This window comes from Bacillus cereus group sp. BfR-BA-01524 (assembly GCF_022662595.1).
GTDB lineage: Bacteria > Bacillota > Bacilli > Bacillales > Bacillaceae_G > Bacillus_A > Bacillus_A thuringiensis_S.
Window position 1 is genome coordinate 1 of the sequence record NZ_JAKUDW010000041.1, and the last position, 47,360, is coordinate 47,360.

Below are 47,360 nucleotides of genomic sequence, written 5' to 3' on the forward strand. Positions count from 1 at the left end.
TATTAGGCACGCCGCCAGCGTTCATCCTGAGCCAGGATCAAACTCTCCAATAAAGTTAGTTTGTCTAGCATCTAAAAATAAAAATTGACGTTTCACGTTGTTTGTTTCGTTTAGTTTTCAAAGTTCAATATCGCGTTTCAGCGACTTTTATAATATATCATAGTATATTATTTTCGTCAACAAGTTTTTCAAGATAATTTGTATCTCTCATTTGCTGACTCTGCCTATTATATAGACTTCCCTATCACTATGCAAGTATTATTATAAAAAAATAAGAGGGGGGGAAAATCCACCCTCTTATTCTTCAGAAGAAACCTCTTCATTAGATTCTTCTTCTTCATCTTTCTGTGCTTTTGCTACTGTCGCTACCTCTTGCTCATCCTCTAAACGAATTAGACGAACACCTTGTGTATTACGTCCCATTTGAGAGATTTGATCAACTGGCATACGAATAATAACGCCTGCTGCTGTAATTAGCATGATGTCTTCTTCACCTGTTACAGACTTAACCGCTACTAACTTACCGTTTTTATCTGTAATGTTACAAGTCTTAAGACCTTTACCACCACGACTTTGTAGTCGATACTCTTCAACTGGAGTACGCTTACCATACCCGTTTTTCGTTACAATTAAGACATTCGTATCTTCTTCAACAATTTCCATACCTACTACTTGGTCCTCTTCGCCTAGTGTAATAGCTTTTACACCAGCTGCATTACGGCCCATAGAACGTACATCTTGTTCATTGAAGCGAATTAACATACCGTTGCTTGTCCCTACGATAATATCTTTATTGCCAGATGTTAAACGTACAGAAATCACTTCATCTTCTTCACGAAGAGAAATTGCAATTAAACCGTTCGTACGTATATTTGCAAATGATGAAAGTGGCGTTCTCTTAGAAATACCTTGTTTCGTTGTAAAGAATAAGAACTGGTCGTCACCAAATTCACGAATTGGAATAATGGCATTGATCCACTCACCCTTATCTACCCCTAATAGGTTAATAATTGGTAGCCCTTTTGCAGTACGACTATACTCTGGGATTTCGTATCCTTTCGTACGGTATACTTTACCCTTGTTTGTAAAGAATAAAATATGATCATGAGTAGACGTTGTTAATAAATGTTCAACAAAGTCATCGTCATTCGTACCCATTCCTTGTACACCACGTCCCCCACGGTTCTGTGTTTTGTACGTAGAAGCTGGTAACCTCTTAATATAACCGTTATGAGTTAACGTAATCGCAATATTTTGCTCAGGAATTAAATCTTCATCTTCAATAAATTCCATACCGCCGATTGTAATCTCTGTTCGTCTCTTATCATTGAAACGCTCTTTTACTTCTGTTAATTCTTCACGAATAATCTCAAGAACTTTCTCTTCATCTGCTAAAATTGCTTTTAATTCAGCAATTAACTTCATTAAGTCTTGATATTCTTGCTCGATTTTTTCACGTTCTAATCCAGTTAAGCGTTGCAGACGCATATCTAAAATCGCTTGCGCTTGTTTCTCACTTAAACCGAAACGTTCCATTAAACCTTGTTTTGCAATATCAGCCGTTTTTGAACTACGAATTAAAGTAATAACTTCATCAAGATGATCTAAAGCAATTCGTAATCCTTCTAAAATATGAGCACGTGCCTCTGCTTTTTCTAATTCATAAGCAGTACGCCTACGAATTACTACCTTCTGATGCTCCAAATAATGATATAAGTTTTGTTTTAAATTTAGTACTTGAGGCTCTCCATTTACAAGAGACAACATATTAATACCGAAACTTGTTTGAAGTGCTGTATGTTTATATAGATTGTTTAATAGTACGTTTGCATTGGCATCACGACGTACTTCCATGACAATACGCATACCATTTCGGTCTGATTCATCACGTAAATCTGTAATGCCTTCAATTTTCTTATCGCGAACTAATTCTGCGATTTTTTCAATTAATCGTGCCTTATTAACTTGATAAGGCAGTTCCGTTACGATAATAGATTGTTTACCATTTGATTTCTCTTCAATTTCAACTTTGGCACGAAGCATAATAGAACCTCGTCCTGTTTCATAAGCTCTACGGATGCCACTTCGCCCTAAGATTAAACCTGATGTCGGGAAGTCTGGCCCAGGAATATATTCCATTAATTCCGCGATAGTGATATCCGGGTTATGGCTTAATGCCAACACACCATCAATTACTTCGCCAAGTTGATGCGGCGGAATGTTCGTTGCCATACCAACTGCAATACCTGTCGTACCGTTTACTAATAAATTAGGGAAACGCGCTGGTAATACAATCGGCTCTCTTTCCGAACCATCGTAGTTATCTTGATAATCAATTGTATTTTTTGAAATATCACGTATTAATTCCATAGAAATCTTAGACATTCTTGCCTCTGTATAACGCATTGCCGCTGCTGAATCTCCATCTACAGAACCGAAGTTACCATGCCCATCTACAAGCATATAACGTTGACTGAAATCTTGCGCCATACGTACCATTGTTTCATAAACGGCTGAATCACCATGAGGGTGATACTTACCAATTACTTCACCGACAATACGTGCTGATTTCTTATACGCTTTATCAGCTGTAATTCCTAAATCATTCATCGCATATAAAACCCTACGATGCACAGGTTTTAATCCATCACGAACATCTGGTAATGCACGAGATACGATAACACTCATTGCGTAATCTAAAAATGAGGTACGCATTTCATGACTAATATTAATTTCTCGAATTCGTGCTTGTTGTTGATTGTCTGACATCAACGAGCACCTCCTCTTACGTTTCCGTTACACATACATTGATTTATATGTAGAAGACAGGAATACTTAGGTTCCTGTCATTACTCATTTAAATATCAAGGTTTTTCACGTATTTTGCATTCTCTTGGATAAAGTTACGACGTGGTTCCACTTTATCACCCATTAAAATTTCAAATGTTTCGTCTGCTTCTATTGCATCTTGAAGAGAAACTTGAAGTAACGAACGTACTTCTGGATCCATTGTCGTTTCCCATAGCTGAGTTGGATTCATCTCTCCAAGACCTTTATAACGTTGAATTCCTGGTTTCGGCTGGGCTGGTAGCTCAGCTAATATTTTTTCAAGTTCCTTATCATTATAAGCATATTGAATTTTTTTACCTTGTTGTACTTTAAACAAAGGTGGCTGTGCGATATATATATATCCACACTCAATTATTTGACGCATATAACGATAGAAGAACGTTAATAATAGGGTACGAATATGCGCACCATCAACATCAGCATCGGTCATAATAATAACTTTATGATAGCGTGCTTTTTCAATATCGAAGTCTCCACCAATATTTGTACCGATCGCCGTAATAATTGTACGAACTTCATCATTTGATAAAATCTTATCTAAGCGTGCCTTTTCAACATTAATAATTTTACCTTTCAGCGGTAAAATCGCTTGAAAATGACGATCGCGTCCTTGTTTTGCAGATCCACCCGCAGAGTCACCCTCTACGATATAAATTTCACTAATTGCTGGATCTTTAGAAGAACAATCTGCCAATTTCCCTGGTAAACTTGAAACTTCTAAAGCACTCTTTCGGCGAGTTAGTTCACGAGCCTTTTTAGCCGCTACACGCGCACGTGCTGCCATCGTTCCTTTATCTACAACCTTACGTGCAACATTGGGATTTTCCAGTAAGAATTTTTCAAAAGCCTCAGAGAATACCGACTCAGTAATCGTTCTCGCTTCACTATTTCCAAGTTTCGTCTTCGTTTGCCCTTCGAATTGTGGATTTGGATGTTTAATTGACACGATTGCTGTTAAACCTTCACGAACATCTTCACCAGTCAAATTACTATCCGCATCTTTTAAAATGTTATTTTTACGACCATAATCGTTAATCACACGTGTTAAGGCAGTTTTAAATCCTACCTCATGTGTACCACCTTCATACGTATGAATATTATTTGTAAATGAGTAAATATGATTTGTATATCCTTCGTTATATTGAAGTGCAACTTCAACTTGAATACCATCTTTTGAACCTTCTACATATACAGGCTCTTCATGAATTGGTTGTTTTGAACGATTTAAATGTTCAACATATGATTTAATTCCACCTTCATAGTGGAACTCTTTCTTTTGCTTATGTTCACGTTTATCTTCAATTGTTAATTTAATATTACGATTTAAAAACGCCAACTCACGCATACGAGTCGCTAGCGTATCGAATTCATATTCTGTCGTCTCTTTAAAAATTTCTGGATCCGGTTTAAAGCGAGTTATTGTTCCAGTCTTATCTGTATCACCAATGACTTTTAAATCTGCAACCGGAATACCTCTTTCGTATTTTTGGTAATGGATTTTGCCATCACGATGTACAAATACTTCTAATTCTGTTGATAAGGCATTTACAACAGATGCACCAACACCATGCAAACCACCAGAAACTTTATAACCGCCACCGCCAAATTTACCACCAGCGTGGAGGACAGTCATAATAACCTCTACTGCAGGACGTCCCATTTTTTCTTGTATACCAACTGGAATACCACGTCCATTATCCGTTACAAGAATACTATTATCTTCTTCGATACTAACGTTAATTTCATCGCAATATCCTGCTAATGCTTCATCGATACTATTATCGACAATCTCCCATACAAGGTGGTGAAGTCCCTTTCCACTCGTAGATCCAATATACATACCCGGACGTTTCCGAACTGCCTCTAGTCCTTCAAGTACCTGTATCTGACTCTCATCATATGCATTTTCTTGCATTTGTTTTTGTTCCATTGACACAAAGATCACCTACTTTTCCATTTAAACAGGGGTTTATGCCCTATCTATTTCACAATCTACCGTGCCGTTCGTTACATGAATTGTTTTCGCATCTTTTAATGTTTCGTGTTCAATTCCGTCGACACTCGTCGTTGTAACAAATGTTTGCACCTTTCCTTGAATTGTATTTAACAGATGTGATTGACGATAATCGTCTAATTCTGATAAAACATCATCCAGCAAAAGGATTGGATATTCTTTAACCTCTGAATAAATTAATTCAATTTCAGCTAATTTTAGGGATAGTGCGGTCGTTCGTTGTTGTCCTTGCGAACCAAAGACTTGAACATTTTTACTATTAACGAAGAATTGTAAATCATCACGATGAGGACCAATTAAAGTCGTACCACGGAAAATCTCACGTTGTTTCACAGATTGAAAACTTTCATAGTATACTTCTTTTATTTTCGACAAATCCATTGATTCTGATACATCTACACTTGGTTTATAGACAATTTCTAACTCTTCTAATCCACGGCTTATACCGCGATGAATTGGAGCTGCCCATTCCTGTAGCAAATGCAAAAATTCAAAACGTTTTTGTAGTATTTTTGCACCATGCTCAATTAGTTGAAGTGTAAATACATCCAACATCGTTTCCTCATTCTTACTATTCCCTTGCATCTTTTTCAACAAGTGATTTCGTTGCGTGAGCACCTTTTGATATTGACTTAATTCATACAAATACACAGGAGCTATTTGTCCTAATTCCATATCTAAAAAGCGTCTTCTTACTTGAGGGCTTCCTTTTACAAGATTTAAATCTTCTGGGGCAAACATGACAACGTTCATCACGCCAATGTACTGGCTTAACTTTTGTTGTTCAAGTTGATTTAATTTTGCCTTTTTACCTTTTTTAGAAATATTTAATTCCAAAGACAAAGAACTGTTTCTTTTTTGTAATTTCCCTTTAATTTGACCAAAATCTTCATCCCAACGGATAAGGTCGCGATCATTAGAGGTTCTATGAGATTTCGCCATCGCTAAAACATAAATAGCTTCCATCAAGTTTGTTTTCCCTTGTGCATTTTCGCCGATAATTACATTTACCTTATCTTCAAAGGAAAGCTCTAATTTTTCATAATTGCGATAGTTTTTTAATTGTATTTCTGAAATAAACAAAGGGCTCCCCCTTTATGCCTGAACTTGGAAAGTTCCGCTTCCTGGAATTTCAATAACATCATTCGCATATAGTTTGCGACCTCTTCTATTTTCAAGTTCGTTGTTCACGTACACTTCATATTCTTGTAAAAACCATTTTACAGCGCCACCTGTATCAATTACATCAGCTAACTTTAAAAATTGTCCTAGTGTAATATACTCTGTTGAAATTTTAATATGTTTCATAAAATCGCTCACTTTCTGAAAGTGTTCATTCTTTCATTGTACTAAATAAACTAACATTAGGAAAGTAATACCCAAAAATCAAATAAGGGCCACTAGCATCTTTAAACTAGCAACCCTTATTCCTTACCTAGTAAGTACGAACCGGTAAAATTAATTGAATAATTGAATCATCATTTACTGTACGAATTAAGAACGGTCTCATCGCCCCAGTAAAACTAACTTTAATCTCTGTACTATCCAAAGCTTTCAATGCATCCATCATATATTTTGCACTAAAAGATATTTTTAACTCTTCTCCATCTACTTTTTCACATTGTACTTCTTCGACAACTTTTCCGATTTCTGGTGAATTCGAAGAAATCTCTAGCATTTCTTGCTCTAAAGTTGATAATTTGACAACGTTATTGCGGCCATCTCTCGCTAATAGTGAAGCACGATCAATTGCTTGTAGGAATTCTTTTGTATTCACAAAAATATCCGTTTTACTCTCTGCTGGAATTAAACGTGTCGTATCTGGATAATTTCCTTCTAACAATCTTGAGAAGAATAATAAATGCTTTGTACGGAATAATACTTGATACTCCGTAATAACAATATCCACCATTTCTTCAGACTCATCTAGAATCTTACTTAATTCATTTAAGCTCTTACCTGGGATAACAACATTAGCTTGAAATTCATCTGCAATATTATGTCCTTCGATTTTTGCTTTTCGAAGTGCCAGTCTATGACTATCTGTTGCAATACAAGTTAACTCGCTGTTATATACCTTCCAGTTTACACCTGTCAAGATTGGTCTTGTTTCAGAAGTAGAAACTGCAAATACAGTTTGTCTGATCATATGCTTAAGTAAATCTGTTGGTATCTTAAATACATGATGTTCTTCAATCTGTGGTAATAACGGATATTCTGCAGAATCTAAACCATTTAAGTTAAACTCTGATTTTCCAGATTTTATTTTTGTCATAAAATGATTTTCCACAGAAATTTCGACAGTATCTCTAGGTAGTTTTTTTACAATCTCACTAAAATATTTTGCTTGTAAAACAATGCTTCCTGATTGAGCTATTTCTACAATTTCTTTTCCATCTTCTTCGACTGGAATAAACGATTCAATAGAAATATCAGCATCGCTTCCTGTTAATGTAACCCCTTCTTCAGTAGCTACAACTTTAATTCCTGTAAGGATGGGGATTGTTGTACGAGAAGAAACGGCCTTCATTACATCTTGTACACCTCTTACAAGATAGTCTTTTTGTATTGTAAAACGCATAAAGAAAAACCTCCGGTAAGTATAAGATTTTATTTAATTAATAAAGATAAAAAATAGTAGTAATAGTAATAGGGCTTGTGGATATGTGGATAACCCCTTTGAAGGATGTAAAAACAGTCTATCTACATGTGGATAGACTGTGCGTAAAACAAGGTAAGTTATTCACACTATTCAGCTACTACTTTAAAATACCATTAATTTCTTCAACTTGCTTTTGTAATTGTGTATCGGTTTTTAGTAGTTTAGAAATTTTTTCATGGGCATGGATAACTGTTGTATGATCACGTCCACCAAATTCTTCACCTATTTTTGGTAAAGAGGAATCCGTAAGTTCGCGTGATAAATACATTGCAATTTGGCGAGGAAACGCAACTGATTTTGTACGTTTTTTCGCTTTAAAATCTTCTAATTTCACTTGATAAACGTCTCCGACAGCTTTTTGAATATCATAAATAGAGATAATTTTCGGCTTAGAATTTGGAATAATATCTTTAAGTGCTTCAGCTGCTAAATCAGCATTAATATCTTTATTAATTAAAGATGAATAAGCTACAACTCGGATAAGTGCACCTTCTAATTCACGAATATTTGAATCAATTTGATTTGCGATATAAAGCATAACTTCATTTGGTATATCAAGTCCTTCAGCTTTTGCTTTTTTGCGTAAAATTGCAATTCGTGTCTCTAAATCTGGCGGCGTAATATCTGTAATAAGTCCCCATTCAAAGCGAGAACGAAGACGATCTTCTAAGGTTGGAATTTCTTTTGGTGGTCGATCACTAGAAATTACAATTTGTTTACTTTCTTCGTGTAATGCATTAAATGTATGGAAAAACTCTTCCTGAGTTTGTTCTTTTCCAGCAAGAAATTGAATATCATCTATCAGTAAAACATCTACGTTGCGATATTTATTACGAAAATCAACAGCTTTATTATCACGAATAGAGTTAATAAATTCATTAGTGAATTTTTCTGATGATAAATATACAACTTTTGCATTTGGATTATGTTCAATTACATAATGACCAATCGCGTGCATTAAATGCGTCTTTCCAAGCCCAACTCCCCCGTAAATAAAGAGTGGATTATACGCTTTAGCTGGCGCCTCGGCTACAGCTAATGAAGCTGCATGGGCAAAACGGTTACCAGAGCCAATAACAAATGTATCAAATGTATATTTTGGATTTAACATGCTCTGTGGTAAATGAGCCGAATCATCTTGTGCTGGATTCCGCTTAACTGGAGGAAGATCAATGTCCTCTTCAGCTTGACTTTGGGGAATAATAAAGCGGATTGCTAATTTTGCCCCTGTTAAATCGTATAGTGTTTCTGAAATTAGTTCTGAGTAATGAGATTCTAGCCAGTCACGAGCAAATTCATTTGGAGCTGTAATCGTTAATACGTCTTTCTTCAAGTTATGAGCCGTTGTTGATTTTAACCATGTTTCATAACTAGGTTTGCTTACCTTTTTTTCTAATTCTTTTAAGGCACTATTCCATAAATCAGAGATATTTTCCAAAGGTGTCCCTCCTTTACTAAGATGGTAAAAGAATAAGGTTGCGCAACAAATGTACAACCTAATAAATATAAAATGTATATTTATACGAAACGTATTTTAAAACCTAAAAACGTCGTTTGTATATGAGATAGGGTTTTCGACAAAAAAAGCAAATGTGGACAACTATTTACCCACATGTGATTAAAACTGTCCACATGTTATACACAAATTGTGGATAAGATAAAGATGTGGAAAACTTATTCAAAGTGAAAACACAACTATAATATCAAAAAAAAGTGGCTATAGCAATGAATTTAAGAAAGTTATCCACAAAATCAATACCTTGTGGAATAAATTTGTCCACAACACGATATACTGTGTAAAAGTGGGAAAAAAGTTTGTGGATATAAAAAACGTGAAAAAACATTTATCCACAAGGAAATATAGATGCTGTGAAAAAGTATGTGAATAGGTTCAAAATGAATATTTGATGAAAATTTCTAGAACCATTGACATTTTCCTAGTTGATTAACTATAATTTATAGGACTGTCTTTAACAGATATTCCTCAGGGAGGTGTCATATAATGAAAAGAACTTACCAACCAAATAAACGTAAGCGCAGCAAAGTACATGGTTTCCGCAGCCGTATGAGCACAGCGAACGGACGTAAAGTGCTAGCAGCTCGTCGTCGTAAAGGAAGAAAAGTATTATCTGCGTAGACCACTGATCGTTCAGTGGTCTTTTTTTCTAATAATAGTGAATTTCCGCTGATGAAATACAGGAGTGTCAATTGATATGAAGAAAAAACATCGTATAAAGAAGAATGATGAATTCCAGGCGGTTTTTCAAAAAGGAAAATCAAATGCGAATCGTCAGTTTGTTGTATACCAATTAGATAAAGAAGAACAGCCAAACTTTCGCATCGGCCTTTCTGTTAGCAAGAAAATAGGAAATGCAGTAGTTCGTAATCGAATTAAGCGCATGGTCCGTCAGGCTATTACAGAGTTAAAAGATGAGATAGATTCTGGAAAAGATTTTGTTATAATAGCAAGGAAGCCTTGTGCAGAGATGACATATGAAGAAGTAAAGAAAAGCTTAATTCATGTCTTTAAACGCTCTGGTATGAAAAGAATAAAAAAGTAGCGTAAGGAAATGAATTACACTATATACATACCGATACAAGGAGGAGTAGGCTTTGAAAAAGAAATTAGGTTTACTAGCCATGGTCGTTGCATTAATGGCGATTGCCACCGGTTGTAGTGAAACAGGTCAGCCGATTACATCGAAAAGTACTGGGATTTGGAATGAATATTTCGTATATCCGCTTTCTCAGTTAATCACGTATTTTGCCGACTTATTTAACAGTAATTACGGTTTAGCAATTGTTATTACAACTCTTATCATTCGTTTTGCATTATTACCATTAATGATTAAACAAACAAAGAGTACAAAGGCAATGCAAGCGTTACAACCAGAAATGGTGAAGTTAAAAGAGAAATATAGTTCTAAAGATCAAGCAACACAGCAAAAACTACAACAAGAAATGATGCAGTTATATCAAAAGAATGGTGTAAATCCATTGGCAGGATGTTTACCGATATTTGTTCAGATGCCTATTTTATTCGCGTTTTATCATGCGATTATGAGAACAACAGCAATTAGTGAACATACATTTTTATGGTTTGATTTAGGACAGGCAGATCCGTTCTATATCTTACCGGTTGTTGCAGCAATTACGACATTTATTCAGCAAAAGCTTGCAATGGCAGGAACAGCTGGTCAAAATCCGCAAATGGCAATGATGCTTTGGCTTATGCCGATTATGATTTTAATCTTTGCGATTAACTTCCCAGCAGCATTATCACTTTACTGGGTTGTTGGTAATATCTTTGGGATTGCTCAAATGTACTTTATCAAAGGGCCAGAGATTAAGGCTAGCAAAGCTGGAGGCTCAAGCAAGTGAGTGTAATTACTGCTAAAGGACAAACAGTCGAGCTGGCAGTAGAGGATGCTTTAAGGCAATTAAATACATCAAAAGATCAAGTAGATATAAATATTGTCGATGAGGGTAAAAGAGGATTCCTTGGTTTATTTGGGAATCGTCCTGCAGTAGTAGAAGTTGTATTGAAGAAAGACCCAATTCAGGAATGTGAAGAATATTTAAGAAATGTTATTCACAATATGGGTGTGGAAGTTGAAATTAGTAAAATTGTAAAAGGACGCGAAATCGAATTTACAATTTCTGGTGATGATGTAGGAGTTTTAATTGGAAAAAGAGGTAATACATTGAACTCTTTACAGTATTTAACAAAACTTGTCGCGAATCGTAACACGAAGCAGTATATCGGTATTACACTAGATGCTGAAAATTATCGTAGTAAAAGAAAAAGTACGTTAGAATCACTTTCTTATCGATTAGCGAAACAAGTATCTAATACGAAAAAAAGAGTTATTTTAGAACCGATGCCATCTTTTGAACGAAAAATTATTCATCAGGCATTATCAAATCATCAAGGTATCAAAACAACTTCTGAAGGAAATGAACCACATCGGCATGTTGTAATATCTCCTAAATGACCGGTTGCTCAAATGAGTGCCGGTTTTTTTGAGCGAAAAATAGATGTGGATAACTAAAAAACACTAAACTTATCCACTGTGAATAAGTTTAGTGTTTTTTACATGGGGATATAATAAAATGAGTTATTCTTCTTTTGTAGATAGGTTCGTTATGGTATCCTAATAATTTAGTGAGAGAAATAATCATGTTGAAATAGAGATAAATAAGCAAGTGAGGTGAAAGGACATGGAATTTGATACAATTGCTGCGATTTCCACAGCGCTTGGAGAGGGTGCAATTGCCATTGTTCGAGTAAGTGGGGATGATGCGGTTGAGAAAGTTGACCGTATTTTTAAAGGGAAGGATTTAACAGAGGTTCCTTCTCACACTATTCATTATGGTCATATCGTTGATTTAGATACAAATCAAGTTATTGAAGAAGTTATGGTGTCTATTATGCGCGCACCAAGGACTTTTACACGTGAAAATATAGTTGAAATTAACTGTCATGGTGGACTTGTTTCAGTAAATAAAGTATTGCAACTTATTCTAGCACAAGGAGTACGATTGGCAGAACCGGGCGAATTTACAAAACGTGCTTTTTTAAATGGACGTATCGATTTATCACAAGCAGAAGCTGTTATGGATTTGATTCGAGCAAAAACAGATCGTGCGATGAATGTAGCAATTAATCAAATGGAAGGGCGATTATCTAAATTAATTGGTCGCCTACGTCAAGAAATATTAGAAACGTTAGCTCATGTTGAGGTAAATATAGATTATCCAGAATACGATGATGTAGAAGAGATGACACATAATATTTTAATTGAGAAAGCGACGCATGTTCGTTCGGAAATCGAAAAAATATTAGAAACATCAAAACAAGGGAAAATTTTACGTGAAGGTATTGCTACAGCAATTATCGGTAGACCTAACGTTGGGAAATCATCGTTATTAAATAGTCTTGTTCAGGAGAAAAAGGCAATTGTAACTGATATTGCAGGAACAACTCGTGATGTTATTGAAGAGTACGTTAATGTGCGTGGTGTACCTCTTAAACTTATAGATACAGCCGGTATTCGTGAGACAGAAGATGTTGTTGAACGAATTGGTGTGGAGCGTTCAAAAGAAATGATGAGCCAAGCGGATTTAGTATTAGTTGTTGTCAACTATAGCGAGGCTTTAACAAATGAGGATGAAGATCTATTCCGTGCGGTACAAGGAAAAGACTTTATTGTTATTGTGAATAAGACTGATTTACCGCAAACGATTGATATGGAACGTGTTACAGAGTTAGCCGCGGGAAATCGTGTTATTACAACATCTTTAATTGAGGAACAAGGAATAGATGAACTAGAAAAGGCAATAGCTGATTTATTCTTTGAAGGAACAATTGATTCTGCAGATATGACATATGTTTCTAATACGAGACATATTGGATTATTAACACAAGCGGGACAAACAATCGGTGATGCAATTGAGGCGATAGAAAATGGTGTGCCAATTGATATGGTACAAATTGATTTAACAAGAACGTGGGAAATACTTGGTGAAATTACTGGTGACACAGTTCATGAAAGCTTAATTGACCAGTTGTTCTCTCAATTTTGTTTAGGAAAATAATATAGTGATGTTTTAGAAAGATAGAGATTATTAGGAGGAATAAACAATGGGATACAATGCCGGTTCATACGATGTCATAGTAATCGGTGCAGGTCATGCAGGATGTGAAGCTGGTCTTGCGGCAGCACGAATGGGCTCAAAAACATTAATGTTAACAATTAACTTAGATATGGTAGCGTTCATGCCATGTAACCCTTCTGTTGGTGGACCAGCAAAAGGGATTGTTGTTCGTGAAATTGATGCATTAGGCGGAGAAATGGGACGTAATATTGATAAAACTCATATTCAAATGCGTATGCTAAATACAGGTAAGGGCCCAGCTGTACGTGCGCTTCGAGCGCAAGCTGATAAATTCTCTTACCAACATGAATTGAAGAAAACAATTGAGGAAACACCAAACTTATCGTTGTTCCAAGGAATGGTAGAGCGTTTAATCGTTGAAGAAGGTGTATGTAAAGGGGTAGTTACACAAGCTGGTGCAGAATATACAGCGAAAACCGTTGTAATTACGACTGGAACATTTTTACGTGGCGAGATTATCATGGGCGATTTAAAATATTCAAGCGGTCCAAATAATCAACAACCTTCTATTACATTATCTGAGCATTTAGAGGAGCTCGGATTTGATCTTGTTAGATTTAAAACAGGGACACCTCCGCGTGTAAACAGTAATACAATTGACTACAGTAAAACAGAAATTCAACCAGGTGATGATAAGTCGCGTTCGTTCTCTTTTGAAACAACGAAATTTATTATGGATCAAATTCCATGTTGGTTGACATATACAAGTACAGAAACACACCGTTTAATAGATGAAAATTTACATCGTTCAGCTATGTATTCTGGTATGATTAAAGGAACAGGTCCTAGGTACTGTCCTTCTATTGAAGACAAAGTAGTAAGATTTAATGACAAACCACGTCATCAAATTTTCTTAGAGCCAGAAGGGCGTAATACACAAGAAGTATATGTACAAGGTTTATCCACAAGCCTACCAGAAGATGTACAACGTGACATGCTTAGAACAATTCCAGGCCTAGAAAATGTTGAAATGATGCGCACAGGTTATGCAATTGAATATGATGCAATTGTGCCAACACAATTATGGCCAACACTTGAAACGAAAAAGATTAAAAATTTATATACAGCAGGACAAATTAATGGAACTTCTGGTTACGAAGAGGCGGCAGGACAAGGGCTTATGGCTGGGATTAATGCAGCATGCCGTTCTTTAGGTAAAAAAGAAGTTGTTTTAGGCCGCGAGGATGCTTATATTGGTGTCTTAATTGATGATCTTGTAACGAAAGGTACAAATGAACCATATCGTTTATTAACGTCTCGTGCAGAATACCGTCTATTATTACGCCACGATAATGCTGATCTTCGTTTAACTGAAGTTGGTCGTGAAATTGGGTTAATTAAAGAAGAGCGCTATGAGCGATTTACAAATAAAAAATTACAAATTGAACAGGAAAAGGAACGTTTAAGCAGCATTATTATTAAACCACGTCCTGAAGTTCAAGAATTAATTCGCAATATTGGTGGAAGTGAATTGAAAGATGGAATACGTGCAAGTGACTTATTACGTCGTCCAGAGATGACATATGAGCATATTCATCTTTTAGTACCAAGTGAAGTAGAATTAAGCGATGAAGTTACAGAACAAGTTGAAATTCAGATTAAGTACGAAGGATATATTGAAAAATCTTTACAGCAAGTAGAGCGTATGAAGAAAATGGAGAGTAAAAAAATCCCTGTAGATATTGATTATGACGCGATTTCTAGCCTTGCTTCAGAAGCTAGACAGAAATTGAAAGATGTTCGTCCACTTTCAATGGGGCAGGCTTCACGTATTTCTGGCGTAAATCCAGCGGATATTTCCATTTTACTTGTGTATATAGAACAAGGAAAAATTGCGCGCGTATCGAACCAATAACATAGTAAGGAGATATTGCTAGATGAACATAGAACAATTTCAATCTATGCTAGAAGAGAAGGGAATCACCCTCTCTTCTAGACAGTTAGAGCAGTTCAAAATCTACTTTGAAACATTAGTAGAGTGGAATGAAAAAATGAATTTAACGGCTATTACAGAAAAAGAAGAAGTATATTTAAAACACTTTTTTGATTCCATTACAGCTGCTTTTTATTATGATTTTTCAAAACCATTCTCAATTTGCGATGTTGGTGCAGGGGCTGGATTCCCAAGTATTCCTTTGAAAATCTGTTTCCCGCACTTAAAAGTAACGATTGTAGATTCATTGCAAAAACGTATTAATTTCTTAAATCACTTAGCACAAAAGTTAGAATTAAGTGACGTTGCATTTTGTCACGATCGTGCTGAAACATTTGGGAAAAAAGAAGGTGTACGTGAATCATACGATATTGTAATGGCACGTGCAGTTGCGCGTCTTTCTGTATTAAGTGAGCTATGTTTACCACTTGTAAAAGTTGGAGGAACATTCATTGCAATGAAAGGTGCAGCAGCAAACGAGGAAATTGAAAATGGCAAGTATGCTTTAGAGGTGCTAGGCGGAGAATTAAAAGAGATGTCTACGTTCCAATTACCGTTTGAAGAGAGTGAACGTAATATTTTATTAATCGAGAAAAAGCGCAAGACACCAAAGAAATATCCACGCAAACCGGGAACACCCAATAAATTACCTATTGAAAAATAAATCTTATTAGACGTAAGATTAAATTATATAAATGAAAACGTAAATGTTTCATAGGAAACATTTTATGGAGAATAGTCAATAGGCCTAAAAGGTGGTGGAATATGTATGAAAAATACGTTTTCTCGTTTATTTGGCTTTGGAGATAAAGAGAGCGAATTCGAATTACAAGACGAAAGCCATGAAGAGATAGATAAAAAGGTATATGAAGAAATACAAGAAATTCCGATAGTAAATATTACCCCTAACCGTTATCAACCAAGAACAGTTTTTGATGATGCGCGTATTGATGAGCTAGCATTAACGATTCGTACACATGGACTTATTCAGCCGATTGTTGTAAGGCAATATGAGGATGACAAGTACGAGATTATTGCTGGAGAAAGACGTTTTCGTGCAGCAACAAAGTTAGGGTGGGAAAAGGTTCCTGCAATTATAAAGAACTTAAATGATACAGAGACAGCTTCTGTAGCTTTAATTGAAAACTTGCAACGTGAGGAACTAACGGCAATCGAGGAAGCTGTGGCATATCAAAAGCTAATTGAGTTACATAATTTAACACAAGAAGCATTGGCACAACGACTTGGAAAAGGACAATCTACAATCGCAAATAAGTTGCGATTGTTAAAGTTGCCTGAAGAAATAAAAAGTGCATTATTAGAAAAAAGCATTACAGAACGTCACGCCCGCGCTCTCATTCCTTTAAAAAATGAGGAATTACAACTGAAGGTTTTACAGGAAATTGTGGAGAAACAACTGAATGTAAAGCAAACAGAAGAACGAATTGCGAAGTTACTAGAGGAAGCAAAACCGAAGCGTAAGGCAAAGCAAAAAGCAGTAAGTCGAGATACGAGGATTGCTATGAATACAATTAGACAATCTTTACAAATGGTTACTGAAAGTGGTTTGAATGTTAATTCTGAGGAAGAAGAATTTGATGAGTACTATCAAATTACAATTAAAATTCCAAAGAAAAAATAATAATGACGTGTTAGAGACCTTATCCTATTGGAGAGGTCTCTTTTACTATATTTTCTTGTTAAATGAAGAAGGAGTTTAGAAATAAATTTTGAAGTTTAATAAAGGACGTAAAAGAAAAAGTTTTATTTCATGTTACAATAAACGTAATTGTTACTAGAATAAGATAGAAAGGTTGAAAGTAGGTGACATCATGGGAAAAATCATTGCTATTGCTAATCAAAAAGGCGGTGTTGGAAAAACCACAACATCTGTTAATTTAGGGGCTGGATTGGCACAAGTAGGTAAAAAAGTCCTTCTCGTAGATATTGATGCTCAAGGAAATGCAACGACTGGTGTGGGGATTGAAAAATCTGAATTAGATCAATGTATTTACAATGTTCTTGTGGAAGATGCAGATGTTCAAGGGGTTATACAGAAAACCGCAACTGAAAACTTAGATGTTCTACCCGCTACAATTCAATTGGCTGGTGCTGAAATTGAATTGGTACCGACTATTTCCCGGGAAGTACGTTTGCAAAGAGCATTACAGCCAGTTCGTGATGAATATGATTATATTATTATCGACTGTCCCCCGTCTTTAGGGTTATTAACGATTAATGCATTAACAGCAGCAGATTCGGTTATTATTCCGGTACAGTGTGAATATTACGCACTAGAAGGCTTAAGTCAGCTATTAAATACAGTTCGACTTGTACAAAAACATTTAAATAAAAATTTAGCAATTCAAGGCGTATTGTTAACGATGTTGGATGCCCGTACAAATTTAGGGATCCAAGTTATAGATGAAGTGAAAAAGTATTTTAGGGATAAAGTATATCGCTCGATTATTCCGCGTAATGTACGCTTGAGCGAGGCTCCAAGTCATGGGAAACCTATTATGCAGTATGACGCTAAATCAAGAGGAGCAGAAGTATATATAGATTTAGCAGAGGAAGTGATTGCAGGTGGCTAAAGGATTAGGAAGAGGAATTAATGTGTTTTTTCCTGATTTAGATGTGAAAGAAGAGGAAACAATCCAGGAGATTCTTGTAACTGAATTAAGGCCAAATCCATATCAACCGCGTAAACACTTTAATAAAGAGGCTATTCAGGAATTAGCAATTTCGATTAAGGAACACGGTATTTTACAACCATTAATTGCTAGGAAGAGTATTAAAGGATATGAAATCGTTGCAGGTGAAAGACGATTTCGTGCTGCAAAAGAGGCTGGTTTAGAAAAAGTACCTGCGGTTGTAAGACAATTAACTGAACAGCAAATGATGGAATTTGCTTTGTTAGAAAACTTACAACGAGAAGATTTAAATCCTATGGAAGAGGCAATGGCATACCAGATGTTAATGAATGAGCTAAATGTAACGCAAGAACAATTAGCAAAACGTCTTGGCAAAAGCAGACCTTACATTGCAAATTATACTCGGTTATTAAGCCTCCCTTCGTTCGTCCAAGATATGATTGCAAATGGTCAACTTTCAATGGCTCATGGGAGAACTTTACTTACGATAAAAGATGAAGAGCAATTGAAGTCCTTATTGAAACGCATTGAAAAAGAAGGATTAAATGTTCGTCAATTAGAGAAAATCGTCCAAGAGATTAATCAACACGTTTCACGTGAAACAAAAAAAGTGAAAAAAGAGCGAAATATATTTTTCGTAGAACGTGAAACGTTCTTAAGAGAAAAGTTTGGCACAGATGTGAAAATTAAAGAGACGAAAAAAGAAAAAGGTAAAATCGAAATTGAATTTTTTAATAAAGAAGATTTAAATCGTATTTTAGAACTATTATCACAGAAAAATTAAAGAGCAAACCATCTTATTATTTATAGATGGTTTGCTTTTTTTAATGCGGATAATTTTTGATCTGTCTCTTTTATACTTTGTGCGATTACATCAGCCATTTTCATGACTAAACTTAATCTTGTATTTTGAAGAACGAAAAACTCCATAAACCCATTTAGATTGACGATACCGTGTATATGCAAATCACCAACTGCAGGTAATTTCTTATTCATAGCAGCTCCAGGTTTACTAGGTCCCTTTCCAGTAGTAATTGACCCGATATTTTGGGACTTTCCTAAACATGCATCAACAGCAATTATAAATGCAGTAGGATATTCTTTCTGTATATTCTGAATTTTTTCTTCTAGATTTAGCGCATGTACGGGCTCATCGAGTGTACCGAATACTTGGAGGTTTTTGATGTCTATTTGTTCAAGTTTTGTACCAACTAACGGGCCAAGTGCGTCACCTGTAGAACGATCTGTTCCGATACAAACGAGAATGAGTGGTATATTAGTTTTAATAGGAATATGGGTAAGTAAGAAATTACTGATTATCTCAGAGGCTTCTAGATCTTGGTGCATAACGTTTTGAGTTTCTTTCTCAAAAAATGGTAAACGAAAACTTCCAATATTCATGAAGCACCCATCCTTTTAATAAATTTTCAATATATGTTATATGGTGAGAAAAATGGAAAGCTATAAGTGCGTAATTTTTGCAAAATGTGAATGAAAACGGAAATAATAGTACTAGTATATATATATTCGTTCCATTTTATACCTGAATGACGGGTATAAAATAGGATTAAAATCATAAAATTTTTTCAGCAATTAGAGGACTTCTGATACAATAATAAGGATAACTAAAAAGAAATTTTAGCTAGAGAGGTAGAGGTACATGGATTTATTAACGAAGTGGTTTAATTCTACGAAACAGTATTTATTAGATGCTGATCGTTGGGCTCATATTGGAGTTGCGACATTAAAAATATGTATTATTTTAATAATTGGTGCAGTTGTTGTGCGAATTGCAAGAGCGGTTGTACGAAATGCGTTTCGTATGGGGAGTCGTTCTCCAATTCAAATTTCAGAACGTCGTACAGTTACAGTAGCGAAATTACTTGAAAATATTGTAGCGTACGTTGTTATGTTCATTATGCTAATTGCGATTTTAGGTGTGTTTGATATTAATGCATCAGGTTTATTAGCGGGGGCCGGGGTAATTGGTTTAGCAGTCGGATTTGGTGCTCAAAGTTTAGTGAAAGACGTTATTACAGGTTTATTTATTTTGCTAGAAGATCAGTTTTCAGTTGGCGATTATGTTAAAATCGGTCAATTTGAAGGAGTCGTTTTAGAAATTGGACTCCGCACAACGAAAGTAAAGAGTTGGACAGGTGAAATTCATACTTTACCAAACGGAAGTATTATTCAAGTTACTAACTACTCAGTTAGTAATAGTGTAGCTTTTGTTGATGTATCTATTTCATATGAGGCTGATATTGCGAAAGCAGAGCAGGTTATTGAAGATTTATTAGTAGAGTTACCTTCAAAGTACGAAAAAATGGTAACAACACCTCAATTATTAGGTGTGCAAACATTAGCTGCATCAGAAGTTATATTACGCGTTATTGCTGAAGTAGAGCCGATGCAACATGCAGTTATTGCAAGGGCACTTCGTAAAGAGATTAAAAATCGTCTTGATTTACATGGAATTGAAATTCCATATCCACGTATGGTTTTATATAATCGTGAAGAATTGGTTAGTGGAAAAGCAATTTAGTATGGAGAGGAGTTTGAAGAGTGGAGCAAAAGGAATATAACTTGTACGATGTTGTGGAAATGAAGAAAGCACATCCATGTGGCGAGAATCGTTGGAAAATTATTCGTATGGGAATGGATATCCGCATTAAGTGCGAGGGATGTGACCATTCAGTAATGATTACTCGAAGAGAGTTTGATCGTAAGGTGAAAAAAATACTTGTGAAGCACGAAGAATAGAGGGAGAGTAACAGTTACAGTAGGTAACTGTTACTTTTTTTCGTTTGGCGGAAACTTGTCATTTTTTTCGTTACTATCTATAATGATGAAAGATTGAGACATAGGAGTGAAAAATATGGGATTAACGGCTGGGATTGTTGGATTACCTAACGTAGGGAAGTCCACTTTATTTAATGCAATTACACAAGCAGGAGCAGAATCTGCGAACTATCCATTCTGTACAATTGATCCAAACGTAGGAATTGTAGAAGTACCAGATGAGCGTTTAAATAAATTAACGGAATTAGTAGAACCGAAAAAGACTGTTCCGACTGTATTCGAGTTTACTGATATTGCAGGTATCGTAAAAGGTGCTAGTAAAGGTGAAGGTTTAGGAAATAAATTCTTATCTCACATTCGTCAAGTAGATGCAATTTGTCAAGTTGTTCGTTGTTTTGAAGACGAAAATATTACGCACGTTTCAGGGAAAGTAGATCCAATTGATGATATCGAAACAATCAACTTAGAGCTAATTTTAGCGGACTTAGAGTCTGTTGATAAGCGTATCGAGCGTGTTGCGAAATTAGCAAGACAAAAAGATAAAGAAGCTGTATATGAGCATGAAATTTTAGTTCGTTTAAAAGAAGCTTTTGAAGAGGGGAAACCAGCTCGTACTGTTGAATTTACAGAAGAGCAAATGAAGATTGTTAAAGGCCTTCATTTACTTACAACAAAAGAAATGTTATACGTAGCGAACGTAAGTGAAGACGATGTTATCGATCCTTCAGAAAATAAATACGTACAAATGGTAAAAGAATTTGCAGAAAATGAAAATTCTCAAGTAATCGTTGTATGTGCAAAAATCGAATCAGAAATTGCTGAATTAGACGAGGAAGAGAAAAAAGTATTCCTTGAAGAATTAGGTATTGAAGAGTCTGGTTTAGATCAATTAATTCGTGCAGCATATGACCTATTAGGACTTGCTACTTACTTTACAGCTGGCGTTCAAGAAGTACGTGCTTGGACATTTAAACAAGGTATGAAGGCACCACAATGTGCTGGCGTTATCCATACAGACTTTGAGCGTGGATTTATTCGTGCAGAAACAGTTTCTTACGATGACTTAATGACAAACGGTTCTATGACAGCTGCAAAAGAAGCTGGAAAAGTACGTTTAGAAGGAAAAGAGTATATCGTAAAAGACGGAGATGTTATGCACTTCCGTTTTAACGTTTAATTTAATATTTCCTAGGAAAAATAAAGATATGAGCTTGGCGAATATATTATATGTTTGCCAAGTTTTTTATGTATTGGTGAGTTGATTCATATAACTTACTATGATATAATCTAAACTCGTGAGTAATTACTATAAATTAATTGCTCCTTGCCCATTATGGGCCGTTTAGACCAAAAGGAGGTGAAAGTGTAATGAGAAAGTACGAAATTATGTACATCATTCGTCCTGGCGTTGAAGAAGAAGCTCAAAAAGCTTTAGTTGAACGTTTTGCAGGTGTTTTAACAAACAATGGTGCAGAAATCATTAACACGAAAGAGTGGGGTAAGCGTCGTTTAGCTTACGAAATCAACGACTTACGTGAAGGTTTCTACATGATCTTAAACGTGAACTCTAACGCAGAAGCGATTAACGAATTCGACCGTTTAGCTAAGATCAACGAAGACATCCTTCGTCATATCGTTGTTAAAGAAGAAGAAAAATAATTGATATATAAGGGAGAGTGGTTCGATTGATGAATCGTGTTATCCTCGTTGGTCGTTTAACTAAGGACCCTGACTTACGTTACACGCCCAATGGTGTTGCAGTAGCTACTTTTACGTTAGCTGTGAATCGCGCATTTGCGAATCAACAAGGTGAGCGTGAAGCTGACTTTATTAATTGTGTAATATGGCGTAAACAAGCAGAAAACGTAGCAAATTATTTGAAAAAAGGAAGCTTAGCAGGCGTAGATGGACGTCTTCAAACTCGTAATTACGATGGACAAGACGGTAAACGTGTATATGTAACAGAAGTTCTTGCGGAAAGCGTACAATTTTTAGAGCCGCGTAATGGCGGTGGGGAGCAACGTGGTTCATTCAATCAGCAACCATCAGGAGCTGGTTTCGGTAACCAAAGCTCTAACCCATTTGGTCAATCTAGTAATTCAGGTAACCAAGGTAACTCTGGATTTACGAAGAATGACGATCCATTTTCAAATGTAGGTCAACCGATCGACATTTCCGACGACGATTTACCGTTCTAATACAGTAAATTTGTTAGTTTTAACAAAGAATGGAGGGAAATAGACATGGCAGGACGCAAAGGTGGACGTGCGAAACGTCGTAAGGTGTGTTTCTTCACAGCTAACGGCATCACTCGCATTGACTATAAAGATGTTGATTTATTAAAACGTTTCGTTTCTGAGCGTGGTAAAATTTTACCTCGTCGTGTAACAGGGACAAGCGCAAAATACCAACGCAAACTTACAGTTGCAATTAAACGTGCTCGTCAAATGGCACTTTTACCATATGTTGGTGAATAATAGCGTATGAAATGCACAGTAGAGTCGGACTCTACTGTGCATTTTGCTATGCTTTTCTTTTTTGAAAGAGAGGTTAAAATGTGAAACAAACAAAGTTTATTACAGAAGGCGCAGCGTTATTAGCTATATATGCAATTTTATTGCTTATATCTATGTATGTTCCGATTTTGGGTACTGTTGTAACTTTTGCGTTGCCGTTACCATTTATACTATTAACGATAAGACATAAACTATCTAATGTGCTTGTGGTTTTTGTAGCGGCACTTTTTGTTACTATTATTGTGAGTCAACCCATGAATTTAGTGAAGACCATTATGTTTGGATTGATAGGGATTGTTTTAGGATATATGTATAAAACAAGAAAAAAACCAGTGGAAATCTTAATAGCGGGGACGCTTGCATACTTAATTGGTTTTGTACTTATTTATGTTGCGAGTATAAAGTTTTTCAACATAGATATAATGAAGCAAATGCAAAGTATGTTTAGTGAAAGTATGGTGCAAAGTGAAAAGATAGTAAGTGCTATAGGTATGCCGATTAGTAAGGAACAAAAAGAGTTACTTACACAAATGAACGATATATTACAATCGTTATTTCCAAGTATACTTGTTCTAGTTTCAGTATGTTTTTCTTGGATTACAGTGATAATATCAGGTAGTGTTTTGAAAAAGTTAAAACATGACATTATACCTTGGCCTAAATTTAAAGATATACAATTACCAAAGAGTATTGTTTGGTATTACGTTATATTTATTTTGTTAGCAACTTTTATAAAAGTAGAACCAACATCATATTTACATATGGTATTTTCTAACCTATATGTCATATTTGCACTATTGCTTGTACTGCAAGGTCTGACATTCATCTCCTTTTTAGCGTATAGAAAAGGTTTTACTAAAGGGGTTCCTATTATTAGTTTTATTGTATGCATGTTTATTCCGATGCTGTTTCCTCTTGTGACAATCTTAGGTATAATTGACTTAGGGATTTCATTGCGTTCTAAAATAGGGGAATAGGGTAATATTCCTTATACTATTTTAATCTGTTTAACTAACTGGAAGGTGAGTTAGTTTTACTTTATAGGAGTTGTATACATGCCTGAATTTGATAAGAAACAGTGGTTTTTATATCCTGTTTATGTATTGGCATTTTTTGTATTTGTTCTCATTTCAATTCTCTGTTATTTTCATTTAATTATGGGGATAGCTGCTTTTGTCATTTTTTGTATCGTATTCTTTATCGTTATACGATTTGAACTTAATTTTCAAAGGAATTTCGAAAAGCATACGACAGATATGATTACGAGGGTAAAGAAAGTAAGTAACGAAGCATTTAACCAAATGCCGATTGGTATTTTGTTATACAATAAGGATTATGGGATTGATTGGGCAAATCCTTATTTATCTTCATGTCTGGGACAGCATGCATTAGCTGGATGGCACCTTTACGATGTATCAGAAACATTACTTCTTTTCATTAAAGGAGAAACTTCTGATGATATAGTCTCTTTAAATAATCGAAAGTTTCGCGTTTTTGTAAGGAAAGAAGAAAAGTTAATTTATTTCTTTGATGTAACGGAACAAACAGAAATCGAAAAGATGTACGAGGATCAACGAACTGTTTTAGCTGTCATTTATTTGGATAATTATGATGAAGTTACACAAGGATTAGATGATCAATTACGTACGAATATAACAAGTCTTGTGACATCGCGACTAAATGAATGGGCACTTAAGTATGGTGCGTATTTAAAACGTGCATCTTCAGAAAGATTCTTCGTTGTGTTAAATGAAAGTATTCTGACGCAGATGGAGAAAGGGAAATTTAGTATTTTAGATCAGGTGCGTGAAGAAACATCTAAAAGGAATATACCACTTACATTAAGTGTAGGTGTCGGATCAGGTGATTTACCTTTATCAGAGCTTGGGGCAATGGCTCAATCTGGTTTAGACCTTGCGCTTGGGCGTGGGGGAGACCAAGTAGCTATTAAACAAGCGACAGGTAAAGTTAAGTTCTATGGAGGTAAGACAAATCCGGTTGAAAAACGTACCCGTGTACGTGCTAGGGTCATTTCGCATGCGTTAAAGGATTTAGTATTAGAAAGTAGTAATGTCATTATTATGGGGCATAGGGCTCCTGATATGGACGCAATTGGTGCTGCGATTGGTATTTTAAAAGTGGCTCAGTTAAATGAGCGTAAAGGATATATTGTGTTAGATGAAAATGATTCCGATAAAGGAATTAAGCGCTTGATGGACAAAGTGAAACAAAATGAGGAGTTATGGTCTCATTTTATTACTCCAGAGCAAGCGATGGAGTTTGCAAATGATGAGTCGTTGCTTGTTGTTGTCGATACGCATAAACCTTCTATGGTGATGCAGCAAAAACTGTTACATAAAATTGAAAATGTAGTAGTTATTGATCATCATCGCCGTGGAGAAGATTTTATTGAAGATCCATTGCTAGTTTACATGGAACCATATGCTTCTTCAACGGCAGAATTGGTTACAGAATTGCTTGAGTATCAACCGAAAAATTTAAAGATGACAATGTTAGAAGCAACGGCATTGTTAGCGGGTATTATTGTCGACACGAAAAGTTTCACATTCCGGACGGGGGCTCGTACGTTTGATGCTGCTTCTTATTTACGTTCACATGGTGCAGATACTGTACTTGTACAAGAACTTTTAAAGGAAGATATGGATCAGTATTTACGGGTTGCAAAAGCTATAAAAAATGCGTACATTTATAAAAATGGAATTGCGATTGCTAAAGTTGATAGTGATGATTACTACGATCAAGTGCTTATTGCGCAATCAGCTGACACGTTACTAACAATGACAGGAATTATTGCATCATTTGTTGTTGCGAAACGTGGCGAGAATCTCATTGGAATTAGCAGCAGGTCTTTAGGTGAAGTGAATGTGCAGCTAATTATGGAAAACTTAGGTGGTGGCGGGCATTTGACAAATGCAGCCACACAAATGAAAAATGTTACAGTAGATGAAGCTGAGGAGAAGCTTCGATTTGTTATTGATGACTATTTACAGGGAGGCACACAATCATGAAAGTAATTTTTCTAAAAGACGTAAAAGGTAAAGGTAAAAAAGGAGAAGTAAAAAACGTACCAGATGGCTATGCAAATAACTTCTTACTAAAACAAGGATTGGCTGCTGAAGCAACAAATAGCAGTATGAAAACTTTAGAAGCTCAAAAGCGTAAAGAAGAAAAAGATGCAGCAGCAGAAGTTGAGAATGCAAAAGAGCTGAAAGAAACATTAGAGAAATTAACTGTAGAAGTAAAGGCGAAATCTGGAGAAGGTGGCCGTTTATTCGGTTCTATTACGAGCAAACAAATCGTAGATGCGATGCAAAAATCACATAAAATTAAACTTGATAAACGTAAATTTGAAATGGATGATGCAATTCGTGCATTAGGCTACACAAATGTAACAGTGAAATTGCATCCGCAAGTAACAGCGACAGTAAAAGTTCATGTTAGTGAACAATAAAAATAAATTAAGCAAGGAGGATTGCGTATGAGTGATGTACTTGCTGATCGTACCCCTCCGCATAATATAGAGGCCGAGCAGGCGGTTTTAGGGGCCATATTAATTGATCAAGATGCGTTAACGTCAGCATCGGAGTTATTGGTACCTGATTCATTCTATCGAACGAAACATCAAAAGATTTTTGAGGTCATGCTTGGGTTATCTGATAAAGGAGAACCGATCGACTTAGTAATAATGACATCAGCGATGGCTGATCAAGGATTACTAGAAGAAGTTGGTGGAGTGTCTTATTTAGCAGAGTTAGCAGAAGTTGTTCCAACAGCTGCTAACGTTGAATATTATGCACGTATCATCGCTGAAAAGGCACTTTTACGTCGTTTAATTCGAACAGCGACTCATATTGTCTCGGATGGATATGAGAGAGAAGATGACGTGGACGGCCTTTTAAATGAGGCCGAGAAAAAAATATTAGAAGTATCCCATCAAACAAATGCAAAAGCATTTCAAAATATTAAAGATGTTCTTGTAGATGCTTATGATAAAATTGAACTTTTGCATAATCAAAAAGGTGAAGTTACTGGGATACCAACTGGATTTACTGAATTAGATAAGATGACGGCAGGTTTCCAGCGAAATGATTTAATCATCGTAGCAGCACGTCCGTCAGTGGGGAAAACTGCATTTTCATTAAATATCGCACAAAACGTAGCGACGAAAACGGATGAAAATGTAGCGATTTTTAGTTTGGAGATGGGCTCCGATCAACTTGTTATGCGTATGCTTTGTGCAGAAGGAAATATCGATGCGCAAAGACTTCGTACCGGGTCATTAACTTCTGATGATTGGGCGAAATTAACAATGGCGATGGGTAGTCTTTCAAATGCCGGTATATATATTGATGATACACCGGGAATTAAAGTAAATGAGATTCGAGCAAAATGTCGTAGACTAAAGCAAGAACAAGGTCTTGGCATGGTTTTAATTGACTACTTACAGCTTATTCAAGGAAGTGGGAAATCAGGTGAGAACCGTCAGCAGGAAGTATCTGAGATTTCTCGTACTTTAAAAGGGATTGCACGTGAATTGCAAGTGCCTGTTATTGCCTTATCACAGTTATCTCGTGGTGTAGAATCTCGTCAGGATAAACGCCCGATGATGTCTGATATTCGTGAATCTGGAAGTATTGAGCAGGATGCTGATATTGTAGCTTTCCTATATCGTGAAGATTACTATGACCGTGAAACGGAAAATAAAAATACGATTGAAATTATCATTGCAAAACAACGTAATGGTCCGGTAGGTTCAGTAGAGCTTGCGTTCGTTAAAGAATTTAATAAATTCGTCAATTTAGAACGACGCTTTGAAGATGGGGCATAAAGGCAGTATAAAAAAGAAACACATTTCTTATAATAAGATGTGTTTCTTTTTTTATGGGATAAAGATAAGGCTTTCATAAGGTGAAAATATAATTCTTACGAACGAAAATGATTTTTAATAAAAAAATGTTCGCTTTTTGGTTGACTTCTTTTTCGGTTTTGGTACAATTATATTGTTTGAATAGATCGTTTGAAAATTGCGGAGGTGCTTTAATAATGTCTTCAGTAGTAGTTGTAGGAACACAATGGGGCGACGAAGGAAAAGGTAAAATCACTGATTTTCTTTCTGAGCATGCGGAAGTAGTTGCAAGATATCAAGGTGGAAATAACGCGGGACATACAATTGTTTTCGGCGGAGTTAAATATAAGTTACACTTAATTCCATCTGGTATTTTCTATAAAGAGAAAATTTGTGTAATCGGAAATGGCTTAGTAGTAGATCCGAAAGCATTACTTGAAGAGTTAAAATACTTACACGACCGTGGTGTAAGTACTGATAATTTACGTGTAAGTAACCGTGCACACGTTATTTTACCTTATCACTTAAAACAAGATGAGTTAGAAGAAGCTAGCAAAGGTGATAACAAAATCGGTACAACGAAAAAAGGTATCGGTCCTGCATATATGGATAAAGCTGCTCGTATTGGTATCCGTATGGCTGATCTTTTAGACCGTGAAGCATTTAAAGAGAAGCTCGAGCGCAATTTAGTAGAGAAAAATCGTTTGTTTGAAAAAATGTACGATACAGAAGGTTTCAGCGTAGAAGAAATCTTTGAAGAGTACTTCGAATATGGACAACAAATCGCACAATATGTATGCGACACATCTGTTGTATTAAATGATGCACTAGATAACAATCACCGTGTATTATTTGAAGGTGCACAAGGTGTTATGCTTGATATTGACCACGGTACGTACCCATTCGTTACATCTTCTAACCCGATTGCGGGTGGTGTAACAGTTGGAACTGGAGTTGGCCCTGCGAAAGTTGCTCGAGTTGTAGGTGTATGTAAAGCATATACAAGCCGTGTTGGTGACGGTCCATTCCCTACTGAACTTAATGATGAAATTGGTCATCAAATTCGTGAAGTTGGTCGTGAGTACGGAACAACAACTGGTCGTCCACGCCGCGTAGGTTGGTTCGATAGCGTTGTTGTAAGACATGCACGTCGTGTTAGTGGTTTAACGGATCTATCATTAAATTCTATCGACGTTCTAACAGATATTCCAACTCTTAAAATTTGTGTTGCTTACAAATACAATGGCGAAGTTATTGATGAAGTTCCAGCAAACTTAAACATTTTAGCGAAATGTGAGCCTGTATATGAAGAGCTTCCAGGTTGGACAGAAGATATTACTGGTGTAAAATCATTAGACGAGCTTCCTGAAAATGCACGAAAATACGTAGAACGTGTTTCTGAGTTAACAGGAATTCAATTATCTATGTTCTCAGTTGGACCAGATCGTAACCAAACAAATATTGTTCGTAATGTATACGAAGCTTAATTGATATTTTAAGAAAAAACTCATGTCCGCATGAGTTTTTTCTTATCTTTTATAAAAAAATGAAAAAAAGTGTTGCGAAAAATACAGAATACATGTTATGATACATCTTGTCGTCACGAAAATATGACGTTGGTGAGTATGAGCCATTAGCTCAGTTGGTAGAGCATCTGACTTTTAATCAGAGGGTCGAAGGTTCGAATCCTTCATGGCTCACCATTTTATTTTTCGTGGCCCGTTGGTCAAGTGGTTAAGACACCGCCCTTTCACGGCGGTAACACGGGTTCGAATCCCGTACGGGTCATGTTTTTTTTTGCTTATTTTTGGTCCCGTGGTGTAGTGGTTAACATGCCTGCCTGTCACGCAGGAGATCGCCGGTTCGACCCCGGTCGGGACCGCCACTTTTGTTTATACCACCATTAGTGGTTTTATATATAGTTTTGGCTCGGTAGCTCAGTCGGTAGAGCAGAGGACTGAAAATCCTCGTGTCGGCGGTTCGATTCCGTCCCGAGCCACTCTCAGGATATTAAGTGGGCCCACTTAATATCCTTTTTATTTATGTAATTTTACAAAACTGAGTAGTTATTTTAAAATAGAACGAGGAGCCTCTAGCAGTTGAAGCTAGAGGTTTTTCTATAGATCGTATAGGATTCCGTGTAAAAGTGGATCATACATGAGTCTATGAGAATAGAGGAGAAAATACTTAAACAAAGGATGCGGTCATATAGGACATACTATGTAAACATCAATATGTTTAGGGATTATTGACCATATTTTTATAAGGAGGAAATAGACGATGATGGGAAAGAAAATTTTAGTAGTTGATGATGAAAAGCCGATTGCAGATATTTTGAAGTTTAACCTAGAAAAAGAAGGTTTTGAAATAGTAATGGCGCATGATGGTGATGAAGCAATTGAAAAGGCTAATGAAGAACAACCAGATATGGTTTTATTAGATATTATGCTACCAGGTAAAGATGGCTTAGAGGTTTGCCGTGAAATACGTAAAAGCTCAGAAATGCCGATTATTATGCTTACAGCAAAGGACTCTGAGATTGATAAAGTATTAGGGCTTGAGCTTGGGGCCGATGATTATGTAACGAAGCCATTTAGTACGAGGGAATTACTTGCTCGTGTGAAGGCGAATTTACGCCGCCATCAACAGGGTGGTGCTGCAGAAAAAGAAGAAAACACAGAAATGGTTATTGGACCAATTGTTATTAATCCAAATGCATATAGTGTAACGAAGCGCGAGGAAAATATCGAGCTTACACATCGTGAATTTGAGTTGCTACATTATTTAGCGAAACATTTAGGACAAGTTATGACACGCGAACATTTATTACAAACAGTTTGGGGTTATGACTATTTTGGAGATGTGCGCACAGTAGACGTAACAGTACGTCGTTTGCGTGAAAAAATTGAAGATAATCCAAGCCATCCTACTTTAATTGTAACTAGACGTGGAGTAGGGTATTACTTGCGTGACCCAGAGCAGGAATAGTATATGAAGAAAGTTGGTTTTTTTCAATCTATTCATTTGAAATTTGTGCTTATATATATGCTATTAATATTAATAGCGATGCAAGTTATTGGGGTGTATTTCGTAAGGGAATTAGAGAAGAGCCTAGTACAAGGTTTTAGGGATTCTTTAACGCAGCAAACAAACTTATTATCATATAACTTGAAACAAGAGTTTAAAAAAAGTTATACAAAAGCAGAAACAGAGTCAACAGATGAAACAATTAAAACTTCTATTCGAAAATTTGCCTCTGATCAAAAGAAAGTTATACAAGAGGTAAGTGTATTTGATTCGCATAGAAAGTTACTGGCTATTTCAGATGAGTCAAAGCAGAATAAGGTGAATAGAACATCAACTGATATAGCTGTTCAGCGAGTGTTAGTACAAAAAAAGCCAGAAGTGAAAATTGAGAAGGATGGTAGTACAGGCCATCGTGTTCAAGTTATGCTTACTCCGATTCTAGATGATAATGGCAAGGATGCGCTTGGTGTTATATACATCGTTGCATCTATGGAAGATGTATATAAACAAATGAAGGATATAAATCAAATTTTTGCTACGGGAACAGTAATTGCCTTATTAGTAACAGCCGTACTTGGAATTTTATTGGCTCAAACAATTACAAGACCAATTTCAGATATGCGGAGACAAGCAATTGAAATGGCAAAAGGAAATTATTCGAGAAAAGTAAAAGTGCATAGCCATGATGAAATTGGACAACTTGCATTATCCTTCAATAATTTATCAAAAAAATTACAACAAGCTCGTTCTTCTACAGAAAGTGAAAGGCGTAAATTATCATCTGTTTTATCACATATGACAGATGGAGTAATTGCTACTGACCGAAAAGGGGATATTATTTTACTAAACGACCCTGCGGAAAAGATGTTAAATGTTTCTCGTGAAACAGCGCTCGATCAATCTGTTTTAGAGGTATTAGGGATACAGGAAGAATTTACGCTCGATCATTTATATGAAGAGCCAGATTCTGTTTTATTAGATTTTAGTACGAGAAACGAACCATATATTTTACGTGCTAGTTTCTCTGTTATTCAAAAAGAAACAGGGAAAGCAAATGGTTTAATTGCCGTATTATATGATGTAACTGAGCAGGAGCGTATAGAAAGGGAACGCCGTGAGTTTGTGGCAAACGTTTCTCATGAATTAAGAACGCCATTAACAACAATGCGCAGTTACTTAGAAGCACTTACGGACGGTGCGTGGCAAGATCCGAATATCGCACCGCAATTTTTAACAGTTACACAAGAAGAAACAGAAAGAATGATTAGACTTGTAAATGCGTTGTTACAGCTATCTAAACTTGATAGTACAGAGCACCGTTTAATGAAAGAATGGGTTGACTTTACTGATTTCTTTAATAATATTATTGATCGCTTTGAAATGTCTAAAGAGCAAAATGTAAGTTTCAAACGATCTTTCTCTAAGAAATCTAGATTTATTGATATGGATACTGACAAAATTACTCAAGTGCTGTATAACATTATTTCAAACGCATTAAAGTATTCACCAGAAGGTGGAACAGTAACATATCGCTTACGTGATCGTGGTGATTTATTAGAAATTAGCGTAAGTGACCAAGGAATGGGTATTCCAAAAGAAAACGTTGATAAAATCTTTGAACGTTTTTATCGCGTAGATAAAGCTCGCTCAAGACAAATGGGTGGTACGGGACTTGGATTAGCAATTGCAAAAGAAATGATTGAGGCACATGGTGGCTCTATTTGGGCGAAGAGTGAAGAAGGAAAAGGGACAACTATTTATTTCACGTTACCAATGGCAGCGGATGAAGAGGACGATTGGGAATGAGTATGGAAAACTTTAAAACAATAGTTTTAATTAACCTAGTTGTAATTAGTCTATTTCTTACTTTTAACCTATGGACGTATGTGCCAGATTCTACATCCATGCAAAATGCGAAATTTGTACAAGGGAATGAAGGAACGAATCAAACTAAAATTTCCGATGTTGTCCGTCCTACTTCTATCATCGTGCATAAAGATAAAAATCATTATGGGAGCAGAAGAGAGGCAGATATAGAATCAATCTATAAGCCCTTGGAAGTAGGGGAACTACATGAGTTTAGAGAGATATCAATCACTAAGGGGGATTTCCTTTCCTATGTGCATGGTGAAGGGAAAATTGAACTTGTTTTCCCTACCGATATCCCATTTGATGCAGTTAAATCCATGTTTAACATGAAAGAGAAAAGTACAGATAAGCCTAAACATTTTAATCGTATTCTCCTTGATCTTTCTAGGAGTAAGGATCAAGAAATTAAAATTAACTTTGTTTCTGATGGTGATAACTTTAAAATATATGAGACAAAATTAAGTGGTGTGTATTTAAAAGATATTGTAAATGCTCAAAATCAATTTATAGTATCAGCAAAGCCCTATTTTGATTATCAAATCAATGATATGAAAAAGTTATTTTTACCAGATGGAACGACAGAGTTAAACAATATAACATATATTTCATCTAATTTAGCAGTTGATACGTTTAAGAATGCTCTGTTTAGTGATCCTCGTTATTTAAGTCCGATTACTGAGATATCGAAAGAAACATTTACAGATGGTATTAGATCCATGGAAATTGAAAACGATCGTCACATGCTAAATTATAAAAACTCTTCTGTCTTAACTGAGAAAACGATAGATAATTTAATGCTGTTACAAAAAAGCTTTGAATTCGTAAGTGGTCACAGTGGAAGTTTGGATTCATATCGTTTGGACTATATGAATAAAGGAGAGACAGTATTTCGCTTACATGAAGATGGATATTCCGTATTCAATACAGATGGATTAGCTGAATTGAGACAAAAATGGGGATCAGAAGAAGTAATGGAATATGAAAGACCGTTGCTGTCTTTAAATACTAAAGGCATAGAACAGAAGGTTACTCTTCCGTCAGGGCATGTTGTAATAGCATCCCTAGAAAATAATCCAGAGATAAAGAAACAAGTAATTAAGGATATTGGTATTGGATACAAGTTATCACTAGATGGTCAAGTAGTTCGACTACAACCAATTTGGTATGTAAAGCTTGTTGAAGGTGAAACGGGTAAACAGAAAATCTATGAGTGGAGTGAGGGAGGACTAAATGGATTGGGATCGAATTAAAACCATATTTATTGTGACCTTTTTTGTTTTGGACCTCTTTCTCATTTTTCAATTCATTCAAAAGCAAGATAGTAATCAATTGGAGCTTATTGCAGAAACAAAGATAGATCAAGAATTAAAAGCAAACAAAATTACTATAGGGAATATCCCTAAGGAACCGAAAAAAGAGTCATTTATTAGAGCGGAAAATAAAGCCTTTAAAGAAGATGATATACAATCTTTGAAAAATCAAACGGCGCATATACAAAATATGTACAAGATAGAAAGTAAGCTAAAAGAGCCTTTTTTAAATACGAAATCATTATCAAAAGATAAGTATAATGAATTTTTGAAGAACTATGTATTGGATGGACAAAAGTATGAATTTGGAGCGGTGAAAGACTCTAAAATTTATTTCTTCCAAAAATATAAAGATAAGCCTATTTTCTATAATAATCAGGCGATGATTGTTGTGGAATTAAATGAAAAAAATGAACTTGTTTCATATACGCAGACAATGCTAACTGATTTAAAAGAAATGGGCGAAGGTGAAAAAACGAAAGAGCAAGAAATTATTACGGCTCAAACAGCTTTAGAAAATTTATATTTAAAAAATAAAATTCATGGAAATACACATGTTAAAGAAGCGCAAATTGGTTATGCCACTCTTACCGCATCTACTTCTAATAACCAAGTACTTGCTCCAACATGGAATTTAAAAACGGAGCAGAAGCAGGACTTCTTTGTGAATGCAATTGAAGGACAAGTTATGGAATTAGGGGAAAAGGAAAATCAAGTGGTTGATGAACATACTGGAGTGAGAAATAATGGGGTTGCATTTTAGCGTACTTGCAAGTGGAAGTACAGGAAATATGCTATACGTAGGAACCGATGAAAAAAAATTACTAGTCGATGCAGGTTTAAGTGGTAAAGCGACAGAGGCTTTATTTAAACAAGCAGAACTGAATATAAATGATGTATCAGGTATTCTTGTAACACATGAGCATAGTGATCATATTAAAGGGTTAGGTGTATTGGCGCGAAAATATGATTTACCCATTTATGCGAATGAGAAAACATGGAATGCAATGGAACATTTAATAGGAAATATCCCAACTGAGCAAAAATTCATTTTCTCAGTTGGGGATGTGAAAACATTTGGTGATATTGAAGTCGAATCATTTGGAGTTTCTCATGATGCGGCAGAACCGATGTTTTATGCTTTCCATAATAATAATAGGAAATTAGCGCTTATTACAGATACGGGATACGTAAGCGACCGTATGAAGGGCGTTATTAAGGGAGCTAATGCTTTCGTATTTGAAAGTAATCATGATGTGGAAATGCTTCGTATGGGACGTTACCCATGGAGCATTAAACGACGTATTTTAAGCGACGTTGGACATGTTTGTAATGAGGATGCTGCATTAGCAATGGCAGATGTAATTACAGATGAGACAAAGCATATTTATTTAGCCCATTTAAGCTTAGATAATAACATGAAAGAACTAGCCCGTATGTCAGTATCACAAGTACTAGAGGAAAAAGGATTTGGAGTGGGTGAATCCTTTGAAATTCACGATACAGATCCAAAAATGCCTACAAAAATTCAATACGTATAATTCTTCATTTTAGTAAACAATAAAGATGAATATAGTTGTTTTCAGGAAGATGGGTGAACAAATATGTCCTTTATTGATGAAGAAAATTATCGTATGAAACGTGCAGGAAAAAAGAAGCATAAAGGTATAGTTCTTTCTAGTATAGCGGGAACAATTGTAGGGGCTTCTTTATTTGCGTTTGGAGCCCCTTTATTTTCAAATTCTGCTGATACGCTTCCGCAAGCTGAAGCAAGTGGAAGTAATATGATGGCCGAAGCTCAAGGAATTAAACAGATTAGCTTTGTAGATGCTGTTGATCGTGCATCTGAAGCTGTTGTGGGTGTTATTAACATTCAACGAGATAACTTTTCAGAGGCAGATTCAGAGGCTGGTACAGGATCAGGAGTAATTTATAAAAAGACAGATGGTCAAGCTTATATTGTAACGAATAATCATGTTGTAGCTGGAGCGAATCGTATTGAAGTAAGTCTAAGTGACGGTAAGAAGGTTCCTGGAAAAGTATTAGGAACCGATGTAGTCACAGATTTAGCTGTATTAGAAATAGATGCAAAGCATGTGAAAAAAATAATTGAAATTGGCGATTCTAATACTGTTCGCAGAGGAGAGCCAGTCATTGCGATTGGAAATCCACTTGGACTGCAATTTTCGGGAACTGTTACGCAGGGTATTATTTCAGCTAATGAACGTATTGTCCCCGTAGATTTAGATCAAGATGGACATTATGATTGGCAAGTAGAAGTGTTACAAACAGATGCGGCGATTAATCCGGGGAATAGTGGCGGTGCGCTTGTAAATGCAGCAGGACAATTAATTGGTATTAATTCAATGAAAATTGCTGCAAAAGAAGTAGAAGGAATCGGACTTGCTATTCCGGTGACTAGGGCTGTTCCGATTATGAATGAGCTTGAGAAGTATGGGAAAGTAAGAAGACCGTATGTTGGGATTGAACTTAGGTCATTAAATGAAATTCCAAACTATTATTGGTCAAAAACATTACATTTGCCAGGTACTGTAACAGAAGGAGTTTGTATTTTGGATGTGAAAAGTCCTTCGCCAGGCGCGGATGCTGGTTTAAGAGAACATGATGTTATTGTGGCAGTAGATGGAAAACCGATTCGTGATATTATTGGATTCCGCACGGCCTTATATGATAAGGAAATTAATGATAAAATGACTCTTACGTTTTATCGTGGTACAAAAAGAGTAACAACAACAGTGAAATTAGGCATTCAAAAGTATTAAAAACAGGAGGGCCTACCTCCTGTTTTCTATTGTAGAAAAGTGAGGTGAAGAAAATGAATTTACCTTGTTGTTTAGAACATGTTGAATTAGCATTAGATATTATTGTGGATGAGTGTGAAGTTGCGCCAGTTATCAACAATGTGGATAACTCAGAAAAAGAGAAAAAAACATGTGAATTTTGTCAAAATGAGGCGACATATGTTGTATCGAACACAGATTCCCACACAATATGTGGGTAGTATTTGTGGATATGTGGATAAGTTTTGTGGATAACATGTTTGTAAGGTGGAGGATACGTGTGAATATCTCGATTATTTCAATTGGGAAATTAAAAGAAAAATATTTAAAACAAGGTATAGCAGAATACTTAAAACGATTATCAGCATATGCAAAAGTAGAAGTAATTGAATTGCCTGATGAAAAGGCTCCAGAAAATTTAAGTGAAGCAGAAATGTTAATTGTAAAGGAAAAAGAAGGTATACGTATATTGGATAAAATTTCTGATGACACGCATGTGATTGCTTTAGCTATAGAAGGAAAGCAAAAGTCATCAGAAGAATTTGCGGTAAGTCTAGATCGCCTTGCTACATACGGAAAGAGTAAAGTGGCATTTGTAATTGGTGGATCACTTGGACTAAGTTCAGAAGTGATGAAGCGTTCAAACGAATCACTTTCTTTTTCAAAGATGACATTACCACACCAATTGATGCGATTAGTGTTGCTTGAGCAAGTGTATAGAGCGTTTCGGATTAATCGTGGGGAACCTTACCATAAGTAAGGTATTCTATGTAAAACAAAGGTAAGACGCTGATATTATCATATTTATTTTATTATGCCTATAACTGGAGGCTATGTGAATGGTAAGTGATCAGACGAGATATTCTAGGCTCGCGAATATAACAAAAATAATAAATACAAAATTAGAACTACGTGAAGTATTACAGCGTGTGACAATGGCGATATCAGAGGAGATTGTTAGGTGCGATGCTGTTGGAATTTATTTACCCCAGGAAGATGGAACATTTAGAGGATTTGCAGGAAAACCAGAGACCATAAATGGCGTAACGCTCGATACTCAGGTAATTGATCCTGAAGTAGATTTATTGGCAAAAGAAGTTATTGAAACGAAAAAAACCATCTATATTCCTGATACCTCAAAGGATCATCGACCAGATCCGAGACCAGTTGATGCGTTTAAAATTAAGTCCTTATTAGCTCTGCCTATCTCATTTAGGCAAGAGTTATTTGGTCTGGTTTTTTTATTTGATTATGGGATTCCGATGAACTTAACAGATTCAGAAATTCAAAGTGTTGAAGCTTATGTAAATATGGCCGCGGTCGCAATTCAAAACGCAAATAATTTAACACAAAAGGAAAACCTTATTGCTGAGAAGCAGCTGTTACTAAATGTTACCCGTGATTTATCAATGTGTTCCTCGATACAGGAGAGTTTTGATAAATGCTTTTTTTACTTAGAACAGATTTTAGAAAGTAAAAATATGACTGCCCATCTTCTAGATCCGCTAGACAAAACAACGATTAAAACAACGAAATTAAGTAAGGGCTGTGATTGGACAGAGAAAAGCTATGAAGCCAAGATCCAAGAGGTTATTCAAACAAAAAATATAGATAGTAAGGATTTATTGATGATTCCATTGGTTTCAATGGGAGAAGTATTAGGGGTAATCGTCGTTGGCAAAGAAGGAAAAGCTCACAATTATGATAATTCTCAAATTCAACTAGCAAAATCTATCGTTGATGCCACAGCCCCTACGTTTTCAAATTTGTTATATATGGATAAATTAGAAAGTATAGTGGAAGAGCGAACGGGAGAGCTAGCTGCTGCTAATGAAAAAGTTACAAGTGTGATTGAATGTATTACGGATGGATTCTTTACTTTAAATAATAAATGGGAATTTACGTACGTAAATAAGCACCAATATTTTCCGCAAAGAAAAACAGCAAAAGATGTATTAGGAAAGAATATATGGGATGTTTTCCCGAGTGACATCGACACAGTTATGTATAAGGAATTTCATCGTGCAATGTCAGAGCGAACTACAGTTCATTTCGAATTTCTTTCTACTGCAGATGAATATTGGCACGAAGTTATTGCATACCCGTATGATGATGGTATTTGCTGTATTTTTAAAAACATAACGGAAAAAAAGAAATATGAACAGGAATTGAAAAGATTATCTAACATTGATTTAATAGGGCAAATGGCAGCAGGTATCAGCCATGAAATTAGAAATCCAATGACAACGGTACTAGGATTTTTGCAGTTATTAAAAGAAGAGAATACCTATGAGAAACATAATAAGTACTTTCATTTAATGATTGAAGAACTTAACCGTGCCAATTCTATTATTACTGAATTTCTCTCAATGGGGAATACAAGGAAATTGGATTTGCAGATGTTAGATTTAAATTCAATTATCCGCGATATTATTCCTTTAATAAAGGTTGATACGCACAATCAAAATAAGTATATTCAAGTCGATACAAATGACATTCCGGAATTACTTTTAAATCGTAATGAGATACGGCAATTATTAATGAATCTATATCGTAATGGCTTAGAAGCGATGAATACAGGGAAAGTTCTAACCATTAGCACCTACAAGGAAGGTCAAAATTGTGTGGTGCTTGCAGTGCGCGATCAAGGAAAAGGTATTAGGCCTGAAGTATTAGAAAAACTGGGTACGCCATTTTACACGACCAAAGATAATGGAACTGGATTGGGGTTAGGTGTATGTTATGCCATTGCTGCCCGCCATAATGCAAAAATAGAAATTAAAACAGGATCAGAAGGCACTACATTTTTTGTTAAATTTAATTATAAAGATAATAAAAAATAACCTTATTTAGGTTAGTTATGATGAACCGTATCATAAATAAATTTATTCTTTGCATATAAAAAGGATAAAAAGACCATTGGACAAAAATTACCGATGGTCTTTTAAATATTATTAGATGGTATGTAGATTTCCTAAAATAAGTATGTTTCTATTTCCATAAAAATATGCTGTAATATGAAGAGGAAAAAGTATAAGTAGTTAGAGAAGTGAGGAATTAAAGGTGAAGAAGTTTAAGAAGTTTTACTTGGAGATTACGAGTGTGTGTAATCTTGCGTGTAGCTTTTGTCCGCCGACGGAAAGGCAGAAGCAATTCATTTCTGTAGAGGATTTTGCTAAAAGATTAGACCAAATTAAACCTCACACAGACTACATTTATTTGCACGTGAAGGGTGAGCCATTGCTCCATCCGAAAATAGATCAACTATTAGACTTAAGTCATGAAAAAGGGTTTAAAGTTAATATTACAACGAACGGAACGTTAATTAATAAGAGAAGGCATAGACTGTTAAATAAGCCCGCGTTAAGACAAATGAATTTTTCACTGCATAGTTTTGATGGGCACCCAGGTTCGCAAGATAAAGAAGGCTATGTAAGGAGTATACTTTCCTTCATTAGGGAAGCGACAAGTCAATCAGATTTAATTGTATCGTTAAGGTTATGGAATTTAACTCAGGATAATAAAACAAATGCTGAAATCCAGAAAAATAGAGAGTTATTATCCATAATTGAAAATGAATTTGATCTATCTTATCAGATTGAAGAGAAGCTTACACCAGGAAAAGGTATAAAAATTGCAGAACGTGTCTTTATTAATCAAGACTATGAATTCCAGTGGCCAGCATTACATGAAGAAGAGGATGATGGGAAAGGATTCTGTCATGGACTTCGTAATCAGGCAGGGATTTTAGCCAATGGGACGGTTATTCCTTGTTGTTTAGATGGTGAAGGGATTATTAACCTTGGAAATATTAATAATGATTCATTTTCTAACATTATAGAAGGTGAAAGAGCAACAAACATTGTCGATGGATTTTCAAAAAGAGTTGCGGTTGAAGAACTTTGTAGGAAATGTGGATACCGCAAAAGGTTTGGGAAGTAAATATAAAATAAGCCCTCATAAAGCGAGGGCTTATTTTTTTATTCTTGATAAGAATGCTCTAATTCATCAATTAATGAACCAACGTAAGAAACAGCTTTACGGATTGCATCTGGTTTTGACATATCTATTCCGGCATGTTTCATTAGTTCAAGTGGTTTCATTGTACCACCAGCGCGAAGCACATCTAACCAGCGATCAATAGCAGGTTGTCCTTCTTCTTTAATCATTTGAGCTACTGCAGTAGATGCAGTGAGGCCTGCGGAATATGTGTAAGAATATAGCCCCATATAATAATGAGGCTGACGCATCCAAGTTAAGCCCGCACCTTCATCGATTTCCACAGAATCTCCCCAGAATGTCGAAAGGACATTTGTTTTAATTTCAGTTAAAGTTGTAGCTGTAAGGGCCTGTCCTTCTTCTGCTAGAGCATATACTCTACGTTGATATTCACCCTCAAGTAAATGAGTAACAAAGTTGTGATAATATGTGCCGAGTAGTTGTAGAATGACCGATCTGCGCATTCTCTTATCGTCGGTAGTCGCTAGTAAATGCTGAGCTAATAGTAATTCATTCATAGTTGATGGTGCTTCAACAAAGTACATAGATGGACGTACGTTCATGATACGTTGATTTTTATTTGCTAAATAGAAATGACCAGCATGTCCAAATTCATGTGCTAATGTGAAGCATCCACGCATCGTATTTTGCCATGTAATTAAAATATAGGGATGAGAGCCGTATGGACTTGAGCAAAATGCCCCTGTTGATTTGCCTACGTTATCTGCAAGATCTACCCATCTTTCTTTGAATCCTTTTTCGATTATGGAACTATATTCATCGCCTAATACTTTTAAAGAATCTTGAATGAGCGTGCCTGCTTCTTCATAAGTAATCGCCGGATTAAATTCGGGATCTAAAGGTGCATGTAAGTCACAGAAAAGCATTTGATCGAGTCCTAATACTTTCTTTTTTAAATCTGCAAAACGGCGCATATGAGGTGCTAATTCTTTATAAATAATATCAAGTTGGTTGTTATACGTTTCAAGTGGAACCTTTTGTGGTTCTAATAGCATATGGGTAACGGATTCATATTTACGTAAACGAGAAAGTGTTACTTGTTTTTTTACTTCGGTAGCATATGTAGTCGCAACTGTATTTTTATAGCGTCTCAAAGTGGAAACAAATGATGAGTATGCTTTTCTACGTATGTATGCGCTTGGAGAAAATTCATATTTGCTTTCAAATAATGCGAAAGAAACAGGGAGTTCGTTTCCTTGTTCGTCTTGTATAGAAGTGAAATCCATATCTGCCAATTTAGTCATGCCGTAAATTTTGTATGGAGAACTATGAACTTCGCCAAGTGCAGCAAGTGCTTCTTCTGTTTCAGGAGAGAGTGTGTGCTGCCTTTTTTGGAGTATTTCTAGTAACGACTTACGGAAAGGTTCGAGTTTTGTTTCTTCAGTTAAATATTTTTCAATTGTTCCTTCGTCGAATGAGAGGATTTCATTATGAATAAAGGATAGTGCAGTATGTACTTTCGTCCATAAAGCAGAAATTTTGGAAGAGTTCGCTTGAATGATTGGATTTGTACGATCAGTAGATTCTTTTAAATTTGCATATGAGTACAGTTTTGTTAACTTCATTAAAAGCTCTTCTTCTAAAAGTAGACAATTTAATAAAGTTGTGGAGTTAGTATGTAACCGTCCTTTAAATGCATCAAGTTTCTGTATATTATTTTCTAATACGTTTAATGCGGTATGCCACTCATCATCAGACTTATACAAATCAGACAAATCCCATTTTAGTTCGTTAGGTACTTCCGCACGAACAAGACGATTCTCAATTATAGTTTTCATGTCTTACATCCCCCTTATTAAAAGCATCTAAAAATATGATACTAGAAAATTCAGTAAAATAAAAATATTTTACATTTTTATATATGAAAAAGAAGGAGAAGCATAGAAATGCTTCTCCTTCTTTTTAAATTTAAGAATTAATATACTTTGTCACCATTGAAAATCGAGTTTTTCACGACAACATAATCTACAGTACGAATAGCATCTAGTTTTGTTCCACCAGCGTAAGAGATAGAAGATTGAAGATCTTGTTCCATTTCGATTAACGTATCTTCTAAAGAACCTTTATGCTCAACGAACATTTTCTTACCTTCAACGTTTTTCTTCTCACCCTTTTGGAATTCAGAAGCAGAACCGAAGTATTCTTTATAAAGTTTGCCATCTCTTTCGATAGTTTCCCCTGGAGACTCTTCGTGACCAGCGAATAGAGAACCGATCATTACCATAGTTGCCCCAAATCGAATAGATTTAGCTACGTCGCCGTGTGTACGAATACCACCATCAGCGATAATTGGCTTACTTGCAGCTTTTGCACACCAGCGAAGTGCAGCTAGCTGCCAACCACCAGTTCCGAAGCCTGTTTTAATTTTAGTAATACAAACTTTACCAGGTCCAATACCAACTTTTGTTGCATCAGCACCAGCATTTTCTAATTCTCTTACCGCTTCTGGAGTTCCAACGTTTCCAGCGATAACGAAGCTCTCTGGTAAATGTTTTTTAATATGTTGAATCATGTTGATCACAGCATTAGAATGACCGTGTGCGATATCAATCGTGATATATTCAGGTGTAAGTTGCTCAGCAGCTAATTGTTGTACGAATTCATATTCGTCCTCTTTTACACCAACGCTGATAGAAGCGATTAATCCACGTGATTGCATATCTCTAATGAATGAGATTCGTTTCTCTGGTTGGAAACGATGCATGATATAGAAGTAATTGTTTTCAGCTAAATAAGTTGCGATTCTTTCATCAATAATCGTTTGCATATTTGCAGGCACGACAGGTAATTTAAATTTATGTTTTCCTAAAGTGACAGTTGTATCACATTCAGAGCGGCTATTTACAATACATTTTGCAGGAATTAATTGAATATCTTCATAGTCGAATACGTTTTCCATCATTTACACCCCTAAAATACGAATATTTTATTTTTATTAATCAAAAATGTTCGTCCATAGGATAATTTACATTATTTTTATTAAGAAGTCAAAGGATTTCTTAACGTTTTTTGAAAAAGTAGATTTTATATCTGAAAAACAACGTTAAAAACGAATTTAAAACGTTTTTTTAATTGTATTGTTCGTTTATGGAAAAGGTTGAAAAATTGAGATAATTACACAAGATTGTATGTATTCTTTTTATTTTTTGGTAGGGCGAGGGTACTATGAAAGGGTTAATGCTAACAATACGAGCAAAAGATGTTATCAATTAGTTGAACAATATATGAAATGATAAGGTTTATTTCTATATAAAAAGATGAATCTGGCATGATCCACCTTTTTATGTGAGGTTTCAAGTATAATAAGTAGGGTGATAGTAACGTATACAAAAGATAAAAAAGAAAATAATACAGAATAAAATGAGGTTAATATATGAGTAAAAAAAGTTTTTCTGATTATAAATTAAGTAAGGAAATTGTAAGGGCACTTACTGGGTTAGGATATGATCATCCAACAGAAGTACAAGGTGAGGTTATTCCAGTCGCATTACAAAAGAAGGATCTTGTTGTGAAGTCCCAGACTGGAAGTGGAAAAACAGCTTCATTTGGTATTCCACTTTGTGAAATGGTGGAGTGGGAAGAGAATAAACCACAAGCATTAGTTTTAACACCAACGAGAGAGCTTGCGGTACAGGTAAAAGAAGATATTACGAATATAGGTCGATTCAAAAGGATTAAGGCTGCGGCAGTTTATGGGAAATCTCCATTTGCACGTCAAAAATTAGAATTAAAGCAAAAGACACATATTGTAGTTGGGACTCCTGGTCGTGTGTTGGATCATATTGAAAAGGGTACCCTTTCTTTAGAGTGTTTGAAGTATTTAGTTATTGATGAAGCAGATGAGATGCTAAATATGGGCTTTATCGATCAAGTAGAGGCAATTATTGATGAATTACCTAAAAAAAGAATGACAATGTTATTTTCAGCAACACTTCCAGAAGATGTTGAAAAATTATCTCGTACATATATGAATTCACCAATTCATATTGAAATTAAAGCGGCCGGGATTACAACGGATAAAATTGAACATACTCTTTTTGAGGTGATAGAAGACGAGAAGCTTTCACTACTTAAAGATGTAACAACGATTGAGAATCCTGATAGTTGTATTATTTTCTGTCGTACACAAGAAAATGTAGATCATGTATATAGACAGTTAAAACGAGCTAACTATCCTTGCGACAAAATACATGGTGGTATGGTACAAGAAGATCGTTTTGAAGTCATGGATGATTTTAGAAAAGGGAAATTCCGTTATTTAGTAGCAACAGACGTGGCTGCGAGAGGAATCGATATTGATAATATTACACATGTTATTAATTATGATATTACACTTGAAAAAGAAAGCTATGTACATCGTACTGGAAGAACGGGACGAGCTGGAAATAGTGGAAAAGCTATTACATTTATAACACCATATGAAAATAGATTTTTAGAAGAGATTGAGGATTATATTGGTTTTGAAATTCCAAAGGCAATTGGACCTTCAAAAGAAGAAGTTATGAAAGAGAAAGCTGCATTTGAAGAAAAGATACATGCTAAACCAATTATAAAGAAAGATAAAAATGCGGACATAAACAAAGGCATTATGAAGCTGTACTTTAATGGCGGGAAGAAAAAGAAAATTAGAGCGGTAGATTTCGTCGGTACAATTGCTAAAATTAAAGGTGTTACAGCAGAAGATATAGGCATTATTACGATACAAGATAACGTTTCTTACGTTGAAATATTAAATGGAAAAGGACCACTTGTCTTGAAAGTCATGAAGACTACAACGATTAAAGGGAAACAATTAAAAGTTCATGAGGCAATTAAGTAAATAAAAAACTATCCACTTTAATAGGTGGATAGTTTTTTATTTATGATTTTTTCAAATCATCAACTAGTTGCTCTGCTAAACGTCTATACATATTACTCATAGTCACGAAGGATGTTAGTAGTAGAAATTTTTCTAGCTTTGTATCTTCTAAGGAAGAAATCTCATTTACTTCTGTAACACGTTTATTTACGTCTTGTTTAAAGCTTTCGACATTGCTTTCAGTAAGAGTAAGATAATTTTTATATACCGCATTTAATTCAAATGAATCATCGTTTAATAAGGAGTCATTTATATTTTCTAATGAACTTTTTATATCGTTAATGGAGAGTGCGCCCTTTAATTGGTAAATCAGGCTAATTAAAATCATATGCTCTTTTGAATACTTTTTATTTTTGATAGGGATAAATAGTTTCCCTTTTGCGTAATTATTAATCATCGTTTTTGTTAATACTTTTTCATCATCAGTTCTCGTTGTATCTGCATAAGTATTCTCAAATAGTTGGACAACTTGGTCTACATATAAGTCAACATTTGGAATATCCTCAAGTTTAATATTTTTTTCTAAATGTAATGTCTCAAGTAATTCATTTATATTTTCCACGTAGAATCCCTCACTTTTATAACTTAGTGGAACTTAATGTTTAATATATCTTTAAATATGGTATTACGAAACAAATGAATTGTAAATGTTGACCTTAAAAAGAAATGTGTATATAATTACATGTAGTTATCGAAACTACATGTAATTATATGAGGGGTGTTATTATGAATACTTATGTAAGGGAACCAGTTAACGCATTTACTCACTTAGGTGGAGCGATATTATCATTTATTGCCTTATTAGCTATGCTTGTGAAAGTTTCTATTAAGATGCCATCATTTGCTGCAATTACAGCTGTTATTTTGTTTGGTATTGGAATGATGGTCCTTTATACGGCGTCAGCTGTGTATCATAGTGTTGTGGCCAATGAACGTGTTATTTACTTCTTTAGGAAGCTAGATCATTCTATGATTTTTATATTAATTGCAGGTACATATGCACCCTTTTGCTTGATTACATTAAATTCAGCAAGTGGTTTACTATTATTTTGTTTAGTCTATGCAACTGCGATTTGTGGCATTGTATTTAAAATGTTTTGGTTTAATTGTCCAAGATGGTTATCGACAGCAATTTATATTACGATGGGTTGGTTAATTGTTTTATTCTTTGCACCGTTAGCTGAGAATTTAAGTACAGGAGGCATTATTTTCTTAGTACTTGGAGGCATTTTTTATACAATTGGTGGATTTATTTATGGAACAAAGCCAAAATGGTTAGAGTTTAAATATATGGGGCATCATGAAATTTTTCATGTTTTTGTATTATTAGGTAGTCTTGCGCATTTTCTAAGTGTATATTGTTACGTAATTTAATAAAAAAACGCCACATAATATGAAGTGAACCCGAATAGTGGTACATGAAAAAAACACCTCCTGAATTCGCATACTAAGTATGCAAATTCAATGGAGGTGTTTTTGGTTTGAAGACAAGAGTTCATTA

At 35.4% G+C, this 47,360-nt stretch carries 43 protein-coding genes and 4 tRNA genes; 37 read left to right on the forward strand and 10 right to left on the reverse strand.

Annotated features, from left to right (window positions below):
- Window positions 1-297: 297 nt before the first annotated feature.
- The 6 genes from gyrA to dnaA all read right to left on the reverse strand — a co-directional run bounded on the left by gyrA (window position 298) and on the right by dnaA (window position 8,964).
- The gene (gene gyrA, locus MR170_RS16130; protein ID WP_242308632.1) at window positions 298-2,769 is read right to left on the reverse strand and encodes a DNA gyrase subunit A; all 2,472 of its coding nucleotides are present in this window, start codon (window positions 2,767-2,769) and stop codon (window positions 298-300) included.
- A gap of 88 nt (window positions 2,770-2,857) precedes the next feature.
- Window positions 2,858-4,780 (reverse strand): DNA topoisomerase (ATP-hydrolyzing) subunit B, encoded by a 1,923-nt coding sequence (gene gyrB, locus MR170_RS16135; RefSeq protein ID WP_000435980.1) that lies wholly within the window; start codon window positions 4,778-4,780, stop codon window positions 2,858-2,860.
- A 39-nt stretch (window positions 4,781-4,819) separates the two neighbouring features.
- Window positions 4,820-5,947 carry a DNA replication/repair protein RecF gene (gene recF, locus MR170_RS16140; RefSeq protein ID WP_242308634.1) on the reverse strand — a complete coding sequence of 376 codons (1,128 nt, stop codon included), beginning with the start codon at window positions 5,945-5,947 and terminating at the stop codon, window positions 4,820-4,822.
- A 12-nt stretch (window positions 5,948-5,959) separates the two neighbouring features.
- On the reverse strand, window positions 5,960-6,172 hold the full coding sequence (gene yaaA / locus MR170_RS16145; RefSeq protein ID WP_000680510.1) for a S4 domain-containing protein YaaA: 213 nt from the start codon (window positions 6,170-6,172) through the stop codon (window positions 5,960-5,962).
- A gap of 127 nt (window positions 6,173-6,299) precedes the next feature.
- Window positions 6,300-7,445: a DNA polymerase III subunit beta gene (gene dnaN / locus MR170_RS16150; protein ID WP_016079538.1), complete on the reverse strand. Its 1,146-nt coding sequence runs from the start codon at window positions 7,443-7,445 to the stop codon at window positions 6,300-6,302.
- Window positions 7,446-7,623: 178 nt separating this feature from the next.
- The gene (dnaA, locus tag MR170_RS16155; protein ID WP_000428018.1) at window positions 7,624-8,964 is read right to left on the reverse strand and encodes a chromosomal replication initiator protein DnaA; all 1,341 of its coding nucleotides are present in this window, start codon (window positions 8,962-8,964) and stop codon (window positions 7,624-7,626) included.
- A gap of 564 nt (window positions 8,965-9,528) precedes the next feature.
- Here dnaA and rpmH point away from each other — a divergent pair.
- From rpmH to spo0J, 10 genes are all read left to right on the forward strand, one after another.
- Window positions 9,529-9,663 carry a 50S ribosomal protein L34 gene (rpmH, locus tag MR170_RS16160; protein WP_000831901.1) on the forward strand — a complete coding sequence of 45 codons (135 nt, stop codon included), beginning with the start codon at window positions 9,529-9,531 and terminating at the stop codon, window positions 9,661-9,663.
- Between the two features lie 76 nt (window positions 9,664-9,739).
- A complete protein-coding gene (gene rnpA, locus MR170_RS16165) occupies window positions 9,740-10,087 on the forward strand; it encodes a ribonuclease P protein component (protein WP_000726621.1) in 348 nt (115 codons plus the stop codon).
- A 52-nt stretch (window positions 10,088-10,139) separates the two neighbouring features.
- Window positions 10,140-10,907 (forward strand): YidC family membrane integrase SpoIIIJ, encoded by a 768-nt coding sequence (spoIIIJ, locus tag MR170_RS16170; RefSeq protein WP_000727741.1) that lies wholly within the window; start codon window positions 10,140-10,142, stop codon window positions 10,905-10,907.
- The gene (gene jag / locus MR170_RS16175; RefSeq protein ID WP_016079540.1) at window positions 10,904-11,521 is read left to right on the forward strand and encodes an RNA-binding cell elongation regulator Jag/EloR; all 618 of its coding nucleotides are present in this window, start codon (window positions 10,904-10,906) and stop codon (window positions 11,519-11,521) included. Before spoIIIJ ends, jag begins: the two co-directional genes overlap by 4 nt.
- A 226-nt stretch (window positions 11,522-11,747) precedes the next feature.
- Window positions 11,748-13,124: a tRNA uridine-5-carboxymethylaminomethyl(34) synthesis GTPase MnmE gene (gene mnmE / locus MR170_RS16180; protein ID WP_242308636.1), complete on the forward strand. Its 1,377-nt coding sequence runs from the start codon at window positions 11,748-11,750 to the stop codon at window positions 13,122-13,124.
- A gap of 46 nt (window positions 13,125-13,170) precedes the next feature.
- Window positions 13,171-15,060: a tRNA uridine-5-carboxymethylaminomethyl(34) synthesis enzyme MnmG gene (gene mnmG, locus MR170_RS16185; protein WP_242308638.1), complete on the forward strand. Its 1,890-nt coding sequence runs from the start codon at window positions 13,171-13,173 to the stop codon at window positions 15,058-15,060.
- 22 nt (window positions 15,061-15,082) lie between these two features.
- Window positions 15,083-15,802 (forward strand): 16S rRNA (guanine(527)-N(7))-methyltransferase RsmG, encoded by a 720-nt coding sequence (gene rsmG / locus MR170_RS16190; RefSeq protein ID WP_001019628.1) that lies wholly within the window; start codon window positions 15,083-15,085, stop codon window positions 15,800-15,802.
- Window positions 15,803-15,907: 105 nt separating this feature from the next.
- Window positions 15,908-16,780: a nucleoid occlusion protein gene (noc, locus tag MR170_RS16195; RefSeq protein WP_000799016.1), complete on the forward strand. Its 873-nt coding sequence runs from the start codon at window positions 15,908-15,910 to the stop codon at window positions 16,778-16,780.
- Window positions 16,781-16,970: 190 nt separating this feature from the next.
- Window positions 16,971-17,732, forward strand: coding sequence for a sporulation initiation inhibitor protein Soj (gene soj, locus MR170_RS16200; RefSeq protein WP_000516114.1), 762 nt, complete (start codon window positions 16,971-16,973; stop codon window positions 17,730-17,732).
- Window positions 17,725-18,576, forward strand: coding sequence for a stage 0 sporulation protein Spo0J (gene spo0J, locus MR170_RS16205; protein ID WP_080117058.1), 852 nt, complete (start codon window positions 17,725-17,727; stop codon window positions 18,574-18,576). The genes soj and spo0J overlap by 8 nt, the downstream gene beginning before the upstream one ends.
- Window positions 18,577-18,596: 20 nt before the next feature.
- Here the strand turns inward: spo0J and yyaC are convergent, their stop codons facing one another.
- Complete coding sequence (gene yyaC / locus MR170_RS16210) at window positions 18,597-19,193, reverse strand: spore protease YyaC (protein WP_016079544.1); 597 nt, start codon at window positions 19,191-19,193, stop codon at window positions 18,597-18,599.
- A gap of 259 nt (window positions 19,194-19,452) precedes the next feature.
- On the opposite strand from yyaC, the gene MR170_RS16215 reads away from it, so the two are divergent.
- From MR170_RS16215 to MR170_RS16335, 25 genes are all read left to right on the forward strand, one after another.
- A complete protein-coding gene (locus tag MR170_RS16215; RefSeq protein ID WP_000365111.1) occupies window positions 19,453-20,334 on the forward strand; it encodes a mechanosensitive ion channel family protein in 882 nt (293 codons plus the stop codon).
- Window positions 20,335-20,354: 20 nt separating this feature from the next.
- Entirely contained in the window at window positions 20,355-20,552 is a 198-nt protein-coding gene (locus MR170_RS16220) for a DUF951 domain-containing protein (RefSeq protein ID WP_000435486.1), read from the forward strand.
- 115 nt (window positions 20,553-20,667) lie between these two features.
- Window positions 20,668-21,768 (forward strand): redox-regulated ATPase YchF, encoded by a 1,101-nt coding sequence (gene ychF / locus MR170_RS16225; RefSeq protein WP_000524670.1) that lies wholly within the window; start codon window positions 20,668-20,670, stop codon window positions 21,766-21,768.
- Window positions 21,769-21,959: 191 nt separating this feature from the next.
- Entirely contained in the window at window positions 21,960-22,250 is a 291-nt protein-coding gene (gene rpsF, locus MR170_RS16230) for a 30S ribosomal protein S6 (RefSeq protein WP_001233781.1), read from the forward strand.
- 26 nt (window positions 22,251-22,276) lie between these two features.
- Complete coding sequence (ssb, locus tag MR170_RS16235) at window positions 22,277-22,789, forward strand: single-stranded DNA-binding protein (protein ID WP_016093691.1); 513 nt, start codon at window positions 22,277-22,279, stop codon at window positions 22,787-22,789.
- A gap of 45 nt (window positions 22,790-22,834) precedes the next feature.
- Window positions 22,835-23,068, forward strand: coding sequence for a 30S ribosomal protein S18 (gene rpsR, locus MR170_RS16240; protein ID WP_000918873.1), 234 nt, complete (start codon window positions 22,835-22,837; stop codon window positions 23,066-23,068).
- Between the two features lie 80 nt (window positions 23,069-23,148).
- Window positions 23,149-24,084 (forward strand): YybS family protein, encoded by a 936-nt coding sequence (locus MR170_RS16245; protein WP_016079545.1) that lies wholly within the window; start codon window positions 23,149-23,151, stop codon window positions 24,082-24,084.
- Between the two features lie 78 nt (window positions 24,085-24,162).
- Window positions 24,163-26,136, forward strand: coding sequence for a DHH family phosphoesterase (locus MR170_RS16250; protein WP_016079546.1), 1,974 nt, complete (start codon window positions 24,163-24,165; stop codon window positions 26,134-26,136).
- On the forward strand, window positions 26,133-26,579 hold the full coding sequence (rplI, locus tag MR170_RS16255; RefSeq protein ID WP_000864237.1) for a 50S ribosomal protein L9: 447 nt from the start codon (window positions 26,133-26,135) through the stop codon (window positions 26,577-26,579). Before MR170_RS16250 ends, rplI begins: the two co-directional genes overlap by 4 nt.
- A gap of 27 nt (window positions 26,580-26,606) precedes the next feature.
- The gene (dnaB, locus tag MR170_RS16260; protein WP_001286147.1) at window positions 26,607-27,956 is read left to right on the forward strand and encodes a replicative DNA helicase; all 1,350 of its coding nucleotides are present in this window, start codon (window positions 26,607-26,609) and stop codon (window positions 27,954-27,956) included.
- Window positions 27,957-28,171: 215 nt separating this feature from the next.
- Window positions 28,172-29,461, forward strand: coding sequence for an adenylosuccinate synthase (locus MR170_RS16265; protein ID WP_242308640.1), 1,290 nt, complete (start codon window positions 28,172-28,174; stop codon window positions 29,459-29,461).
- Between the two features lie 140 nt (window positions 29,462-29,601).
- Window positions 29,602-29,677, forward strand: a tRNA-Lys gene (locus MR170_RS16270).
- Window positions 29,678-29,690: 13 nt separating this feature from the next.
- Window positions 29,691-29,762 (forward strand) — tRNA-Glu (locus MR170_RS16275).
- A gap of 21 nt (window positions 29,763-29,783) precedes the next feature.
- Window positions 29,784-29,859, forward strand: a tRNA-Asp gene (locus MR170_RS16280).
- Window positions 29,860-29,900: 41 nt separating this feature from the next.
- Window positions 29,901-29,973, forward strand: a tRNA-Phe gene (locus tag MR170_RS16285).
- A gap of 281 nt (window positions 29,974-30,254) precedes the next feature.
- A complete protein-coding gene (gene walR, locus MR170_RS16290) occupies window positions 30,255-30,962 on the forward strand; it encodes a cell wall metabolism DNA-binding response regulator WalR (protein ID WP_000971865.1) in 708 nt (235 codons plus the stop codon).
- A gap of 3 nt (window positions 30,963-30,965) precedes the next feature.
- A complete protein-coding gene (walK, locus tag MR170_RS16295; RefSeq protein WP_000755367.1) occupies window positions 30,966-32,807 on the forward strand; it encodes a cell wall metabolism sensor histidine kinase WalK in 1,842 nt (613 codons plus the stop codon).
- On the forward strand, window positions 32,804-34,120 hold the full coding sequence (locus MR170_RS16300; protein ID WP_242308642.1) for a YycH family regulatory protein: 1,317 nt from the start codon (window positions 32,804-32,806) through the stop codon (window positions 34,118-34,120). Before walK ends, MR170_RS16300 begins: the two co-directional genes overlap by 4 nt.
- Complete coding sequence (locus MR170_RS16305) at window positions 34,101-34,943, forward strand: two-component system regulatory protein YycI (RefSeq protein WP_016079548.1); 843 nt, start codon at window positions 34,101-34,103, stop codon at window positions 34,941-34,943. The genes MR170_RS16300 and MR170_RS16305 overlap by 20 nt, the downstream gene beginning before the upstream one ends.
- Window positions 34,927-35,721, forward strand: coding sequence for an MBL fold metallo-hydrolase (locus MR170_RS16310; RefSeq protein ID WP_016079549.1), 795 nt, complete (start codon window positions 34,927-34,929; stop codon window positions 35,719-35,721). The genes MR170_RS16305 and MR170_RS16310 overlap by 17 nt, the downstream gene beginning before the upstream one ends.
- Before the next feature lie 63 nt (window positions 35,722-35,784).
- Entirely contained in the window at window positions 35,785-36,963 is a 1,179-nt protein-coding gene (locus MR170_RS16315; RefSeq protein WP_016079550.1) for a S1C family serine protease, read from the forward strand.
- Between the two features lie 53 nt (window positions 36,964-37,016).
- Window positions 37,017-37,202 carry a CxxH/CxxC protein gene (locus tag MR170_RS16320; protein WP_001052827.1) on the forward strand — a complete coding sequence of 62 codons (186 nt, stop codon included), beginning with the start codon at window positions 37,017-37,019 and terminating at the stop codon, window positions 37,200-37,202.
- A 59-nt stretch (window positions 37,203-37,261) separates the two neighbouring features.
- Window positions 37,262-37,741: a 23S rRNA (pseudouridine(1915)-N(3))-methyltransferase RlmH gene (gene rlmH / locus MR170_RS16325; protein ID WP_001027003.1), complete on the forward strand. Its 480-nt coding sequence runs from the start codon at window positions 37,262-37,264 to the stop codon at window positions 37,739-37,741.
- Between the two features lie 79 nt (window positions 37,742-37,820).
- A complete protein-coding gene (locus tag MR170_RS16330) occupies window positions 37,821-39,824 on the forward strand; it encodes a GAF domain-containing sensor histidine kinase (RefSeq protein WP_242308644.1) in 2,004 nt (667 codons plus the stop codon).
- Window positions 39,825-40,044: 220 nt separating this feature from the next.
- Complete coding sequence (locus MR170_RS16335; RefSeq protein WP_000713633.1) at window positions 40,045-40,923, forward strand: radical SAM/SPASM domain-containing protein; 879 nt, start codon at window positions 40,045-40,047, stop codon at window positions 40,921-40,923.
- A gap of 38 nt (window positions 40,924-40,961) precedes the next feature.
- On the opposite strand, the gene pepF is transcribed toward MR170_RS16335, so the two are convergent.
- Together pepF and guaC are read right to left on the reverse strand one after the other, a co-directional pair.
- Window positions 40,962-42,779 carry an oligoendopeptidase F gene (gene pepF, locus MR170_RS16340; RefSeq protein ID WP_242308646.1) on the reverse strand — a complete coding sequence of 606 codons (1,818 nt, stop codon included), beginning with the start codon at window positions 42,777-42,779 and terminating at the stop codon, window positions 40,962-40,964.
- A gap of 137 nt (window positions 42,780-42,916) precedes the next feature.
- Complete coding sequence (gene guaC, locus MR170_RS16345; RefSeq protein WP_000432447.1) at window positions 42,917-43,900, reverse strand: GMP reductase; 984 nt, start codon at window positions 43,898-43,900, stop codon at window positions 42,917-42,919.
- A 474-nt stretch (window positions 43,901-44,374) separates the two neighbouring features.
- Here guaC and MR170_RS16350 point away from each other — a divergent pair, with 474 nt between their 5' ends.
- Window positions 44,375-45,820 (forward strand): DEAD/DEAH box helicase, encoded by a 1,446-nt coding sequence (locus MR170_RS16350; protein WP_242308649.1) that lies wholly within the window; start codon window positions 44,375-44,377, stop codon window positions 45,818-45,820.
- A gap of 40 nt (window positions 45,821-45,860) precedes the next feature.
- On the opposite strand, the gene MR170_RS16355 is transcribed toward MR170_RS16350, so the two are convergent.
- Complete coding sequence (locus tag MR170_RS16355) at window positions 45,861-46,421, reverse strand: DUF1836 domain-containing protein (protein ID WP_029443708.1); 561 nt, start codon at window positions 46,419-46,421, stop codon at window positions 45,861-45,863.
- A 164-nt stretch (window positions 46,422-46,585) separates the two neighbouring features.
- Here MR170_RS16355 and trhA point away from each other — a divergent pair, with 164 nt between their 5' ends.
- Complete coding sequence (gene trhA / locus MR170_RS16360) at window positions 46,586-47,233, forward strand: PAQR family membrane homeostasis protein TrhA (protein WP_001099728.1); 648 nt, start codon at window positions 46,586-46,588, stop codon at window positions 47,231-47,233.
- Window positions 47,234-47,360 lie beyond the last annotated feature (127 nt).

Excerpts from the sequence above, each read along its gene's own strand:
- gyrA (WP_242308632.1), bottom strand. The coding sequence starts at position 2,769 with ATGTCAGACAATCAACAACAAGCACGAATTCGAGAAATTAATATTAGT.
- gyrB (WP_000435980.1), bottom strand. The coding sequence starts at position 4,780 with ATGGAACAAAAACAAATGCAAGAAAATGCATATGATGAGAGTCAGATA.
- yaaA (WP_000680510.1), bottom strand. The coding sequence starts at position 6,172 with ATGAAACATATTAAAATTTCAACAGAGTATATTACACTAGGACAATTT.
- dnaN (WP_016079538.1), bottom strand. The coding sequence starts at position 7,445 with ATGCGTTTTACAATACAAAAAGACTATCTTGTAAGAGGTGTACAAGAT.
- rpmH (WP_000831901.1), top strand. The coding sequence starts at position 9,529 with ATGAAAAGAACTTACCAACCAAATAAACGTAAGCGCAGCAAAGTACAT.
- rnpA (WP_000726621.1), top strand. The coding sequence starts at position 9,740 with ATGAAGAAAAAACATCGTATAAAGAAGAATGATGAATTCCAGGCGGTT.
- mnmE (WP_242308636.1), top strand. The coding sequence starts at position 11,748 with ATGGAATTTGATACAATTGCTGCGATTTCCACAGCGCTTGGAGAGGGT.
- mnmG (WP_242308638.1), top strand. The coding sequence starts at position 13,171 with ATGGGATACAATGCCGGTTCATACGATGTCATAGTAATCGGTGCAGGT.
- rsmG (WP_001019628.1), top strand. The coding sequence starts at position 15,083 with ATGAACATAGAACAATTTCAATCTATGCTAGAAGAGAAGGGAATCACC.
- noc (WP_000799016.1), top strand. The coding sequence starts at position 15,908 with ATGAAAAATACGTTTTCTCGTTTATTTGGCTTTGGAGATAAAGAGAGC.
- soj (WP_000516114.1), top strand. The coding sequence starts at position 16,971 with ATGGGAAAAATCATTGCTATTGCTAATCAAAAAGGCGGTGTTGGAAAA.
- yyaC (WP_016079544.1), bottom strand. The coding sequence starts at position 19,193 with ATGAATATTGGAAGTTTTCGTTTACCATTTTTTGAGAAAGAAACTCAA.
- MR170_RS16215 (WP_000365111.1), top strand. The coding sequence starts at position 19,453 with ATGGATTTATTAACGAAGTGGTTTAATTCTACGAAACAGTATTTATTA.
- ychF (WP_000524670.1), top strand. The coding sequence starts at position 20,668 with ATGGGATTAACGGCTGGGATTGTTGGATTACCTAACGTAGGGAAGTCC.
- rpsF (WP_001233781.1), top strand. The coding sequence starts at position 21,960 with ATGAGAAAGTACGAAATTATGTACATCATTCGTCCTGGCGTTGAAGAA.
- rpsR (WP_000918873.1), top strand. The coding sequence starts at position 22,835 with ATGGCAGGACGCAAAGGTGGACGTGCGAAACGTCGTAAGGTGTGTTTC.
- MR170_RS16250 (WP_016079546.1), top strand. The coding sequence starts at position 24,163 with ATGCCTGAATTTGATAAGAAACAGTGGTTTTTATATCCTGTTTATGTA.
- rplI (WP_000864237.1), top strand. The coding sequence starts at position 26,133 with ATGAAAGTAATTTTTCTAAAAGACGTAAAAGGTAAAGGTAAAAAAGGA.
- dnaB (WP_001286147.1), top strand. The coding sequence starts at position 26,607 with ATGAGTGATGTACTTGCTGATCGTACCCCTCCGCATAATATAGAGGCC.
- MR170_RS16265 (WP_242308640.1), top strand. The coding sequence starts at position 28,172 with ATGTCTTCAGTAGTAGTTGTAGGAACACAATGGGGCGACGAAGGAAAA.
- walR (WP_000971865.1), top strand. The coding sequence starts at position 30,255 with ATGATGGGAAAGAAAATTTTAGTAGTTGATGATGAAAAGCCGATTGCA.
- walK (WP_000755367.1), top strand. The coding sequence starts at position 30,966 with ATGAAGAAAGTTGGTTTTTTTCAATCTATTCATTTGAAATTTGTGCTT.
- MR170_RS16300 (WP_242308642.1), top strand. The coding sequence starts at position 32,804 with ATGAGTATGGAAAACTTTAAAACAATAGTTTTAATTAACCTAGTTGTA.
- MR170_RS16305 (WP_016079548.1), top strand. The coding sequence starts at position 34,101 with ATGGATTGGGATCGAATTAAAACCATATTTATTGTGACCTTTTTTGTT.
- MR170_RS16310 (WP_016079549.1), top strand. The coding sequence starts at position 34,927 with ATGGGGTTGCATTTTAGCGTACTTGCAAGTGGAAGTACAGGAAATATG.
- MR170_RS16315 (WP_016079550.1), top strand. The coding sequence starts at position 35,785 with ATGTCCTTTATTGATGAAGAAAATTATCGTATGAAACGTGCAGGAAAA.
- MR170_RS16320 (WP_001052827.1), top strand. The coding sequence starts at position 37,017 with ATGAATTTACCTTGTTGTTTAGAACATGTTGAATTAGCATTAGATATT.
- MR170_RS16330 (WP_242308644.1), top strand. The coding sequence starts at position 37,821 with ATGGTAAGTGATCAGACGAGATATTCTAGGCTCGCGAATATAACAAAA.
- pepF (WP_242308646.1), bottom strand. The coding sequence starts at position 42,779 with ATGAAAACTATAATTGAGAATCGTCTTGTTCGTGCGGAAGTACCTAAC.
- guaC (WP_000432447.1), bottom strand. The coding sequence starts at position 43,900 with ATGGAAAACGTATTCGACTATGAAGATATTCAATTAATTCCTGCAAAA.
- MR170_RS16350 (WP_242308649.1), top strand. The coding sequence starts at position 44,375 with ATGAGTAAAAAAAGTTTTTCTGATTATAAATTAAGTAAGGAAATTGTA.
- trhA (WP_001099728.1), top strand. The coding sequence starts at position 46,586 with ATGAATACTTATGTAAGGGAACCAGTTAACGCATTTACTCACTTAGGT.